Annotated in this window: 42 protein-coding genes and 2 pseudogenes (1 of these 44 running past the window's edge); 24 read left to right on the top strand and 20 right to left on the bottom strand. The window is 70.1% G+C overall.

All coding sequences use genetic code 11. The annotated features are described in order from the left end of the window. The 4 genes from glgB to U9R90_RS09950 all read right to left on the bottom strand — a co-directional run. Window positions 1-1775: the 5' portion of a 1,4-alpha-glucan branching enzyme gene (gene glgB, locus U9R90_RS09965; protein WP_411057697.1), read on the bottom strand. The gene continues 376 nt to the left of window position 1, outside the view; 1775 of the gene's 2151 nt are visible here — the first part of the coding sequence; its start codon is at window positions 1773-1775; its stop codon lies beyond the left edge, outside the window. A 225-nt stretch (window positions 1776-2000) separates the two neighbouring features. After that, window positions 2001-3416, bottom strand: a complete 1416-nt coding sequence (locus U9R90_RS09960) for a maltokinase N-terminal cap-like domain-containing protein (protein ID WP_411056035.1) — start codon at window positions 3414-3416, stop codon at window positions 2001-2003. A gap of 86 nt (window positions 3417-3502) precedes the next feature. Further along, window positions 3503-5221 carry a maltose alpha-D-glucosyltransferase gene (gene treS / locus U9R90_RS09955; RefSeq protein WP_411056034.1) on the bottom strand — a complete coding sequence of 573 codons (1719 nt, stop codon included), beginning with the start codon at window positions 5219-5221 and terminating at the stop codon, window positions 3503-3505. Next, on the bottom strand, window positions 5218-7221 hold the full coding sequence (locus U9R90_RS09950) for an alpha-1,4-glucan--maltose-1-phosphate maltosyltransferase (protein ID WP_411056033.1): 2004 nt from the start codon (window positions 7219-7221) through the stop codon (window positions 5218-5220). The genes treS and U9R90_RS09950 overlap by 4 nt, the downstream gene beginning before the upstream one ends. 79 nt (window positions 7222-7300) lie before the next feature. On the opposite strand from U9R90_RS09950, the gene U9R90_RS09945 reads away from it, so the two are divergent. Continuing rightward, complete coding sequence (locus tag U9R90_RS09945) at window positions 7301-8791, top strand: M4 family metallopeptidase (RefSeq protein WP_411056032.1); 1491 nt, start codon at window positions 7301-7303, stop codon at window positions 8789-8791. Between the two features lie 98 nt (window positions 8792-8889). Here U9R90_RS09945 and glgP read toward each other — a convergent pair whose 3' ends face one another. The 8 genes and pseudogenes from glgP to glgX all read right to left on the bottom strand — a co-directional run bounded on the left by glgP (window position 8890) and on the right by glgX (window position 24040). Next, complete coding sequence (gene glgP, locus U9R90_RS09940) at window positions 8890-11547, bottom strand: alpha-glucan family phosphorylase (RefSeq protein ID WP_411057696.1); 2658 nt, start codon at window positions 11545-11547, stop codon at window positions 8890-8892. Between the two features lie 423 nt (window positions 11548-11970). Next, window positions 11971-12651, bottom strand: a complete 681-nt coding sequence (locus tag U9R90_RS09935; protein WP_411056031.1) for a hypothetical protein — start codon at window positions 12649-12651, stop codon at window positions 11971-11973. 260 nt (window positions 12652-12911) lie between these two features. Continuing rightward, a complete protein-coding gene (locus tag U9R90_RS09930; protein ID WP_411056030.1) occupies window positions 12912-14759 on the bottom strand; it encodes an ABC transporter ATP-binding protein in 1848 nt (615 codons plus the stop codon). After that, window positions 14756-16633, bottom strand: a complete 1878-nt coding sequence (locus U9R90_RS09925) for an ABC transporter ATP-binding protein (protein ID WP_411056029.1) — start codon at window positions 16631-16633, stop codon at window positions 14756-14758. The genes U9R90_RS09930 and U9R90_RS09925 overlap by 4 nt, the downstream gene beginning before the upstream one ends. Before the next feature lie 162 nt (window positions 16634-16795). Next, window positions 16796-18998, bottom strand: a pseudogene (locus tag U9R90_RS09920) (M4 family metallopeptidase). Window positions 18999-19244: 246 nt separating this feature from the next. Beyond that, window positions 19245-20627 carry an alpha-lytic protease prodomain-containing protein gene (locus U9R90_RS09915; RefSeq protein WP_411056028.1) on the bottom strand — a complete coding sequence of 461 codons (1383 nt, stop codon included), beginning with the start codon at window positions 20625-20627 and terminating at the stop codon, window positions 19245-19247. Between the two features lie 85 nt (window positions 20628-20712). Continuing rightward, window positions 20713-21678, bottom strand: coding sequence for a LysR substrate-binding domain-containing protein (locus tag U9R90_RS09910; protein WP_411056027.1), 966 nt, complete (start codon window positions 21676-21678; stop codon window positions 20713-20715). 127 nt (window positions 21679-21805) lie between these two features. Next, window positions 21806-24040 (bottom strand): glycogen debranching protein GlgX, encoded by a 2235-nt coding sequence (gene glgX / locus U9R90_RS09905; RefSeq protein ID WP_411056026.1) that lies wholly within the window; start codon window positions 24038-24040, stop codon window positions 21806-21808. A 327-nt stretch (window positions 24041-24367) separates the two neighbouring features. Between glgX and U9R90_RS09900 the strand changes: the two genes are divergently transcribed. From U9R90_RS09900 to U9R90_RS09870, 7 genes are all read left to right on the top strand, one after another. Beyond that, window positions 24368-25552 carry an Ig-like domain-containing protein gene (locus U9R90_RS09900; RefSeq protein WP_411056025.1) on the top strand — a complete coding sequence of 395 codons (1185 nt, stop codon included), beginning with the start codon at window positions 24368-24370 and terminating at the stop codon, window positions 25550-25552. Window positions 25553-25694: 142 nt separating this feature from the next. After that, a complete protein-coding gene (locus tag U9R90_RS09895) occupies window positions 25695-26954 on the top strand; it encodes a L,D-transpeptidase (RefSeq protein WP_411056024.1) in 1260 nt (419 codons plus the stop codon). A gap of 77 nt (window positions 26955-27031) precedes the next feature. Beyond that, on the top strand, window positions 27032-27799 hold the full coding sequence (locus U9R90_RS09890) for an enoyl-CoA hydratase/isomerase family protein (RefSeq protein ID WP_411056023.1): 768 nt from the start codon (window positions 27032-27034) through the stop codon (window positions 27797-27799). A gap of 250 nt (window positions 27800-28049) precedes the next feature. After that, on the top strand, window positions 28050-28553 hold the full coding sequence (locus tag U9R90_RS09885) for an ATP-binding protein (RefSeq protein ID WP_411056022.1): 504 nt from the start codon (window positions 28050-28052) through the stop codon (window positions 28551-28553). Between the two features lie 442 nt (window positions 28554-28995). Beyond that, window positions 28996-29748: a polysaccharide deacetylase family protein gene (locus U9R90_RS09880; RefSeq protein ID WP_411056021.1), complete on the top strand. Its 753-nt coding sequence runs from the start codon at window positions 28996-28998 to the stop codon at window positions 29746-29748. Next, complete coding sequence (locus tag U9R90_RS09875) at window positions 29748-30944, top strand: YncE family protein (RefSeq protein ID WP_411056019.1); 1197 nt, start codon at window positions 29748-29750, stop codon at window positions 30942-30944. Before U9R90_RS09880 ends, U9R90_RS09875 begins: the two co-directional genes overlap by 1 nt. Before the next feature lie 133 nt (window positions 30945-31077). Beyond that, on the top strand, window positions 31078-31731 hold the full coding sequence (locus tag U9R90_RS09870; protein WP_411056018.1) for an ADP-ribosyltransferase: 654 nt from the start codon (window positions 31078-31080) through the stop codon (window positions 31729-31731). An 81-nt stretch (window positions 31732-31812) separates the two neighbouring features. On the opposite strand, the gene U9R90_RS09865 is transcribed toward U9R90_RS09870, so the two are convergent. Together U9R90_RS09865 and U9R90_RS09860 are read right to left on the bottom strand one after the other, a co-directional pair. After that, window positions 31813-33012: a cytochrome P450 gene (locus U9R90_RS09865; RefSeq protein WP_411056017.1), complete on the bottom strand. Its 1200-nt coding sequence runs from the start codon at window positions 33010-33012 to the stop codon at window positions 31813-31815. Then, the gene (locus tag U9R90_RS09860) at window positions 33002-33742 is read right to left on the bottom strand and encodes a tRNA-dependent cyclodipeptide synthase (RefSeq protein ID WP_411056016.1); all 741 of its coding nucleotides are present in this window, start codon (window positions 33740-33742) and stop codon (window positions 33002-33004) included. Before U9R90_RS09860 ends, U9R90_RS09865 begins: the two co-directional genes overlap by 11 nt. 247 nt (window positions 33743-33989) lie before the next feature. On the opposite strand from U9R90_RS09860, the gene U9R90_RS09855 reads away from it, so the two are divergent. Beyond that, window positions 33990-34415 (top strand): ankyrin repeat domain-containing protein, encoded by a 426-nt coding sequence (locus U9R90_RS09855; protein ID WP_411056015.1) that lies wholly within the window; start codon window positions 33990-33992, stop codon window positions 34413-34415. 130 nt (window positions 34416-34545) lie between these two features. Here U9R90_RS09855 and U9R90_RS09850 read toward each other — a convergent pair whose 3' ends face one another. After that, the gene (locus U9R90_RS09850) at window positions 34546-35001 is read right to left on the bottom strand and encodes an ATP-binding protein (protein WP_411056014.1); all 456 of its coding nucleotides are present in this window, start codon (window positions 34999-35001) and stop codon (window positions 34546-34548) included. Between the two features lie 148 nt (window positions 35002-35149). On the opposite strand from U9R90_RS09850, the gene U9R90_RS09845 reads away from it, so the two are divergent. Both U9R90_RS09845 and U9R90_RS09840 read left to right on the top strand, forming a co-directional pair. Continuing rightward, on the top strand, window positions 35150-36031 hold the full coding sequence (locus tag U9R90_RS09845) for a helix-turn-helix domain-containing protein (protein ID WP_411056013.1): 882 nt from the start codon (window positions 35150-35152) through the stop codon (window positions 36029-36031). 3 nt (window positions 36032-36034) lie between these two features. Continuing rightward, window positions 36035-36223, top strand: coding sequence for a DUF397 domain-containing protein (locus U9R90_RS09840; RefSeq protein WP_411056012.1), 189 nt, complete (start codon window positions 36035-36037; stop codon window positions 36221-36223). On the opposite strand, the gene U9R90_RS09835 is transcribed toward U9R90_RS09840, so the two are convergent. The 3 genes from U9R90_RS09835 to U9R90_RS09825 form a co-directional block, all read right to left on the bottom strand. Further along, window positions 36220-36600 carry a VOC family protein gene (locus tag U9R90_RS09835; protein WP_411056011.1) on the bottom strand — a complete coding sequence of 127 codons (381 nt, stop codon included), beginning with the start codon at window positions 36598-36600 and terminating at the stop codon, window positions 36220-36222. The two genes, U9R90_RS09840 and U9R90_RS09835, sit on opposite strands and share 4 nt — an antisense overlap. Before the next feature lie 111 nt (window positions 36601-36711). After that, on the bottom strand, window positions 36712-37371 hold the full coding sequence (locus tag U9R90_RS09830; RefSeq protein WP_411056010.1) for a GNAT family N-acetyltransferase: 660 nt from the start codon (window positions 37369-37371) through the stop codon (window positions 36712-36714). A 56-nt stretch (window positions 37372-37427) separates the two neighbouring features. Then, the gene (locus U9R90_RS09825) at window positions 37428-38357 is read right to left on the bottom strand and encodes an AraC family transcriptional regulator (protein ID WP_411056009.1); all 930 of its coding nucleotides are present in this window, start codon (window positions 38355-38357) and stop codon (window positions 37428-37430) included. Between the two features lie 101 nt (window positions 38358-38458). Here U9R90_RS09825 and U9R90_RS09820 point away from each other — a divergent pair, with 101 nt between their 5' ends. The 3 genes from U9R90_RS09820 (at window position 38459) to U9R90_RS09810 (ending at window position 42429) form a co-directional block, all read left to right on the top strand. Continuing rightward, window positions 38459-39481 (top strand): zinc-dependent alcohol dehydrogenase family protein, encoded by a 1023-nt coding sequence (locus U9R90_RS09820; RefSeq protein WP_411056008.1) that lies wholly within the window; start codon window positions 38459-38461, stop codon window positions 39479-39481. A 280-nt stretch (window positions 39482-39761) separates the two neighbouring features. Further along, on the top strand, window positions 39762-41141 hold the full coding sequence (locus U9R90_RS09815) for a family 2B encapsulin nanocompartment shell protein (protein ID WP_411056007.1): 1380 nt from the start codon (window positions 39762-39764) through the stop codon (window positions 41139-41141). Then, window positions 41128-42429: a SufS family cysteine desulfurase gene (locus tag U9R90_RS09810; RefSeq protein ID WP_411056006.1), complete on the top strand. Its 1302-nt coding sequence runs from the start codon at window positions 41128-41130 to the stop codon at window positions 42427-42429. Before U9R90_RS09815 ends, U9R90_RS09810 begins: the two co-directional genes overlap by 14 nt. A 160-nt stretch (window positions 42430-42589) precedes the next feature. On the opposite strand, the gene U9R90_RS09805 is transcribed toward U9R90_RS09810, so the two are convergent. Continuing rightward, entirely contained in the window at window positions 42590-43945 is a 1356-nt protein-coding gene (locus tag U9R90_RS09805) for a DUF2254 domain-containing protein (RefSeq protein ID WP_411056005.1), read from the bottom strand. 419 nt (window positions 43946-44364) lie between these two features. On the opposite strand from U9R90_RS09805, the gene U9R90_RS09800 reads away from it, so the two are divergent. The 10 genes and pseudogenes from U9R90_RS09800 (at window position 44365) to U9R90_RS09755 (ending at window position 56040) form a co-directional block, all read left to right on the top strand. Beyond that, a complete protein-coding gene (locus U9R90_RS09800; RefSeq protein WP_411056004.1) occupies window positions 44365-45333 on the top strand; it encodes a hypothetical protein in 969 nt (322 codons plus the stop codon). Continuing rightward, on the top strand, window positions 45330-46445 hold the full coding sequence (locus tag U9R90_RS09795; RefSeq protein ID WP_411056003.1) for an NAD(P)/FAD-dependent oxidoreductase: 1116 nt from the start codon (window positions 45330-45332) through the stop codon (window positions 46443-46445). The genes U9R90_RS09800 and U9R90_RS09795 overlap by 4 nt, the downstream gene beginning before the upstream one ends. Before the next feature lie 10 nt (window positions 46446-46455). Then, window positions 46456-48255: a carbamoyltransferase gene (locus U9R90_RS09790; RefSeq protein ID WP_411056002.1), complete on the top strand. Its 1800-nt coding sequence runs from the start codon at window positions 46456-46458 to the stop codon at window positions 48253-48255. A gap of 138 nt (window positions 48256-48393) precedes the next feature. Then, window positions 48394-49029, top strand: a pseudogene (locus U9R90_RS09785) (histidine phosphatase family protein); the annotation flags it as partial. A 313-nt stretch (window positions 49030-49342) separates the two neighbouring features. Further along, window positions 49343-50242: an FAD binding domain-containing protein gene (locus U9R90_RS09780; protein WP_411056001.1), complete on the top strand. Its 900-nt coding sequence runs from the start codon at window positions 49343-49345 to the stop codon at window positions 50240-50242. 2 nt (window positions 50243-50244) lie between these two features. Beyond that, a complete protein-coding gene (locus U9R90_RS09775; protein ID WP_411056000.1) occupies window positions 50245-50847 on the top strand; it encodes a (2Fe-2S)-binding protein in 603 nt (200 codons plus the stop codon). 112 nt (window positions 50848-50959) lie between these two features. Further along, entirely contained in the window at window positions 50960-53308 is a 2349-nt protein-coding gene (gene pucD, locus U9R90_RS09770) for a xanthine dehydrogenase subunit D (RefSeq protein ID WP_411055999.1), read from the top strand. A gap of 74 nt (window positions 53309-53382) precedes the next feature. Continuing rightward, entirely contained in the window at window positions 53383-53886 is a 504-nt protein-coding gene (locus U9R90_RS09765; protein ID WP_411055998.1) for a nucleoside deaminase, read from the top strand. A 61-nt stretch (window positions 53887-53947) separates the two neighbouring features. After that, window positions 53948-55342, top strand: coding sequence for a PLP-dependent aminotransferase family protein (locus U9R90_RS09760; RefSeq protein WP_411055997.1), 1395 nt, complete (start codon window positions 53948-53950; stop codon window positions 55340-55342). Window positions 55343-55569: 227 nt separating this feature from the next. After that, window positions 55570-56040 (top strand): SRPBCC family protein, encoded by a 471-nt coding sequence (locus U9R90_RS09755; protein ID WP_411055996.1) that lies wholly within the window; start codon window positions 55570-55572, stop codon window positions 56038-56040. A gap of 18 nt (window positions 56041-56058) precedes the next feature. Here U9R90_RS09755 and U9R90_RS09750 read toward each other — a convergent pair whose 3' ends face one another. After that, a complete protein-coding gene (locus tag U9R90_RS09750) occupies window positions 56059-57441 on the bottom strand; it encodes an L-serine ammonia-lyase (RefSeq protein WP_411055995.1) in 1383 nt (460 codons plus the stop codon). Window positions 57442-57671 lie beyond the last annotated feature (230 nt).

Genomic DNA, 57671 nt, shown 5'->3' with positions numbered 1-57671 from the left:
ACCAGGTCGCGCACACCCCCGTGGTCGGCGGACGCGCCGTACGACGGGTCGAGCAGCCACCAGTCGGGCCCGTGCGCCTCGGACCATTCCGCGCCCTGGGCGAACTCCTGGCCCATGAAGAGGAGTTGTTTGCCCGGGTGGGCCCACATGAAGCCCAGGTAGGCGCGGTGGTTGGCGCGCCGCTGCCACCAGTCGCCCGGCATCTTGGACACCAGGGACTGCTTTCCGTGGACCACCTCGTCGTGGGAGATGGGCAGGACGTAGTTCTCGCTGTAGGCGTACACCATCGAGAAGGTCATCTCGTTGTGGTGGTACTTGCGGTGGACCGGCTCGTGGGACATGTACTCGAGCGAGTCGTGCATCCAGCCCATGTTCCACTTCAGCCCGAAGCCCAGGCCCCCGAAGCCACCGGGGCCGATGTGGTGGGTGGCCCGTGTGACGCCGTCCCACGCGGTGGACTCCTCGGCGATGGTGACGATGCCGGGCTCGCGCCGGTACAGCGTGGCGTTCATCTCCTGGAGGAAGGCCACCGCGTCGAGGTTCTCGCGACCGCCGTGCACGTTCGGCGTCCAGGCGCCGTCCTCGCGCGAGTAGTCCAGGTAGAGCATGGAGGCTACGGCGTCGACCCGCAGCCCGTCGAGGTGGAACTCCTCGCACCAGTACACCGCGTTGGCGACCAGGAAGTTGCGTACCTCGTTGCGGCCGTAGTCGAACTCCAGGGTGCCCCAGTCGGGGTGCGCGGCCCGCGCCGGGTCCTCGTGCTCGTACAGCGGCTTGCCGTCGAACTCTGCCAGCGCCCAGTCGTCGCGCGGGAAGTGCGCGGGGACCCAGTCCATCAGGACGCCGATGCCCTCGCGGTGCAGTGCGTCGACGAGGTGCTTGAAGTCGTCGGGGGTGCCCAGGCGCGCGGTCGGCGCGTAGAGGCCGGTGACCTGGTAGCCCCAGGACCCGCCGAAGGGGTGCTCGGCGACGGGCATCAGCTCGATGTGGGTGAAGCCGAGGTCCTTGACGTAGGAGGGGAGTTGGTCGGCCAGTTGACGGTAGGTCAGTCCTGGGCGCCAGGACGGGAGGTGTACCTCGTAGACCGAGAAGGGGGAGGCGTGGACGGGGCGTGCGGCCCGGTCCGCCATCCACTTCGCGTCGTGCCAGATGTGGTGCGAGGCGTGCACGATCGAGGAGTTGGCGGGCGGGGCTTCCGTACGGCGGGCCAGCGGGTCGGCGCGCAGGGTCTTCGAACCGTCCGGCCGGGTGATCTCGAACTTGTAGAGCTCGCCCTCGCCGATGCCGGGGACGAACAGCTCCCAGACGCCGGAGCTGCCGAGCGAGCGCAGCGGAAAGCCGGTGCCGTCCCAGTAGTTGAAGTCCCCGACGATGCGGACGCCGCGCGCGTTCGGTGCCCAGAGGGTGAAGCGGGTGCCGGTCACGCCCTGGTGTGTCATGGGCTGGGCGCCCAGCGCCTGCCACAGCTGCTCGTGTCTGCCCTCGCCTATCAGGTGCAGGTCGAAGTCGCCGAGGGAGGGCAGGAAGCGGTACGGGTCGTGGGTGTCGAGTTCGGTGTCCTGGTACGTGACCAGCAGGCGGTAGTCGATCACCTCGCGGAGCGGGAGCGCACCGGTGAAGAACCCCTCGCCGTCGTCGTGCAGTTCGGCGCGGAGGCCGTCGGCCAGGACGGTCACCTGCTGGGCGTACGGGCGCAGCACCCGGAACGCCACTCCGTCCGGGACCGCGTGCGCGCCGAGTACGGAGTGCGGGTCGTGGTGCGAGCCGTCGACCAGCCGGTCGCGGTCGGATCGGGGGACCTGTACCTGGACCTGGGCCTGGGCTTGGACCTGCTCCTCGGGACTGGCGTTGGGCTTGGTCTTGGACTCCGTTTTGGGTTTGGCCTTGCCCTTGGTCTTGGCTTTCGCGGACGGCTGGCGGGTCTGGCGTGGCGGGCGGCGGTCGGTCACGGACGTGCGCCTCCTCGAACAGTTCTGGCGGGGCGGGCGTGGTGGGCGTGGTCAGCCGGTGGCCAGGCGGCGTACGGCGGCCAGGGGGACCGGGAGCCAGTCGGGGCGGTGCCGGGCCTCGTAGAGGACCTCGTACACCGCCTTGTCGGTCTCGTACGCGCGCAGCAGCTCGGCTTCCGCGCGCGGGTCGCGGCCGGACACCTCCGCGTACCCGGTGCAGTACGCGGCCCGGCAGCCGGCGGCCCACTCGGGCGCCCAGGGCTGGTGCGAGCGGGCCGCGTAGTCGAAGGAGCGGAGCATTCCGGCCACATCGCGGACGGGTGGCTGGGCGAGGCGGCGCTCGGCGAGCGGGCGTACCGGCTCGCCCTCGAAGTCGATCAGCGACCACTGCCCGGTGGGGGCACGCAGGCACTGGCCGAGGTGCAGATCGCCGTGCACACGCTGGGCGTGGCCGAACCCGTCGCCCCCGGTGTCCCGTAGCGCGTCGAACGCGGCGGCGAGCCCGGGAGCGTACTCCCGCAGCGCGGGAACCGCCTGCGCCGCCGCGTCGAGCCGCTCCCTCATTCCGGACGCGACCAGGTCCCGCTGGGCCCTGCCCCACGTCACCGTGGGCAGCGCGTGCGCGAGCGCGGCGTGCACCTCGGCCGTGGCGCGGCCCAGCGCGGTCGCCTCCGGCGTGAAGTCGGCGCCCTTGGCCAGCATGTCCAGAGCCAGCTCCCAGCCGTCATCGGCGCCCGCCAGATAGGGCTGGAGCACGCCGAGTACGTACGGATCGCCCTGCGAGGAGTGTGCGCGCGCATGGAACCACGCCACCGGCGCGGGCACCCGCTCGCACCCCGTGCGCGCCAGTGCGAGCGGCAGCTCCAGGTCCGGGTTGACGCCGGGCACCACGCGGCGGAACACCTTCAGGATGAGTGAATCGCCGTATACGAGTGAGGAGTTGGACTGCTCGGCGCTTAGGGGGCGGGCCGCGAGGCCGGGCGCGATCTCCACCCCATCGGCGCGCTCGAAGCAGAGCCCGCCGATCCGCCCCGGAATGCGCAGCCGCTCCAAGATCAGCTCCGCGAGGCGGGGGTCCCCCAGTGCGTCGTACACCGTCCACCCGGCCAGCGGCCCCCGCGCCGGGCGGCCGATCAGCGCGGGCGCGAGCCGCGTCGGCAGGGTCCGCCGTACGCCGAGCAGCAGCTGATAGCAGTCGGCGGGAGGTACGGGCGGCGCGCCTGCCACGCTCTGCCCCGGCACTCCCGGCTGCCGCACCCGCACCAGCAGGTGCAGCAGGCCGGGGGCGGAGGGCGCGGCGGCCGACGGCGGCAGTAGCTCGGCCGCCGAGACCAGGCCGAAGCCGGTGACCGGGCGGCCCTTCCCGGCGAACCAGCGCTGCCGGGGCAGCCAGTCCCGCAGCAGCGGATCGAGCGAGGACAGCAGCGCGACGGCGGTCGTACCAAGGCGGGTGGCGGCTTCCGACATGACGTCGCGTCCTTTCCGCTGCGGCGGATACGGCGGACAGGGAGGGGCGTCGATCGCGCCCCTCCGGGATCAGCCCAACTCACAAGCTACGCGGGGTCCTTACGCAGACGGAACCAGTAGAACCCGTGGCCCGCCAGCGTCAGCAGATACGGCCATTCCCCGATCGGCGGAAACCGCACCCCGCCGATCAGCTCCACCGGGTGCCGCCCCAGGTAGGCCCGCAGGCCCAACTCCGTGGGCTGCGCGAACCGGGAGAAGTTGTTGACGCACAGGACCAGGTCGTCGTGGCCTTCATCGGTCGGCGGGGCCTCGCGCAGGAAGGCGAGTACGGCCGGATTGGTCGACGGGAGTTCCGTGTAGCTGCCGAGTCCGAACGCCTCGTTCTGCTTGCGGATCTCGATCATCCGACGGGTCCAGTGCAGCAGCGACGACGGAGACGACATCGACGCCTCCACGTTCGTGACCTGGTAGCCGTAGACCGGGTCCATGATCGTGGGGAGGTAGAGCCGTCCCGGATCGCAGGACGAGAAGCCCGCGTTGCGGTCCGGCGTCCACTGCATGGGGGTGCGGACGGCGTCCCGGTCGCCCAGCCAGATGTTGTCGCCCATCCCGATCTCGTCGCCGTAGTAGAGGATCGGCGAGCCGGGGAGGGAGAGCAGCAGGGCGGTGAACAGTTCGATCTGGTTGCGGTCGTTGTCCAGGAGCGGGGCCAGGCGGCGCCGGATGCCGATGTTGGCGCGCATCCGGGGGTCCTTGGCGTACTCCGCGTACATGTAGTCGCGCTCTTCGTCCGTGACCATTTCGAGGGTGAGCTCGTCGTGGTTGCGCAGGAAGATGCCCCACTGGCAGCCGGACGGGATCGCCGGGGTCTTGGCCAGGACTTCCGAGACCGGGTAGCGGGACTCGCGGCGTACCGCCATGAAGATGCGTGGCATCACGGGGAAGTGGAACGCCATATGGCATTCGTCGCCGCCGGCCGTGAAGTCCCCGAAGTAGTCGACGACGTCCTCCGGCCACTGGTTGGCCTCGGCCAGCAGCACGGTGTCGGGGTAGTGCGCGTCGATCTCCTTGCGGACCCGCTTGAGCAGCTCGTGGCTGCGCGGCAGGTTCTCGCAGTTGGTGCCTTCCTCGGCGTAGAGGTAGGGCACGGCGTCCAGGCGGAAGCCGTCAATGCCCAGATCCAGCCAGAAGCGCAGGGCCGAGATGATCTCCTCCTGGACGGCCGGGTTCTCGTAGTTGAGGTCCGGCTGGTGGGAGAAGAAGCGGTGCCAGAAGTACTGCTTGCGCACCGGGTCGAAGGTCCAGTTGGAGGTCTCGGTGTCGACGAAGATGATCCGGGCGTCCTGGTACTGCTTGTCGTCGTCCGCCCAGACGTAGTAGTCGCCGTACGGGCCGTCCGGGTCTGTCCTGGACTGCTGGAACCACGGGTGCTGGTCGCTGGTGTGGTTCATCACGAAGTCGATGATCACCCGCATGCCGCGCTGGTGCGCGGCGTCCACGAACTCCACGAAGTCGGCCAGGTCGCCGAAGTCGGGGAGTACGGCGGTGTAGTCGGAGACGTCGTAACCACCGTCGCGTAGCGGTGAGTTGAAGAACGGTGGCAGCCAGAGGCAGTCCACGCCCAGCCACTGGAGGTAGTCCAGTTTGGCGGTGATGCCTTTCAGGTCGCCGATGCCGTCGCCGTTGCTGTCCTGGAAGGACCGCACCAGGACCTCGTAGAAGACGGCGCGTTTGAACCAGTCGGGGTCACGGTCCTTGGCGGGGGTGTCTTCGAAGGTGTCCTGGACGGGCTCGTTGACGATCATGATGTGGGTGACCCTCCGAGGGACGGTGAGGACGGTCGCAGGACGGTGCAGATGTGCGCGGGCGCGCGGCCCGGCTCAAGGCGCACATAGCTGGCCCTGCCCCAGTGATAGGTCTCGCCGGTGAGCTCGTCGCGCACCGGCACGGTCTCGTGCCAGTCGAGCCCGAGCGTCGGCATGTCCAACGAGACCGTGGCCTCCTGGGTGTGGTGGGGGTCGAGGTTGGCGACCACCAGAACCGTGTTCGAGCCCTGCCGCTTGGAGTACGCGATGACCGCGTCGTTGTCGGCGTGGTGGAAGTGCAGGTCGCGCAGCTGGCGCAGGGCGGGGCTGCGGCGTCTGATCCGGTTGAGCGTGGTGATCAGCGGGGCGATGGAGCGGCCCTCGCGCTGGGCCGACTCCCAGTCACGTGGGCGGAGTTGGTACTTCTCGGCGTTGAGGTACTCCTCGCTGCCGGGGCGCAGCGGGGTGTTCTCGCAGAGCTCGTAGCCGCTGTAGACGCCCCAGGTGGGGGAGAGGGTCGCGGCGAGTACGGCCCGCACCTCGAAGGCGGGGCGGCCGCCTTCCTGGAGGTAGGCGTGCAGGATGTCGGGGGTGTTCACGAAGAAGTTGGGGCGCATGTAGGCGGCCGCGTCGCCGGTGAGTTCGGTGGCGTACTCGGTCAGTTCGTGCTTGGTGTTGCGCCAGGTGAAGTAGGTGTACGACTGTTGGAAGCCGATCGCCGCGAGCCGGTGCATCATCGCGGGCCGGGTGAACGCCTCGGCCAGGAAGATCACGTCGGGGTCGGTGCGGCGGATGGCGGCCAGCACCCGTTCCCAGAAGAGCACGGGCTTGGTGTGCGGGTTGTCGACGCGGAAGATCCGTACGCCGTGGTCCATCCAGAACCGCAGCAGCCGCAGGGTCTCGGAGAACAGGCCCGGCAGATCCTGGTCGAAGTCGAGCGGGTAGATGTCCTGGTACTTCTTCGGCGGGTTCTCGGCGTAGGCGATGCTCCCGTCGGCGCGGTGCTGGAACCAGTCGGGGTGTTTGTCCACCCAGGGGTGGTCGGGGGAGCACTGGAGCGCGAAGTCCAGGGCGACCTCCAGGCCCAGGTCGTCGGCTCTGCGCACGAACGCGTCGAAGTCGTCGAGGGTGCCGAGGTCGGGGTGTACGGCGTCGTGGCCGCCGTCCGGGGAGCCGATGGCCCAGGGCACGCCGACGTCGTGGGAGTCGGCCGAGAGGGTGTTGTTGCGGCCCTTGCGGTAGGTGGTGCCGATGGGGTGGACGGGCGGCAGGTATACGACGTCGAAGCCCATCGCGGCGATCGCGGGCAGACGCTGGGCGGCGGTCGCGAAGGTGCCGCTGACGGGCGGCTCGCCGTCGCGGAGCACCGCGCCTTCGGAGCGGGGGAAGAACTCGTACCACGAGCCGTACAGGGCGCGCGGCCGCTCCACCATCAGGGGCAACGGGTCGGACGCGGTGACCAGTTCGCGCAGCGGGTGGCGGGCGAGTGCCGCGTCCACCTCGGGGGTGAGGGCCGCCGCCAGCCGGGCCGGGACCGGGCGTCCGGTGTCCCGTAGCGCGGCCGCGGCCTGGCGGACGGCGTTCCGGGCGCGCGGCTCCGGGATCGTGGCGGCGGCCCGTTCGTGGAGCTGGGCACCCTCTTCGAGGGTCAGTTCGGTGTCCTGCCCCGCGGGGATCTTGATCTGCGCGCGGTGGCGCCAGGTGGTGACCGGATCGCTCCAGGCCTCCACGTGGTACGTCCAGTCGCCTTCGGTGTCGGGCGTGACCTGGGCTCCCCAGCGGTCGGTGCCGGGGGCCAGTTCACGCATCGGTATCAGGGGGCCCGTACGGCCCTGCGGGTCGACGAGCGCCACCTGGGCGGCGACCGCGTCGTGCCCTTCCCGGAAGACGGTGGCGGTGACCTGGAAGGTCTCGCCGGCTACGGCCTTCGCCGGGCGGCGGCCGCAGTCGACGCTCGGCTGGACGTCCACGATCGGGATGCGTCCGGAAGTTGAGTTCACGTGACCACCTGAAGAGGGTTCGGCGGGTACGGAGAACGCGAGTGGACAGCGGTACGCGCGGGTGCGCGCACCCCTGCGTATGTCCAGGGCCTGGGGACGCCTCGCGGGGGTCTGGAGGGGGTCTAGCGGGNTCTCCGGGTCCCAGCGCGCCGAGCTGCTGCGCGAGGCCGACCAGGGCGCGGCGGGCACCGCGGCCGAACTCGGGCTCGGCAAGCGGGAGAAGCTGGTCGTCCGCGATGTCGTCAAGGACCGCGACGGCACCACGCACACCCGCTACGAGCGCACCTACGCCGAACTCCCGGTACTCGGCGGCGACCTGGTCGTCCACCAGGCCAGGTCCGGGAGGACCAAGGGCGTGACGAAGGCCGTCAAGGCGGACCTGGCGGCCGTCGACACCGCCCGCGCCAAGTCGGCGCCGAAGGGCGCGCGTTCGGTGATCTGGGCGGCGGACGGCAAGCCCGCACTCGCGTACGAGAAGGTCCTGGGCGGCAAGCGGAAGGACGGCACGCCCCGCGAGCTGCATGTCGTCACCGACGCCCGCACCGGCGAGAAGCTGAGCCAGTGGGACGCGATCCAGACCGGCACCGGACACAGCCAGTACAGCGGCGAGGTCGAGGTCGGCAGCACCGCCGACGGCTCCTCGTTCACGCTGACCGACGGCGGGCGCGGCGGCCACAAGACGTACGACCTGAACCAGGGCACGTCCGGCACCGGCACCCTCTTCACCAACCAGACCGACACCTGGGGCGACGGCACTCCGGGCAACCGCGAGACCGCGGGTGTGGACGCCGCGTACGGCGCGGGCGTGGCCTGGGACTACTACCAGCAGGTGCACGGCCGGGACGGCATCCGCGGTGACGGCGTCGGCGCGTACTCGCGGGTCCACTACGGCGACAACTACGTCAACGCCTTCTGGTCGGACGCCTGCTTCTGCATGACCTACGGCGACGGCGCGAACAACGAGAATCCGCTGACCTCCATCGACGTGGCCGCACACGAGATGACCCACGGCGTCACGTCGCACACCGCGGGCCTGATCTACAGCGGTGAGTCCGGTGGCCTGAACGAGGCCACCAGCGATATCTTCGGCTCCGCCGCCGAGTTCCACGCCGCCAACTCCGAGGACGTCGGCGACTACCTCATCGGCGAGAAGATCGACATCCGGGGCGACGGCACCCCGCTGCGCTACATGGACCAGCCGAGCCGGGACGGAAAGTCCAAGGACTCCTGGTACGCGGGCATCGGCAACATCAACGTCCACTACTCGTCCGGACCCGCGAACCACTTCTTCTACCTGCTCTCAGAAGGCAGCGGAAAGAAAACCATCAACGGCGTCGACTACGACTCGCCGACCTCCGACGGCCAGCCGGTCGAGGGCATCGGCCGGGACAAGGCCGAGCAGATCTGGTACAAGGCCCTGACCACCTACATGACGTCGAACACCAACTACGCCAAGGCCCGCAAGGCGACCCTGAGCGCCACCGCGGACCTGTACGGCAAGGGCTCGGCCGAGTACCAGGCCGTCGACCGCGCCTGGGCGGCGGTAAACGTCACCAAGCGCGGGCGGTAGGCCCTCGAATACTGGGCGGCGTCCGGGGCTGCCACCACGCCCCGGATGCCGCCCGTCCATGGTGGGCGGGTCGGTATCGGTTCGGTATCGGCTGGGTGTCAGCGCATCAGGACCCCCGCCGCCTCGCCGGTGGACTCGGACGGCACCGCGACCAGACCGAGTTCGGCGCCGCTCGCCAGCAGCCGGTGGGCGGGCAGGATGCGTACGGTGTAGCCGAAGGGCCCCGTACGGTCCAGGGCCAGCGGCCCCTCGTAGATCCAGCGGCCCTCCAGGTCGGGGCCGGCGGCGGGCTTCAGGCCCGTCACCGCGGCGTCCGTGATGCGGTCCTCGGGGTCGACCCGGCCCGTGACGGCCTGCACCTCCACGTCCTCGGGCCGGAGTTCACCGAGTTGCACCCGCACCCGCAGCGCGAGCGTCGAGCCCAGCTCCTCGGTGCCCGCGCCCACCGGCCGGTCCGTCTGGGCCACCTGGTCCGCCTGCGCCGACGCCTCCACATGGTCGACGGCCACATACGGCCAGGCCGCCCTGACCCGGCCCTTCCACGCCGCCAACTCCCGTGCCGCGGCGGCGTCCAGGGCGCGGTGGGCGTGGGCCGCGGGGGCGTACAGCCCCTCGACGTACTCGCGGACCATGCGCCCGGCCAGCACCTTCGGGCCGAGCGTGGTCAGGGTCCTGCGGACCATGTCGATCCAGCGGTCCGGGAGCCCCTCGGGGCCGCGCTCGTAGAAGCGCGGCGCGACCCGCCGCTCCAGCAGGTCGTACAGCGCGGCGGCCTCCAACTCGTCGCGGCGGTCCGCGTCGACCGCGGTGCCGTCGGCGGTCGGGACGGCCCAGCCGAAGTCCGGCTGGAACCATTCGTCCCACCAGCCGTCCAGGACCGACAGGTTGAGGCAGCCGTTGAGGGCGGCCTTCATCCCCGAGGTGCCGCAGGCCTCCAGCGGGCGCAGCGGGTTGTTCAGCCAGATGTCGCACCCGGGGTACAGCTTCTGTGCCATCGCCATGCCGTAGTCCGGCAGGAACACGATCCGATGGCGCACCCGCGGGTCGTCCGCGAACCGCACCAGCTCCTGGACCAGGCGCTTGCCGCCGTCGTCGGCGGGGTGCGCCTTGCCCGCGACGACGATCTGGATCGGCCGCTCGGGGTGCAGCAACAGCTCCATCAGCCGATCGCGGTCGCGCAGCATCAGGGTGAGCCGCTTGTACGAGGGGACCCGGCGGGCGAACCCGATGGTGAGCACATCCGGGTCGAGTACCCCGTCCAGCCAGCCCAGTTCGGTCGCCGCGGCGCCGCGCTGGCGCCAGGACACGGCGAGCCGCTCGCGTACCTCGTGCACCAGCCGCTCGCGCAGCGACCGCCGCAGCTCCCAGATCTCCTGGTCGCCGATCTCCGCGACCGAGTCCCAGCGCTCGGAGCCGCCGACACTCAGCGCGTCCTGGGTCCGCTGCTCGCCGATCTGCCGCGCGCCGAGCCGGAACACCTCGGGCGCCACCCAGGTCGGCGCGTGCACCCCGTTGGTCACCGAGCCGATCGGCACCTCGTCGGCGTCGAAGCCCGGCCAGAGTCCGGCGAACATGTCGCGGCTGACGCGGCCGTGCAGGGTGGAGACGCCGTTGGCGCGCTGGGCGAGGCGCAGCCCCATCACCGCCATGTTGAACAGGTTGGGCTCCCCGCCCGGATAGGTCTCCATGCCGAGCCGCAGCACCCGCTCGACGTCGATGCCCGCCAGCTCGGCCCCGTCCCCGAAGTGCTGGGCGACCAGCTCGCGGTCGAATCGGTCGATCCCGGCCGGTACCGGGGTGTGCGTGGTGAACACCGTCCCGGCCCGCACCGCCTCAAGTCCCGCGTCGAAGTCCAGCCCCTCGTCGGTGAGTTCCCTGATCCGCTCCAGACCGAGGAACCCGGCATGCCCCTCGTTGGTGTGGAAGACCTCGGGCGGGGGATGGCCGGTGAGGCGGCAGTACGTACGCACCGCGCGCACCCCGCCGATACCGAGCAGCATCTCCTGCAGCAGCCGGTGCTCGCTGCCGCCGCCGTAGAGCCGGTCGGTCACATCGCGGTCGCCCAGGTCGTTGTCCTCGACGTCCGAGTCGAGCAGCAGCAGCGGCACCCGGCCCACCTGGGCCAGCCACACATGCGCCCGCAGCGACCGGCCGCCGGGCAGCGCGAGGGTCACCTGGGCGGCCGTACCGTCCGCCTCCCTGAGCGGGGTGAGCGGCAACTCATGCGGGTCGAGGACCGGATAGTGCTCCTGCTGCCACCCGTCCCTGGACAGCGACTGCCTGAAGTACCCGTGCCGGTACAGCAGTCCGACGCCGATCAGCGGCACCCCCAGGTCGCTGGCGGCCTTCAGATGGTCACCGGCCAGAATGCCGAGCCCGCCGGAGTACTGCGGCAGCGCCGCCGTGATCCCGAACTCGGGCGAGAAGTACGCGACACCGGCCGGGAGTTCGGCGTTCTGTTCCCGACCCTGCTCCTGATACCAGCGGGGGCCTTCGACGTACTCCCGCAGATCCTCGGCGGCGGCCCGCAGCCGGCGCAGAAACCGCTGGTCGTCGGCGAGTTCGGCGAGCCGCGCGGTCGACACCTGCCCGAGCAGCCGCACCGGGTCGCCACTCCAGCTCTCCGGATCGATGGACTGGAACAGCTCCCGGGTCCCGGTATGCCAGGACCACCGGAGATTGCGGGCCAGCTCGCTGAGCGGCTGGAGGGGATCGGGGAGTACGGGCCGTACGGTGAACCGACGAATAGCCTTCACGGTCGGGTCTCCCTCGGTGCGCTGTGGCATGCGGGCGCTCCCGACGGTAGCGGCGCGACGGCCGCTCGGCCACGGCGCACGCGGCGCGCACGCGAGCCTCCCGTACGCGGTCCAGGCCGGGGTGAACGCCTCAGTCGTCCGGCGCGGTGACCGCCTGAGCTGCGTGAGCCGTGATACCTCCGCCCTGATGCCCGCCAGCGACAACCGCAGCCCGAAGCGGAACTGCTCGGCGGAGCCGACGACGAACAGCAGTACTCGTGATCGAGGGGGCGAACCCTGCTCAGGCCAGACAGAGTGGGGGGGGGGGGGGGGGGGGGGGGGCCCCCCCCCCCCCCCGGGGGGGGGGGGGGACAGAGTGGGGCGGTCTCCGTGTGGAGACCGCCCCACCCCGTGAGTGTGGTGTCGATGTGTGACGCCGGTGCGCTACCTGACGGCCTCGAAGCCGATGCCACCGGAGGCGCCGATCGTGACCCTCAGGGTGTCGTAGCCACCCTTGCCGTCGTTGGCGTGCTTGGTCCAGTACTGGCACTTGAAGCCGGTGTCGGACTTCCCGTCGAACGCCTTCGCGACGGGGAGCTCCTCGCAGGCGAGCTTGCTGGTGTCGGTGCGCCCCGACTCGGGGCCGTAGCTCTCGTACAGCGCGTTGTACACGAGCTTCCCCACCAGCAGGCCCTTCTTGGGCGTGGTGGTGTAGGAGGTGATGGTGCTGCCCTCCCGGTACCTGTCGCTGATCTTGACCTCGTAGGGGATCTCGGCACCCTCGTACGTCACGACGCACTGACTGACCGCGCCGGCCTTCTGGGTCACGCCATCGGGGCACTTGGCGCTGGTCTCACCGGCCACCTTGGCGGTGAGGAGGATGGCCTCGCGCAGGCGGTGCTCCACCTGCTCGGTGAGGGGCGCGCCCTGCTCGGGGGCCGGGGTGACCTTGAGGTTGTCTTCGCCGCGCTTGCGCACGTCCTTCTGGGGGCCGTCGATGGCGACCGGCAGGGCCTTCTGCGCGGCTCCTCCGCCACTGGAGTCGGAGGAGCCGCTGTCGGAGCCGCAGCCGGCGGTGAGCAGACCGGCCGCGACCAGGCCGATCAGAATCTTGGGGTTTCGCATAAGCGGAGCGTAAACGCCGCCACCGGCACGCCGTACAAAGAGGGCCGGGCGGCGGCGGGGTCCACGGCAGTTCGCACCAGGTGCATAACGGGACGGAAGTTGATCAATTGCATGCGTCAGGACTCCGGCTGCGCGGATTCCCTGAGCCGCATGGGGGCGCGGTCGTAGTCGAACTGTGACAGTGGCCCGCCTCGACTCTCCCGCACCTTGAGCGCATCATCGGCGCCGACTCCAGCGCGCTCGCGGACCCTGCATCTCCGCTATCCCACCACGCTGTCCCGCCACGCGCGGTGCAGCTCGGCGAACCTGCCGTTGTCGGTGGTGAGTTCGGCCGGGGTGCCGTCCTCCACGATGCGGCCGTCCGCCATGACCAGGACCCGGTCGGCGATCTCGACCGTGGAGAGGCGGTGGGCGATCACGACCGCGGTGCGGCCGTGCAGGACGGTGTGCATGGCGCGTTGGACGGCCCGCTCGCCGGGGATGTCGAGGGAGCTGGTCGCCTCGTCCAGGATGAGTACGGCCGGGTCGGCGAGCAGGGCGCGGGCGAAGGCGACCAGTTGGCGCTGGCCCGCCGAGATGCGGCCGCCGCGCTTGCGGACGTCGGTGTCGTAGCCGTCGGGCAGGGCGGCGATGAAGTCGTGGGCGCCGATCGCCTTCGCGGCGCTCTCGATGTCCTCGCGGGTGGCCTCCGGGCGGCCGATCGCGATGTTCTCGGCGACCGTGCCGGAGAACAGGAACGCCTCCTGCGTCACCATGACCACACCACGCCGCAGTTCGGGCACCGCCAGGTCGCGCAGGTCCGTGCCGTCGAGCAGGACCCGGCCCTCGGTCGGGTCGTAGAAGCGGGCCAGCAGCTTGGCCAGCGTGGACTTGCCCGCGCCGGTGGAGCCGACCACGGCCACCGTCTGGCCCGCGGGGATGGTCAGGTCGAAGCGGGGGAGCACCTCGCCGCCGGTCCGGTACGAGAACGACACGCCGGTGAACTCGACCTCGCGGCCGGGGTGTTCGGACGCGAGGGCCGGGAGCTCGCGGGGCGTCGCGGGCTCGGGGACGGTCGGGGTCTGGGCCAGCAGGCCCGCGATCTTCTCCAGGGACGCGGCCGCCGACTGGTAGGAGTTCAAGAACATCCCGAGCCGGTCGATCGGGTCGTACAGCCGCCGCAGATAGAGCACCGACCCGGCGAGCACACCGAGCGCCAGGGCGTCGTCCGCGACCCGGTAGGCGCCCCAGAGCACCATCCCGGCGACCGCGACGTTGGCGACCAGCCGCGAGCCGACCACATAGCGGGCCATCTCCAGGATGGCGTCGCCGTTGGTGCGTTCATGGGTGCGGTTGAGCTCGTGGAACTCCGCGTCGTTCACGCGCTCGCGCCGGAAGGCCCGCACCGGGCGGATGCCGTTCATGGTCTCCGTGAACTTCACGATGACCGCGGCGATCGCGGTGGACCGCTTCCGGTAGATCTTCCCGGCCCGGTGCTGGTAGAGCCGTATCAGCAGATACAGCGGGACGAAGGACGCCACCGCCAGGCCGCCGATGCCCAGGTCGAGCCAGAGCAGCAGGGCCAGGATGTACGCGGTGGAGAGGATGACGGTGATCAGTTCCTGCAGGCCCTCGTCGAGCAGCTCACGCAGCGACTCGACGTCCGTGGTGGAGCGGGAGATGAGACGGCCCGACGTGTAGCGCTCGTGGAAGTCCACGGACAGGGCCTGCGCGTGCCGGAAGATCCGGCCTCGCAGATCCAGCAGTACGTCCTGGTTGACGCGGGCCGCGGCGCGGATGAAGCCGTACTGGAGCGCGGCCCCGCCGAGCGAACACAGCGCGTAGCCGACCCCCACGGCGATCAGCGGCCCGTAGTCGTTCGCGCGAACCGCCGGTACGCCACGGTCGATGGCGTACGCGACCAGCAGCGGGCCCGCCTGCACGGCCGCCTGCTGGAGCAGCAGCAGGACGGCGGTGAACGCGACACGGACCTTGAGCGGGGCCAGCAGCGACCGCAGCAGGGCACCGGTCGCGCCCTTGGGGGCGGGCAGGGCGTCCTGGGCGAACGCGTCCGGCTCGTGGGGCGGCTCGTCGACGGCCGCGGGCTTGGTGTCCACCGTCGTGGTCAACGGACCTCCTCCTGTGCTGGGGCGCCTGACATCAGCCACGCGTACTCGGCGTCGGTGCGCAGTAGTTCCTGGTGGGTGCCCACGGCGGCGATCCGGCCACCGGAGAGCAGCGCCACCCGGTCCGCGAGCAGCACCGTGGACGGGCGGTGTGCCACGACCAGGGCCGTGGTGTCCGCGAGCACCTTGCGCAGGGCCGCCTCCACCAGGGCCTCGGTGTGTACGTCGAGCGCCGACAGCGGATCGTCCAGTACGAGGAAGCGGGGGCGCCCCACCACCGCCCGTGCGAGCGCGAGCCGTTGGCGCTGCCCGCCGGACAGGCTCAGGCCCTGCTCGCCCACCTGGGTCGCGGTGCCGTGCGGCAGCGCGTGCGCGAAGTCGGCCTGGGCGACGTCCAGGGCGCGGCGCAGCTCGACGTCCCCGGCCCCCTCGTCGGCGCCCATCAGTACGTTCTCGCCGACGGTCGCCGAGAAGAGGGTCGGCTCCTCGAAGGCGACGGCCACCAGGTGGCGCAGCCGCGCGCGGGGCATCGCGGTGATGTCCTGGCCGTCGAGCGTGATCCGGCCCTCGGTCACCTCGTGCAGCCGCGGTACGAGCGCGGTGAGGGTGGTCTTGCCGCTGCCGGTCGCGCCGACCAGGGCCATCGTCTCGCCGGGCCTGATGTGCAGGTCGATCCGGTCCAGGGCGGGTGCCGCGTCAGCGGGGGCGTCCGGGTAGCGGAACCGCACGCCGTGGAAGCGGAGTCCGGCCGCATCGGGGGCACCGGGCACCGGCTTGCGCGGCCCCGCGTCGCCGTCAGGGCGTACGGCTTCAGGGCGTGCGGCTTCAGGGCGTGCGGCTTCAGGGCGTACAGCTTCAGGACGTACGGCCGACTCCGGCTCCGCGTCCAGCACTTCGAAGTACCGGTCGGTCGCCGTCGCCGCCTCCTGGCTCATGGCCAGCAGGAACCCGATCGACTCCACGGGCCAGCGCAGCGCCAGCGCCGTCGACAGAAACGCGACCAGCGTGCCCGCCGACAGCTCGCCGTCCGCGACCTGCACCGTGCCGAGCACCAGCGCGGCGCCGACGGCGAGTTCGGGCAGCAGCACGATCGCCGCCCAGATCCCGGCGAGCAGCCGGGCCTTGTGCAGCTCCGTGCCGCGCAGCGTGTGGGACAGGTCCCTGAACGCCCGCGCCTGCGCGCGATGGCGGCCGAAGCCCTTGATGATCCGGACGCCGAGCACGCTCTCCTCGACGACCGTGGTGAGGTCCCCGACCTGGTCCTGGGCCCGCCGCGCCGCGTGCGCGTACTTCTGCTCGAAGATCGAGCAGACCACCATCAGCGGAATGACCGGGCCGAGGATCACCAGCCCGAGCGTCCACTCCTGCGCCAGCAGGATGATCACGCCGACCAGGATGGTCACGCCGTTGACCAGCAGGAACGTCAGCGGGAAGGCGAGGAACATCCGCAGCAGCATCAGATCGGTCGTGCCCCGTGACAGCAGCTGCCCGGATGCCCACCGGTCGTGGAAGGCCACCGGAAGGCGCTGCAGATGCTGGAACAGGTCGGCCCGCATCGCGGCCTCGACCCCGGCCAGTGGACGGGCCACCAGCCACCGCCGGAACCCGAACAGCAGCGCCTCACCGATCCCCAGGACCAGCAGGAACAGCGCCCCCAGCCACACCCCGTCCGGATCACCGTCGGCCACCGGGCCGTCCACGATCCACTTCAGCGCCAGCGGGATCACCAGGGCGATACAGGACGCCAGGACCGCCACCACCGCCGCGACGGACAGCCGGGCCCGTACCGGGCGGACGTACGGCCACAGGCGCAGCAGCGAACGTACGGCGGACCTGTCCTTCGGGGGCGCGGCTTCGGGCGCGTGGTCAGCGGGCATCAGGGGTGAGCCTAGGGTTTGCCACTGACAGCGCCCAACGGGTTATTGGTCCTAGGACCGGTCGTAGGACCGGTCGTGGGACCGGGCCGCCACGGTCGCAACGGTGTACGACCGCGGCATGCCCGGCTGAGCATCCCGAGGGTGCTCAGAACCCGACGGTGCTCAGAAGGTGAGCTTCCAGCTGTTGATGTAGCCGGTGTCATAGCGGGCCACGTCCCGCACCCGCAGCTTCCAGGTCCCCGCGGCCGTCTCCGAGGACGCGTTGACGCTGTACGTCTCCTTGACGTTGTCCGCCGAGTCACCGCCGCTGGCGTTCTTCAGGCGGTACGCGGTGCCGTCCGGTGCGATCAGGTCGATGACCAGGTCACCGCGCCAGGTGTGCACGATGTCCACGCCCACCTTCAGGGCGCTGGGCGCGTTGCCGTCCCGGTCGACGGTGATCGACGAGGTGACTGCGGAACCGTAGTCCGGGATCTGGACGTCGGTGTTGTTCTCGTACGTGTCACCCGGCTCGCCCGGGTCGCCGCCGCCGGGGCGCTCGCCGACGTTGACTCCGGCCCACGCGTGCTGGACCGCCTTGTACTCGTCGCTGGTGGCCCCGTAGAGCTCGGCGGTCACCTCAAGGGTGCCGGTGCGGGCGCCCGCGTAGTTGGTCGTGGTGCCCCACTTGGTGCTGAGCGCCTTGTACCAGATCAGCGCGGCCTTCTCGCGGCCGATGCCGGTCACCGGGAGGCCGTCGGAGGTCGGCGAGTCGTAGTCGACGCCGTTGATGGTCTTCTTTCCGCTGCCCTCGGAGAGCAGGTAGAAGAAGTGGTTGGCGGGACCCGACGAGTAGTGGACGTCGATGTTGCCGATCCCGGCGTACCAGTAGTCCTTGGAGTTGCCGTCCCGGCTGGGCTTGTCCATGTAGCGCAGCGGGGTGCCGTTGCCGCGGATGTCGATCTTCTCGCCGACCAGGTAGTCGCCCTTGTCGCTCGTGTTGCCCGCGGCGAACTCGACGGCGGCGGCCATGATGTCGCTGGTGGCCTCGTTCAGACCGCCGGACTCACCGCTGTAGCGCAGGCCCGCGGTGGACGAGGTGAGCCCGTGGGTCATCTCGTGCGCGGCCACGTCGATCGAGGTCAGCGGCTTGGCGTTGCCGTCGCCGTCGCCGTACGTCATACAGAAGCAGCTGTCCTGCCAGAAGGCGTTGACGTAGTTGTTGCCGTAGTGGACGCGCGAGTACGCGCCGACGCCGTCGCCGCGGATGCCGTCGCGGCCGAACGCGGACTTGTAGTAGTCCCAGGTGAGTGCCGCGCCGTAGTGGGCGTCCGCACCGGCCGTTTCCAGGTTCTGCGGAGTGCCGTTGCCCCAGACGTCGTCCGGTCCCGAGAAGAGCGTGCCCCGGCCCGACGTGCCGCGGTTCAGGTTGTACGTACGGTGGCCGCCGCGGGCGGTGTCGGTCAGGGTGTAGTTGCCGCCGGACTGCGCCGTGCCGAGCGTGACGTCGCCGCTGTACTGGGTGTGCCCGTCGCCGTTGTGGACGGCCTGCCACTCGTACAGCTTCGCGCCTGACGCGGCGTCCGTGACGACGTGCAGCTCGTTGGGGGTGCCGTCGTCCTGCAGGCCGCCGACGACCGTCTCGTACGCGAGGGTCGGCTTGCCGTCGGCCATCCAGACAACCTTGCGCGGCGCCCGCTCGGTGTCGGGCTTCTCGGCGCCCTCGGCCTTGGCGGCGCCCAGCGCCTGCCTCTCGGCGGTGGACGGCTTGACCTTGGCGGTGGTGGCGATGCCCTTCAGCTTCGCCGTGGACGCCTTGGAGACGGACTCCGCATCGCCGGACTTGTCCTGACTGACGATCAGGTCGCCGCCGAGTACCGGGAGTCCGCCGTAGGTGCGCTCGTAGCGGGTGTGCGTGGTGCCGTCGCGGTCCTTGACGACATCNCTTCAGCTTCGCCGTGGACGCCTTGGAGACGGACTCCGCATCGCCGGACTTGTCCTGACTGACGATCAGGTCGCCGCCGAGTACCGGGAGTCCGCCGTAGGTGCGCTCGTAGCGGGTGTGCGTGGTGCCGTCGCGGTCCTTGACGACATCGCGGACGACAAGCTTCTCCTTCTTGCCGAGGCCGAGCTCCTTGGCGGTCGCCGCCTTGGAGGCGTCGGCCTCGCGTATCAGCGCGGTGCGCTGGGCGGGGGAGAGCTTGGCGGGCAGGGCGCCGGGGTCGGCGCCCTTGTCGGCCGCGGCCTCAGCCGCGGCCTGCGGGCTTGCGGCGCCCGCGACGGAGGTCTGGATGCCGACGGCGAGCAGTGCCGTGGCGGCGATGAGTGCGCTGGTTGCCTTGACGCGTCTGTGGGAGGTGCGTCTGTCTGAGAGGGATCTCAACACTGACTCCTGTACGTGTGATTACGTGTGGTGGAGCTCAGAGCGGCGCGCACGGAACGTGGGGGGTGCCGCGCGCCCGATTCCCGGAAGCGTGGCAGCAGAGCCGTGTTCCTGTCAGGAGCGCGTCAACATGTTGGCCGGAAACGTGCGCTGAACGGTTTTGGGCGTTCGCTGAACGGACGGTTGGTGCATGGTGTGAGGCCGGGCGCCGCTGTGGGTGCCCGGCCCCGCGTGTCATGGAACCGCTGCTCAGAGGCGCTGCCAGAGCGCCGGGGTGAGCGGCGGCTCCCAGCCGGTCTGCGCCTGATGCCCCTGGATGCACCGGTAGGTGCTGCCGCCGTAGGTGACCTGGTCGCCCGGCGCGTAGACGGTGCCCGCGGACCAGCTGCCGCCGGGCGGGTCACCGGGGTCGCCTGGATCGTCCGACGTGGTCTTCAGAGTCAGCCCGTACTGCTGGAGGATCGGGTTCACCGGCTGGTGGAACGTCGTACCGCCGGACCGGCAGTTGCCCGAGCCGCCCGAGGTGACGCCCTGCGCCTGGCTGCCCGAAATGTAGGAGCCGCCCGAGTCGCCCGGCTCCGCGCAGACCGAGGTCCGGGTCACTCCGGTGATGGTCCCCTCGGGGTAGGTGACGCTGGTGTTGTGCTGCTGGATGGTGCCGCAGTGCCATCCGGTGGTGGAGCCGGAGCGGCAGATCGACGCGCCGACCGGGGACTGCGTGGAGCCCGCGACCTGCACCTGCTGCCCGCCGGAGCCACGGACGTACGGGGTAGCGGTCCAGCTGGAGTTGGTCAGCACCCAGGCCATGTCACGCCCGGGGAATATGGATGCCTGGAAGCTGCCCTGCGCGGCCTGGTTGCTGCCGCGGGTCGTGGTGCCCGCGCGCCCGCAGTGGCCCGCGGTGACAAAGCCCTGGTCGCTGCCCCGGGTGATCGAGAAGCCCACGGAGCAACGGCCGCCGCTGCCCATGTAGTACGCGTCGCCGCCCACGATGTCGTACAGCGCGCGCGGGCGTTCGGTGGTCTTCTCGACCCGTACGAGGGCGGAGTCGACACCGGCCGCGGCGACCAGCTTCTTGGCGGCCGAGGTCTTGATGGCCTGCACCACGACCTTGTTTGACGCGATGTCGACGTACCAGACGGGCGCGTCACGGGTCGCTGTCTTGTTCACGGCGTCTTTCGCGGTCTGGTCCAACTCGGCCTTTGCCGCGTCGAGTTCCGCGACCGAGTGCCGTACGACCTTGGCCCGTGCGCCCTTGGCCTCGATGGCCTGGACGTCCGATGCGTCGGTGGTGGCCACGGTGAGCCGCGCGGAGTCCGCGCCGCGTACCCAGGCGCCCGCGAAGTCACCGCCCAGGGCGCTCCGCAGCGCCCCCGCGACGGCGCCCGCCTCGGCCTCGTTGACCAGGCGCTGCCTGGCCTGGGCGTGGGTCAGTCCGAGGTCGCGCCGCATGGCCTTGAGGAGCTGGGGCGATGCCTGCGCGACGGCTGCGGTCTCGGCGGCCGGCTGGACGGCGGCGGGTTCGGGTTCGGCGGTCCTGGCCGCCGCCGTACCGGGCAGCGCGGTCAGGACCAGCGCACCGGCCGCGCCCAGCGCGGCGAGTGCGGCGCCCTTGGCATGTCTGTGGAGCATGGGGGGTCTCCTCGGTTCGAACAGTATGCGTTGGCTCAATAGGGCCGCCGAAACCGTAGAACCGTGAACATCTGTTCAGAAGCTGTCAGTTGACCCTCTGCTCGGTGTTATGCGCCTGGTCGGCAAGCCAGGCGGTGTAGCTCTCGCTGCGTGCGGTCGCGTCGGTGTGGGCGGCGCGGGTCTGGGCGAACACGGTGGACGCGCTGGCCGCTGCCGGGCCTGTCGGGTGCCAGCCCAGCAGGTGCCGCCAGGTCAGCGGCGCGCCCGTCAGCGGTCTGGTCACCACGCCCGCGGTGGGCGGAAAGGTCGCCCGGCACAGCCCTACGGCGCGCCCGACCTGCACCAGGTGGACACAGGACGCGGTGTCCGTCTCGTACACCCCGGCCGGGGTGAACCCGGCGCGGGCGCACGCGGCCGCGAAACAGTCCCCGAAGCAGCCGTCGCCCGGTACGTCCGTCCAGTACTCGGCCCGCAGTCGCGCCAGATCGATCTCCGCGCACCCGGCCAGCGGGTGGTCGGAGGCGAGCATCACGAACACGGGGTCGCGGGCCACCTCTCGCCAGATCAATCGCTCGCCCTCCGGCGGCGGGCTCGCCCCGCATGTGCCGATGAGCGCGAAGTCCAGCCGGGCCTCGGCCGTCTGGGCGGCGATCTCGCGTTCCGACCACGAGGTGTGCGTCGTCACGCGCACGCCGGGGCAGGTGGCGGCGAGCCGGTCGACCAGGCCGCCGAGGAGCGGGCCGTGCGTCCCGCCGATCCGGAGGCCGCGCCGCTCGTCGCCCGCGTGCGCGAAGTGCGCCGCGTCCCGTTGGAGACCGCTCACCGCGGGGAGCACGATCCGGGCGCGGTCCAGGACGAACTCCCCGAGCGCGGTGGTCCGTACGCCGTGCCGCCCGCGCTCGAACAGCTCCCCGCCCAGGATGCGTTCGATGCGCTTCAGCTGGGTGCTGAGCGCGGGCTGGGCGAGACCGAGAGCGGTGGCGGCTTTGGTGAGGCTGCCCGCGTCCGCGATCGCGCGGATCGTCTTGAGGTGCCGCAACTCCAGGTCCATGGGGTGAGCTTGGTCCGGACCTGCCGTCGGGGCAATACTCCGGTCCAGACCAGTGCGGGTCAGAGATTGATCCCCCACCCCGCCCCTTCCCGAAAGGCTCAAACGCCGGCCGGGCTGAAGGATGGCCTCAAACGCCGGCCGGGCTGGAGTTGGCCCGCAGCAACAGCACCGTCCGCGCGGGAACCGTCACCGCCGCCCCTGCCCGGTACGACGCAGCAGGCGCAACCCCTTGCTCCTCCAGCGACGTGTCCACCACCACCTCATACGTCGACGCCCACGGCGCCCCCGGCAACACGAACGACACCGCCCCCTCCCCACTGTGCAGCACCGCCAGAAAGCTGTCGTCGACGACCGGCTCCCCCCGCGCGTCCCGCCCAGGGATATCCCGCCCCGACAGGTACATCCCCACCGTCGCCGACGGCGCGTACCAGTCCCGCTCCGTCATCTCCGTACCGCCCGCCGTGAACCACGCCAGATCCCGCAACCCGTCCGCCCCGTGCGCCCGCCCCGAGAAGAACGCGCGGCGGCGCAGCACCGGATGGGCGTGTCGTAGCGCGGTGAGCCGGGAGGCGAGCTCGAACAGCGACCGCCAGCCGGGCTCTTCGAGGAGCGACCAGTCCAGCCAACTGACGGGCCCGTCCTGGCAGTACGCGTTGTTGTTGCCGCCCTGGGTGCGCCCGAACTCGTCCCCGGCGACCAGCATCGGCACCCCCGTGGACAGCAGCAGCGTGGTCAGCAGGTTCCGCAGCTGCCGTCGCCGCAGCGCGGTGACGGCGGGATCGGTGGTCTCGCCTTCGGTGCCGCAGTTCCAGGACCGGTTGTCGTTCGTCCCGTCCCGGTTGCCCTCGCCGTTGCCCTCGTTGCGCTTGTGCTCGTACGTCACGAGATCGCGCAGCGTGAACCCGTCGTGCGCGGTGACGAAGTTGACCGAGGCGTACGGCCGCCGCCCGCCCCACGCGTACAGGTCGCTCGATCCCGAGAGCCGGTACCCCAGGTCCCGTACGTCAGGCAGCGCCCCGCGCCAGAAGTCCCGTACGGCATTGCGGTAGCGGTCGTTCCACTCGGTCCACAGGGGTGGGAACGCGCCCACCTGGTAGCCGCCGGAGCCCACGTCCCACGGCTCGGCGATCAGCTTCACCCGGCGCAGCACCGGGTCCTGCGCGATCACCGCCAGGAACGGCGACAGCATGTCGACATCGTGGAAGGAGCGGGCCAGCGCCGCCGCCAGGTCGAAGCGGAACCCGTCCACGCCCATCTCGGTGACCCAGTACCGCAGCGAGTCGGTGATCAGCCGGAGCACCTGGGGCCGCACCACGTGCAGGGTGTTGCCGCACCCGGTGTAGTCCGCGTACCGGCGCGCGTCGGACTGCAGCCGGTAGTAGCCCTGGTTGTCGATGCCGCGCAGCGACAGCATCGGGCCCAGTTCGTTCGCCTCGGCCGTGTGGTTGTAGACCACGTCCAGGATCACTTCGATGCCCGCGTCGTGCAGCGCCCGCACCATCCGCCGGAACTCGCCGACCTGCTGCCCGGTGCTGCCGCTCGCCGCGTAGGCAGCGTGCGGCGCGAAGTACCCGATCGAGTTGTAGCCCCAGTAGTTGCGCAGCCCGCGCCGCAGCAGATGGTCCTCGTGCGCGAACTGGTGCACCGGCAGCAGTTCGACGGCGGTCACTCCGAGCCGTACGAGATGGTCGATCGCGGCGGGATGGGCGAGACCGGCGTACGTCCCGCGCAGTTCTTCGGGAATCCCCGGATGGAGCTTGGTGAAGCCCTTCACATGCAGCTCGTAGATGACCGAGTCGGCCCAGGGCGTCTTGGGCCTGCGGTCCTCGCTCCACTCGTCGCCCGGCGCGTCGTCGTGCACCACCACCCCCTTGGGGACGTACGGCGCCGAGTCCCGGTCGTCGCGCACGGTGTCGGCGACGTGCTGCTCGGGCCAGTCGCGGACATGCCCGTACACCTCGGCGGGCAGTGCCCCGTAGTCCTGCCCGCGGACCGCGTCGACGGCCTTGGCGTACGGGTCGAGGAGCAGCTTCGCCGGGTTCCAGCGGGCGCCGGTCCAGGGGTCCCAGCGGCCGTGTACGCGGTAGCCGTACCGCTGCCCCGGCAGCACATCCGGCACGAAGCCGTGCCAGATCTCGTGCGTCAGTTCGGTCAGCGGGCAGCGGGTCTCGTGGCCGTCGTCGTCGAAGAGGCAGAGCTGGACCGCCTCGGCCCCGCCCGCCCACAGGGCGAAGTTGGTGCCCGCGACGCCGTCGGGTCCGGCCCGGAAGCGTGCCCCGAGCGGTGTCGGGGCGCCGGGCCAGACCGGGCGGTGGTCGGGCTGCGGGGTTCCGTCGCTCCGGCCGTCGCCGCCGGTGACCACCGACTTGGCCTGCCCGTTGCTTGTCGGAACGGCTTGGCTCTTCGCAGCTGCTTGGCTCTTCGGAACTACCTGGCTTGTCGGACCTGTCTGAGCTGCCTCCTGCTCGGGTGCCCTCGTCACCTGTCAGCCTCCCGCGGCTCGGTGGGACCGACGCCAACCAACGGCTGTACGAGGGCGTACGGCGTCCCGGCCGCGGCTCCCTACGTGTGGTCCTCCCCAGTGTTCTGCCCTCAACCGGGCCCGCACTCACGTTTCCCCCGGAGGGGGGCGGTCGTTGGGGAGCACGTGAAACAGGTTGCGAGACGCGCTCGGCGCGCAGGGGCCGCGTTGGCCGCGGTACTGACATGGGCAGGCCTCCTGACCGGCTGCTCCGGGGACGGGATCGGCACGGTGTTCGGCAAGCAACGCTCGCCCGCCGAGGCCATCCAGGTCACCCCGGACGACGGCAAGCGGGGCGTCCCGGCGGACAACGGCATCAGGGTGAAGGTCCCGGACGGGCGCCTGGAGTCCGTGAAGGTGGTCAGATCGCAGGACGCCCAGGAGCAGCCGGTGCCGGGCCGGATCTCCACCGACGGGCTGAGCTGGGAGCCCGACGACAAGAAGCTCGCGCTGGCCGCCAAGTACGTGGTGGACGCGGTCGCCCTGGACGGCCACGGCCGCCGTCAGGCCCGCCACACCACCTTCACGACGTACGTGCCCGAAGAGCGCTTCGTCGCCTATGTGACCCCGGAGAACCGCTCCGTCGTCGGCACCGGAATGATCGTCTCCCTGGAGTTCAACCGCGAGGTGAAGAACCGTGCCGCCGTCGAACGCGCCGTCAGGGTGACCGCGGACCCCGCCGTTCCGGTGGCGGGCCACTGGTTCGGGAAGTCCCGTCTGGACTTCCGCCCCAAGGAGTACTGGAAGCCGGGCACCAAGGTCACCGTCGACCTGAGACTGCGCGATGTGGAGGCGGCGCCCGGCGTCTACGGGCTGCAGCACAAGACGTTCGGTTTCACGATCGGCCGCAGCCAGGTGTCCCTGGTGGACGCCAAGAAGAAGACCATGGAGGTCCGCAGGGACGGCGAGCTGGTGTCCACCGTCCCGATCACCGCGGGCTCCGCCAAGACCACCACGTACAACGGGAAGATGGTGGTCACCGAGATGCTTGAGGTGACCCGGATGAACGGCGCCACGGTCGGCTTCACGGACAGCGACGGCAAGGGCGAGTACGACATCCCCGACGTCCCGCACGCCATGCGGCTGACCACGTCGGGCACCTTCCTGCACGGGAACTACTGGGCGGCGGCGGACACCTTCGGCAACGCGAACGTCAGCCATGGCTGTGTGGGGCTGCGCGATGTGAAGGGCGGCAGCGCCGAGACCCCCGCGGGCTGGTTCTTCGACCGCAGCCTGATCGGGGATGTGGTCGAGGTGCGCAACTCCGCGGATAAAACGGTCGCACCGGACAACGGGCTGAACGGCTGGAACCTGACCTGGGCCAAGTGGAAGGCGGGCTCCACCCTGAGGTGAGACGCCGCGTCGGTTTGAGGCTGAACGGTGACAATCCCAGGGGTCCATACCCCCATGGCGGTGTGATTACCTGTCGCCGTGCGCTGGGCCGGGACCTGGCCACATGGCGGGCCTGACCAGGCCATGTGAGGGGAGAAAGATCGTGAACGGGCGACCGATATCGGGGGCATCGGTTGGGGCACAGCGGCGCCGCCGTAACGCGGGGCCGCTGGCCCTGGCGCTCGGCGCCGTACTGCTGGCGGCCACCGCGTGCGGACCAGGGGGCTCCGATTCCGGCGGCGAAGGCGACGGGGAGAAGAAGAAGGTCGGCGCCGACAAGACGCCCAGTGACAACCGGCCCTCGCAGGCCGTGGTGGCCGTGTCGCCCAAGGACGGCGCCGAGTCCGTCGCCACCAGCGGGACCCTGAAGGTCACCGCGGACAAGGGCGAGCTGACGGACGTCAAGGTCCAGGACACCGCGGGCAACGCCATCCCCGGTGAGATATCCGAGGACGGCGCCACCTGGAAGCCCGCGCACCACCTGGCCGCGTCGACCAAGTACAAGGTGCACGCCACGGCCAAGGACTCCGAGGGGCGTACGGCGGCCAAGGACACCACCTTCACCACGCTGACCCCGCAGAACACCTTCATCGGCCACTTCACGCCGGAGGACGGCTCCAAGGTCGGCGTCGGAATGCCGTTCTCGGTCAAGTTCACCCGCGGGATCACCAACCCCGACGACGTGGCGAAGGCCATCCAGGTCAGCACCTCGCCCAAGGTCGAGATCCGGCACAAGTGGTACGACAACGACCGCCTGGACTTCCGCCCGGAGAAGTACTGGAAGCCGGGCACCAAGGTCACCGTGAAGCTCAACCTGGACGGCGTCGAGGGCCGCGACGGCGTGTACGGCGAGCAGTCCAAGACCGTGAAGTTCACCATCGGCCGCGAGCAGGTGAGCGTGGTCGACGCCAAGAAGAAGACGATGACGGTCAAGCGGGACGGCAAGACCATCAAGACCATCCCGATCACCGCGGGCGCGCCGGCGACCACGACGTACAACGGCCAGATGGTCATCACCGAGAAGCTCAAGGTGACCCGGATGGACGGCGCCACGGTCGGCTTCGGCGGCGAGTACGACATCAAGGACGTACCGCACGCGATGCGTCTGTCGACCTCGGGCACCTTCATCCACGGCAACTACTGGGCGAGCGCGTCCACCTTCGGCTCGGAGAACGTCAGCCACGGGTGCGTCGGCCTGCGCGATGTGCGCGGCGGCTATGACGGCAAGACGCCCGGTGCCTGGCTCTTCAAGAAGTCCATGATCGGCGATGTGGTCATCGTGAAGAACTCCAAGGACAAGAAGATCCAGTGGTGGAACGGCCTGAACGGCTGGAACCTGCCCTGGGACAAGTGGGAGAAGTAGCAGTTCGTACGACGGGCCCGGTGCTGTGAGCAACGGCACCGGGCCCGTCGCCGTTAGCGGCAGTTAACCTGCCTCCCATGACCGTGAATCTCGAAGTCTCCGAGGGCGTCGGCACCATCCGCCTGGACCGTCCTCCGATGAACGCCCTGGACATCGCAACCCAGGACCGGCTCAAGGAGCTCGCCGAAGAGGCGACCCGCCGCGACGACGTCCGCGCAGTGATCCTCTACGGCGGTGAGAAGGTGTTCGCGGCCGGCGCGGACATCAAGGAGATGCAGGCCATGGACCACACGGCCATGGTCGTACGCTCCGGGGCCCTGCAGGAGTCCTTCACCGCCGTGGCCAGGATCCCCAAGCCCGTGGTCGCCGCCGTCACCGGCTACGCCCTGGGCGGCGGCTGCGAGTTGGCCCTCTGCGCCGACTACCGCATCGCCGCCGACAACGTCAAGCTCGGCCAGCCGGAGATCCTGCTCGGCCTGATCCCCGGCGCGGGCGGCACCCAGCGCCTGTCCCGCCTGGTCGGCCCCTCCAAGGCGAAGGACCTCATCTTCACCGGCCGGATGGTGAGGGCCGACGAGGCCCTCTCGCTCGGCCTGGTGGACCGGGTCGTACCCGCCGCCGAGGTGTACGAGCAGGCGCACGCCTGGGCCGCGAAGCTCGCCCAGGGGCCGGCCATCGCGCTGCGCGCGGCCAAGGAGTCGATCGACGCGGGCCTGGAGACGGACATCGACACCGGCCTGACCATCGAACGGAACTGGTTCGCCGGGCTGTTCGCCACCGAGGACCGCGAGCGGGGGATGCGCAGCTTCGTGGAGGAGGGTCCGGGCAAGGCGAAGTTCCTCTGAAGTGGCGTCAGTTGACCGGGGTCCCTCAAAGGGGCACCTTATCTGAGCCTTAAGTGAACCTTAAGATTCACTTGCTGCGAACTCTGGGTGATCAACTCCGGACGGATTGTTATCGCAGCTCAGGTGGGGCACAACGGGGCCCTAAGTGCCTTCGGCATATGCCAGGACGGCCCTCCGGAACCGATGGTTCCGGGGGGCGTATTCCCCTGGAAAGCCCCCAAGGGCCGTGCTGTGACGCCATGATGGGGGGATGGCGGGGCTGGAAGGCAGTGAATCGTCGCGGCAGCACGGGAGTGCGACCGCGATGCGATGGACACCGGCCGTCGAGGACGAACGGGCGCTCAAAGCACTGGAGTTGTTCGGAAATCCGACGGAGGCCGAGGTCCCGCTGCCGTCTCGTCCGGAGTCGGCGGGTGCCGCGCGCCGACTGACCCAGGTGGTCGTCCTGCGCCAGTGGACACTCTCCCCGGCCATCGCCGAAATCGCTGTGCTGCTGGTCTCCGAGCTCGTCGGTAACGCCGTACGGCACACCGGCGCCCGGGTGTTCGGGCTGCGGATGCTGCGGCGTCGCGGCTGGATAAGAGTCGAGGTGCGCGATCCCTCGCGCGGGCTGCCGTGCCTGATGCCGGTCCATGAGTTGGACATCAGCGGCCGCGGCCTCTTCCTGGTGGACAAGCTCTCCGACCGGTGGGGCGTGGATCTCTTACCGCGCGGCAAGACGACCTGGTTCGAGATGCGCGTCACCGACCGCTGATACGCCGACCGCTGATACGCGGGGGCTGCGCGCTGCGGGGTGAAGGTTTCGGGCTGACTGTGAACGCACGGAAGCCCCCTCGCGCCGTGATGCGGCGCCGCGGGGGCTTCCATGTGGTGCGCCGGGATCTTCGGGGGTGTGATCCACGGCCGCCTTGACGACCTGGCCCGGGTCAATGGGGGTCGTTGCGTTCGACTATGGCAGACCGACGCGCCCCAAGCTAAAGTCGCATACTCAGACAAACCACTCGATATGCGGTCGCTTCGAATCTGAATCCTTGGTGACTTAGCGCACTTGCCTTGTAAACGCTAACTAAATTAGCCGCGTGCTAAGCGATCAGCAGTCGATCAACCCTGGGTCCATCCCTTGAGGTCGCGACCCGCAAAGGCCCGAATTCGGGTCAATCATCCTTATCTCGGATGTTCCCCCCTTAAATGGTCGCGTGACCACGACCGACCGCCGCGGTGCCCTGCGTGCCGGTGCCCTGCTCGCCCTCGCGGGCACGCTCGCTACCGGCTGCTCCACGGCTGAGCGCACCCCGAAACGGTCCGCGACTCCGGCACCCCCGGCCCCGGGCCCCCGACGCTTCCCCGGACTCCCCGCGCAGATCGAGCACGGCCCCCGCGACCAGGCCCGCGTCGCCCTCACCTTCCATGGCCAGGGCGACCCCGCCACGGCCCGCGCCCTGCTCGCCGAGGCCGAGCGGGCCGGTGCCCGGGTCACCGTGCTGGCCGTCGGACGCTGGCTCGACGCGTACCCCGCGATGGCCCGCCGCATCCTCGACGGCGGCCATGAACTCGGCAACCACACCCAGCGCCACCTCGACATCAATTCCATGCCCGAGCGGGAGGCGTACGCGGAGATCACCGGGTGCGCGGGCCGGCTGCGTCGGCTGACCGGTTCCATCGGCACCTGGTTCCGGCCGTCCCGCACCCAGCGGGCGAGCCCCCTCGTCCAGCGGCTGGCCCACCGCGCCGGCTATCCGCATGTCCTCTCCTACGACCTCGACTCTCTCGACTTCACCTCGCCGGGCGCCACGACCGTCATCCGCACGGTGGCCGGCCAGGTCCGTAAGGGATCGGTGGTGAGCCTGCACTTCGGGTACGCGGACACGGTCGCCGCGCTGCCCGCCGTCCTGGAAGAAATCGACCGCCGCGGCCTGAGCGCGGTCACCACCACGGAGCTGCTGACCTGATGCTGCACTTCACCCAACGATCCCGCGCGCTGCTCGTCGGCGCCCTGCTGGCCACCGGAGCGCTCCTCGCGGGCTGTGGGACCCCGGCCGACCAGACCGCGGACGAGGCCCGCGGCAAGAAGGCCCCCGCCAAGCCCGCGAAACCCGCCAAGCCCAAGGCGATCTACGGGCTGCCCGGTATGCCGCCGGTGCTCGACCCCACGGACATCTACGCCGCCAACCGCCCGGACAAACTCTCCCCGGTGGTCAAGGACTTCCCCACCCGGGTGTACGTCCCCAACACCACCTCCAACACCGTCTCGGTCATCGACCCGGAGAAGTTCAAGGTCATCGAGACCATCCCGGTCGGCAACCACCCTCAGCACGTCGTCCCCTCCTGGGACATGAAGACGCTCTGGGTCAACAACAACCGCGGCCACACCCTCACCCCGATCAACCCGGCCAACGGCAAGGCGGGCAAGCCGGTCGAGGTGCACGACCCGTACAACCTCTACTTCACGCCCAACGGCAAGCACGCCGTGGTGATGGCCTCGATGGACCGCGAGCTGGTCTTCCGCGACCCGCACACCATGGACCGGGTGCACACCGAGCCGGTCACCTGCGCGGGCGTCAACCACGCGGACTTCTCGCTCGACGGCCGCTACTTCATCGTGTCCTGCGAGTTCTCCGGTGAACTCCTCAAGGTGGACACCGAGAAGATGAAGGTCATCGGCCAGCAGAAGCTGCCCTTCAAGGGCGCGATGCCGCAGGACGTGAAGATCTCACCCGACGGCGAGACCTTCTACATCGCCGACATGAAGGCCCACGGCATGTGGGTCCTGGACGGCGAGAAGTTCACCGAGCCGACGCTGCTGCCCACCGGCAAGGGCTGCCACGGCCTGTACATCAGCCGCGACTCCAAGGAGATGTTCGTCCCCAACCGCGGCGAGGGCTCGATCTCGGTCTTCGACTTCGCCAAGAACAAGCTGACCAAGAAGTGGTGGCTCCCGGACGGCGGCAGCCCCGACATGGGCAACATCTCCGCCGACGGCAAGGTGCTCTGGCTTTCGGGGCGTTACGACTCCGAGGTGTACGCCATCGACACCAGGACCGGCGTCCAGCTGGCCCGCATCCCGGTCGGCGGCGGCCCGCACGGCCTGACCGTCTATCCGCAGCCGGGCCGCTACTCGCTGGGCCACACCGGCATCTTCCGCTGACTTACGCGCTGACTTACGCGCTGACTCACGCGCTGACTCACGTACTGCGGCACCCACTTGGGACACGCTCACCTTCGGGTGACAGTCCACGGCCCGCCACCGCGACGCCGAGATGCTGATCACCATGACTCCCGTGATCACAACTCGCCTGCGGCGGCGGGCCGCTGCCGTCGCCCTGTCCCTGGCAACCTTCCTGGTCCCGGCCGCCGCCACGGAGGCCGCAGGACCCTCCGCCGCCCCCGCTTCCTCTGCCTCATCCGTCTCCTCCGCCGGGTTCGCGGCGGCCCCGGCCTGCCCGGTCGTCCCCGACAAGCTGCACGCCGCGGCCGAACGCCCCATCGACCTCACCAGGATCACCCCGGAGCCGGTGTACCGGGAGGACTGCAAGACCCTCTACCGGGCCGACGGCCGCGACCCGAAGGTCATCTTCAAGGAGGGCTTCCACCCCAAGGACACGGTCAACGGCCAGTACGACCTGGAGAAGTACGTCCTCAAGAACCAGCCGTCGCCGTTCGTCTCCACCACCTATGACCACGACCTGTTCAAGGAGTGGGCGAAGTGGATGAAGCCCGGGGCCTTCAACTACTACATCGACGCCCCGAACGGCATTGACGTCAACAAGACGATCGGCGACACCCACAAGTACGCCGAGCAGGTGGAGGTCGCCTTCCCCGGCGGCGTCGCGCGCGAGTTCATCATCGGGGTCTGCCCGATCGACAAGGAGACCGCGACCGAGATCATGTCGAAGTGCCGGAGCAATCCGCACTACCGCCCGACGGCCGACTGACGTCTGAGGTGGAGCAGGCGCCCCGGAGCTTCGCGCTCCGGGGCGCTCTTGTGTCCGTACAGGGACCTCAAAGACAGGCTCTCACCAGGCCACGGGCAACCGCTCCGGCAACCGCTTGATGAACCCCGTACGCCACACCAGTTGCTCCTGCGGCACCGCGAGCCGCAGCTCGGGCAGCCGCTCCACCAGCGCGGTGAGCGCTACCTCGGCATGGGTCCGGCCGAGTGCGGTCGCGGGGCAGAAGTGCCGCCCGGCGCCAAAGGCGAGATGCGGATTGTCCGTACGTTCCAGATCGAGCCGCTCAGGATCATCGAACACTTCCGGATCAAAGTTGGCCCCCTCGACCAGCACGAGCACCAACTCCCCCTTCCGCACCAGCACATCTCCCAACCGCACATCGTCCGAGGCGAGTCGGGGCAGCCCGTCGCCGATGGAGAGGTTCCACCGCAGCAACTCGTCGACGGCGCGCCCCATGCGCTCGGGACGGCCCCGCAGATACCCGACGAGTTCGGGCCGCTGCAGCAGAGCGAGTACGGCAAGGACGAGGAAGGCGGAGGTGGACACGGCCCCCGCCCCGAACAACGACACGGCGACGGTCGCCAGCATCTCGTCCGTCAGATGAGCCGAGTCCGGATCGTTCTCCCGCAGTGCGGCCAGCCGCCCCAGCAGCCCGGAGCGCAGCTCCACAGGCCCGTTCAGCCGGTCGACCATGTATCCGACGTCCTTGTACCAGTTGAGCGCCGACTCCTCGAACGGTCGCGCGCTGGTCATGAACGCGATGTCCAGGCTCGACATCAGCCGCCGCCAGTCCGCGAACGGCGCCCCGATCACCCTGCAGTGCAGCGCGGCCGAGAACGGATCGGCGAACCCGCCGCGCAGATCGACGGGAGGCCCCTCCGCGACGAGCCCGTCAATCAGCTCATGGGCCCGTCCCCGAAGCCAGCCTTCCAGCCCGTCCGCCTTCGGATTGAGGGACTTCATCACCGCACCGCGCAACCCGGCGCTGTTGATGTTCCCCATGTTGTTGACGACTTCGGGCGGAATGGTGAGCGCATACTGCCGAGGCACCCCCTCCAGCGCGGTGTCCTTCAGACTGAACCGCTCGTCCTCCAGCACCTGCTTGGCCAGCGCGTACGAACTCACCAGCCAGGCCTGGTCGCCGGTGAGTGTCCGCACCCTGGCGACGGGTTGTTTCTCGCGCAGCCAGGCGCACTCTCGGGGCAGCACATCCCCCCGCCGCGACAACGGAAAGTCCACCAGGACCTCGTCCTCACGCCGCACGAGCCACACCGCCTTCCGGCCTCTCCAGCCCTTCCGGCCGCACGACCGCATACGCCTGGTTACGGGTGGCCCGCAGCCCGCCGCCCCGCGCGTACAGCACCTCGGTCAACGGCATCACCGTGTGGTACGCGGCCACCGAACTCGGCACGCCCAGAATCCCCGGCGTATCCACGAAGAACGGCAACTCGGCCGCGATGTAGTCCAGACAGACACGCCGCTGCCACTCGCTGGGGGCCTCGCCATCCCCCACCTTGGCCTCAAGGAAGTACCGCACCATGTCCTCACACCCCTTGCGGAACGCGTCATCGTGCTCCATGAAGTGCCGCACCCGCCGATGCTGCAACTGGTACACGGGATTGCCCCCGAACTCCGAGAGCCCCCGCACCCTGGTACTCCCTTCCGGCGGCCCGGCCCGCCCAACTCCCTTGACCAGCCGCCTCCGTACCGCTTTGAGCTCCTTGGCGGCCCGCCGGGCGGCGTGCTCCCTGCTGTACCCGAAGGCCGCGAACATCTCCTCCACATGGAGATCCGCGTACACGAAGTCGATCTCAGCGAACCGCCGCTGCGCCCAGTCGGCGAGCTCGGCGATCCGCTCGGCGTTGAAGTAACTGTTGCCTGGACTCACTCCGATGAGGACATGGTCACCCTCCTCCCAGATGATCTGGCAGGTCCGGCTGAAGGGCAGAACCTCGAAGGCTCCGAGCGTCTGGTTCGTGTCGTGTGTCTGCATCACGGGGGACACCCCTGGCACCGCGATTCCCTGGGAGCCCTGTGCTCCTGGTACGGCGGCGACATCGGAACGTTAGTGCGTGGGGGCGGAGAGTGACGTAGGGGGACTGCGCTGATTGGCTTGTTCTCGCCTTCACATGTCCAGAACTGGAACCTGAATTCCGCTTCACGGAATGGGGAGGGTAGCGGACGGCTGGGAGATCGGGCCGTGTGGGAGACTGCGGAGCCGTGCTGGAGGGGAGTCGATCGTGAACAGGCGGCGGCAGAAGAAGCTGACGCGGCGTCTTGTCGGGGCGATGGTGTTTGGTGACCTTGCCGAGGTCGAGGCGCTCCTTCGGGTCGGTGCGCACCCGGATCTGGCCGACGCCGACGGGACCACGCCGCTCTATGCGGGGTCCGTCCACGGGGCCGCGGACAAGGTCCGGTGCCTGCTGGCCGCGGGAGCTTCGCCCGACCGGGAGAGCGGGGATGGTTCGGAAGGCACCCCGCTGTGCGGGGCCGCCTGTTGGGGCCACGCCGAGACCGTGCGCGAGCTTCTCGCCTTCGGCGCCGATCCGAACCTGCGCGAGGACCACGGGAGCGGCTGGTCGCCTCTTGAGTGGGCGCTGCGCGGTCCGCACCCGAGGGCAGCGGAGCTGCTCCGCGCCGCTGGCGCCAGCGGCGGCCCCCGGTGAGGAGGGGGCACGCCTGATCTCCTCCCGAGGTCAGACGGCTGTGCCGCCCACCATGAGGATCTTGATCGCGATGTCGCAGTCCGCCATGGCCCACTCCTCTGCGTCGCGTACGTGCACGGTAGCGGCCGTCTCACGGGGTGCGGAGGTCGACGGTCCGGGCGGCGGCTGACGGTAAGTCGAGCTCGGCCCAGACCGTCTTGCCTACGGCGAGGCTCTCGACGTTCCAGCGGGCGGCCAGGGTGCCCACGATGAGGAGGCCTCGGCCGAACTGGTCGTCCCGGCCCGGCTGTCGCGGGGACGGGGGATGCTCGCCCTTCGGGTCGGTCACTGCCACTCGCAGCGTGTTGCGCGTGAGGAAGAGCTCCACACGGAACAGGCGGTCCCGCAGGCTGCCGTGTAGCAGGGCGTTCGTACTCAACTCGCTGGCGAGCAACGCCGCGTCACCTGCGACCTCGGGGTGACCCCACGTCGTGACGCGCTCGGCGACGCGTCTGCGGAGGGCCGGGACGCTCTTCGGGTGCGGGGTGTAGGTGGCGACGTCGTACCGGTCGCCACCGGTGTTGGGGTTGGGGTTGGGCTCGGACATGGGGGTGCCCCTCCTTGCGTCAAGTGACGCCGCTGTGCGAGCGGTTGAGCACTGACGGTAGCGGCGTGCTGCAACTTGGCGCAAGCAGTCTCGGAGACATCTGTCTCCGAGACTTGTTCGGGTCTGTTCCGGACTGCACACTGACCCCATGGCGGCAGAGCAACCAAGTCGGGGAAACCGCGTATCCACCGTTCTCGCCCGGAAGTTGGGCGGCGAGTTGCTGCGGCTGCGGGACGCCGCCGGGCTCACGCAGCCCCAGGCGGCCGCCGCGCTGTCGGCGACCGCGGCCAAGGTGGCCAAGATGGAGAAGGGCTGGGTTCCGTTCCGGGAGCCGGATATCCGCGCGTTGTGCGAGCTGTACGGGGTCAGCGACGCTCAGGTCGTTGACCGACTGCTGAGCTTGGCGAAGACGGACCGCGAGCGTCGCAAGGTCAAAGGCTGGTGGAACGAGTACCCCGAGCTGCGCGCTCTCGTCGAGTACGTGGCGCTGGAGGACATCGCTACCGGTGTGCGTACCTGGCAGGGCGCCTTTGTGCCGGGCCTCTTGCAGACCCCGGACTACGCCAGGGCGCTTGCGGTCGGCAACGCGGACTGGGACGACCCCGACGAGATCGAACGCTTCGTTGAAGCCAAGATCGCCCGCCAGGTGCGTCTGACCGACGCCAACCCCCTGCAGCTGTGGGCGCTCATCGGCGAGGGAGCGCTCCGACAACTGGTGGGCGGCCGTGACGTGATGCGCGCACAGCTCGCCCACCTGGTGCAGGCGGCCGGTCACCCCCACGTCAAGGTGCAGGTCGTGCCCTTCATCGCCGGTTCGCACCCCGGCATGACCAGCGCCTTCAGCATCGTCTCGTTCGCCGAATCAGGCGCGATGGACGTGGTCTACATGGACACCACGTCGTCTACCCTGTGGCTGGAGAGCGAGGCGGACGCCGCCCGCCACGACGCCGCGTTCGGCCGGATCGCCCGGAACGGACTCGCTCCCCGCGACTCCCTCGCCCTGGTCGAGCGCATCCGCAAGGAGCTGTAAGCCGTGCCGTACTTCGAGTTCGTCAAGTCAAGCTTCAGTAGCGGGAACGGCGAGTGCGTCGAAGTCGCCCGGAACATCCCCGGAACCGTAGCCGTGCGCGACTCCAAGGACCTCACAGGGCCTGTCCTGCGCCTGACCCCGGCCGCCTGGTCGGCCTTCGCCGCGTTCGTCGCCAGCCGACGGGCTCACTAGGACGTAGCGGTCAGGACGAAGGAGTGGCCCGCCGGGTCCGAGTAGGTGCGGGTGTGGCGCGGGCCGGTGTTGTCCTTCGCGTCGACGGGCTTCGCGCCGAGGGAGACGGCCTCGCGTTCCGCCTCGTCCATGTCGTCCGGGGCGACGAGAATCCTCAGGTGCGCCTGCTGCGCGTCTTCCGGCCGGGGCCAGCTCGGTGGTGCGTAACCGCGCTCCCGGTGGATGGCCAGGCAGATGCCCTGCTCCCCGACGACTTCGACGAAGTCGGGGTTCTCACCCGGCCGGGCGGTCGCGTCCAGGAGCGCGGCGTAGAACTCCGCGAGCCGTTCGGCTTCCGCGGCGTCCAGGACGAGCACGCTGGTTTTGTGGACGGTCATGGGTCCTCTCTCCTCTGCTCGGTCGTCGCCGCTAGGCGCTCGGCCACCGGCCGGGTCCCCCGGCCGACCGGGCTGAAACAGGGCGCGCCCGGTGTGGACGCGCGAGGCGCCTCAGCGCGCGGCCAGCAGCGCCTCCGAGCCGACCGGGCGGTAGCCCGCGGCCTGGAAGGCGCGCAGGCTGCGGGCGTTGCCCGCGGAGACCTGGACCCAGAGGGGGGTCCGGGGCGGGACCAGGTGTCTCGCCGCCGTGGCCAGGGCGCGGCCGAGGCCCCGGTGGCGTACCGCCTCGTCGACCTCGATCGCCGCCTCCCAGCGGCCCGCGACGCCCCGGCCCAGGACGACCACACCGCCGTCGGCGGACCAGACACGCACCTCGTCGCGGCGCTTGCGGGCCCGTGCCGCGCGCGGATGATCCGGGTCGTCGATCTCGTGGAGCGGGAGCGGGGGTTCGCCGGGCAGCGGGGTCGCGGTGAGCAGGACGTCGATGGTGTCCGTCGAGCGGCCGGTGCGGTCCATGAGGGCGGTGAGGAAGCGGGCGTTCATGGTCGCGGCGAGGTCGTCGCAGTCGGTGGCGGCGAGGGTGGCCCGGACCCACGCGGGGTCCTCGTCCGTGAAGATCACGGAGTGTGCGGTGAACGCGATCACCCCGGCATCGCGGTGGCTCGGCTGGGGGACGACCGTGGTGCCGCCGTCGGACGGGGGGAACTCGCCGCGGCCCGCCGCGTCGAGGATGTGCCGGAGGGACGTCGGCGTGCTGGGGCCTGTGCGCACTCGCGTACTCCGCTCTGGTCGATCGTCGGCTGTCGGCTGTCGGCTGTCGGCTGTCGTCAGGCGGAGGTCTTGCGGTAGAGGCCCGGTGCCATCCCGTACTCCCTCTTGAACGCCTTGGCGAAGGCGAACTCCGAGGTGTAACCCGCCCGTTCGGCGATCGTACGCAGCGGTGCGTCCGCCTCGCGCAGCAGCCTCCCCGCGGTGATCATCCGCCACCAGGTGAGATACGCGAGCGGCGGCCGGCCCACCGTGGCCGTGAAGCGGCGGGCGAACGCCGCGCGGGACAGGCCGCCGTGTGCGCTCAGTTCCCCGACCGTCCAGGGGTGCGCCGGATCGCCGTGGACCGCGCGCAGGGCCGCCGCCACCGCGGGGTCGGTGAGCGCGGCGGCCCAGCCGGTGAGGTGTGCGCCGCCGTGCCGCTCTTCCAGCCACCAGGAGCGCAGGATGTAGAGGAGGAGCGTGTCGAGGAGGGACCGGACGATCGTGTCCGACCCCGGCTGCGGGTCCTGGAGCTCGCTGCCGAGCAGTTCGACGGCCGTGCGCAGTTGGGGGTGGGCGCCGACTCTGGCCGGCAGGTGCACGAGTTCGGGGAGGTCGGTGAGCAGCGGGTGGGCGCGCGCTCTGTTCAGCAGGTAGGCGCCGCACAGCAGCACGCTGGTGGGCGCTGTCTCACTGGGCGCCCGGCGCGGGGCCGGCGGCCAGGAGCCGTCCGGTCGCAGCGCGAACTCCTCCAGCGGTACGCCGGGTTCGCCGGCCAGACCGTGCCCGCGGCCGTGCGGGAGGAACACCACGTCGCCGGGGGCGAGTTCGACCGGAGGCGCGCCCCGCTCGGCCCGGATCAGCCACGCCGAACCCCGCAGCACCACATGGAACCCGGCGCCGGACGACGCGGGGAAGCGGATGCCCCAGGGCCCGTGGTTGTGGGTCAGGTTGGAATGCGGCCGCCCGGTCCGCATCGCGGCGACGGCATCGCTGAGGACATCCATGACGTCACCGTAGTCCAGCATCCGCCAAGCGAGATGAATGGATATGGAGGGGAGATTCTGAGATATGGGGCGTCTTCTGTGCCGTGCCTACGGTTGCGTTCATGACTACACAAACCGCGACCCGTACCGTTCCCCGCACCGCGCAGGCGGTCGTCTTCGACGAGATCGGCGGACCCGAGGTCCTGAAGGTGGTGGACGTGCCACTGTCCGCCCCGGGGCCGGGTGAAGTCCTCCTGCGTGTCCAGGCGTTGGGCCTCAATCGCGCCGAGGCCCTCTTCCGCTCGGGCACCTACTACTACCAGCCGACCCTCCCCGGCTCCCGGCTCGGCTACGAGGCCGCGGCCGTGGTCGAGGCGGTCGGCGCGGGCGTCACCACCTTCGCCGTCGGCGACCTGGTGATGACCGGGCCCGGCATCGAGATGAGTGCCCAGGGCGTCTACGGCGACCGGGTGCTGCTGCCGGTCGACTCCGTGGTGCCGCGCCCCGAAGGGCTCGACGCGGTGACCGCCGCCGCCACCTGGCTGACGTACTCCACCGCGTATGGCGGGCTGCTGGAGACGGGCGGGCTGCGTCCCGGCGACCATGTTCTGATCACCGCGGCCTCCAGCGGAGTCGGGGTCGCCGCCCTGCAGACGGCCGCCCGGATCGGGGCGGTCCCGATCGCGGTCAGCCGGACCCGCGACAAGCGCCAGGCGCTGCTCGACAACGGCGCCGCCCATGTCATCGCCTCGGGCGAGGAGGACGTGGTGAAGGAGACCCGGCGCCTCACCGGAGGCAAGGGCGCGGAGCTGGTCTTCGACGCGGTCGGTGGCCCCGGCCTGGTGGAGCTGGCACAGGCGACGGCACACGCCGGGACGGTCGTCGTCTACGGCTGGCTCGATGACCGCGCGATGCTGCTGCCGCGCAACTGGCCGCTGAGCGTGCACGGATACAACAACCTGGAGCTGACCTCCACGGCCGCCGGGCGGCGCCGGGTCGACGCGTTCATCGGCTCGGGGCTGCGGGACGGCACCTTCCGGCCGGTCGTCGGCGAGGTCCTGCACGGCCTGGAGCGGATGCCGGACGCCCACCGGCTGCTGGAGGCCAACCGGCACACCGGCAAGATCGTGGTCAGCCTGGACTGAGCGCGTGCTCCCGGTGCGGATTCGCCAAAGTGAGCCCCTTGTCCCGGAGGCAAGGTGTGCCGGGTGTGAGGGGTGCGGCGTCGGCGGCGTAGGGGTGGCCGCGGGGTGGGGACCTGGGCATACGCCATGTACAGCGGCTAAATAGTCAATTCCTCGATTAATTCAGGTATCTATCGGTCGCGAATGTTTCCGGCCGGTGAACTGAAGTGTCGCCTTGTGTCGCGCTTCGGTCGTCACAACGATCGCCTCGTCCTTCCGCGCCACCCCCTGAGGAGTACGCATGAGCGATCGGTTGACACTCGGCCCGGACGCCGCACGGCAACTGGCCACGACCACCAAGACCACCCCGCAGATGCGCGGCATCACCCCGCGCTATCTGCTCCGCGCGATGTCCTGGGTGGACGTCGAGTCCGGCGTCTACCGGGTCAACCGTCGCCTCAGCTTCCAGATCGGCGACGACCGGATCGCGACCTACAGCGAGAACGGCAGCCACGCCGTGGTACCCGATGACCTCCGTGAGGTGCCCTATCTGCGGGACGCCGACGCGGAGTTACTCGCCGAGCTGGCCCAGCGGTTCACCGCGGTCAGCTTCGACGCGGGGGAGACGCTCGCGTCGGAGGGCGACGTCGCCGACCGGCTGTGGATCCTGGTGCGCGGGCGCGCCGAGAAGCGCGTCACCGGGCGGTACGGCGAGGACGCCCTGGTCGAGGTCATCGGCGACGGGCAGTTCTTCGACCTGGACAGCTGGACTCGCGCCCAGCCGCTGCCCTACCGGGTGCAGGCCCTCACCGCGGGCGTGGCGCTGTGTGTCGACCGCGCCTCCCTCGCCACGCTGACCGAGCGGGACGAAGCGCTGCGCGGCGCCATGGAGGAGTACAGCGCCAACGGCGAGGTGCCCGGCGCCGAGATGCCCATCGAGCTCTCCGGCGGGCATGTCGGGGAGCTCGAACTCCCGGGCACCTACGCCGAGTACGAGGGCGCGCCGCGCGAGTACCACATGAGCCTCGCGCAGACCGTGCTGCGGCTGCACACCCGCGTCGCCGACCTCTACAACGAGCCCACGGACCAGACCCGGGCACAGGCGCACCTGACCATCCAGGCGCTGCGCGAGCGCCAGGAGAACCTGATGCTCAACCACCCCGAGTTCGGGCTCTTCAACAACGTCGCGCCCGGCCAGCGCGTCCAGACGCGTACCGGCGCACCCACCCCCGACGACCTGGACGAGCTGCTGACCAGGGTCTGGAAGCAGCCCGGCTACTTCCTCGCCCACCCCAAGGCGATCGCCGCGTTCGGCCGCGAGTGCACCCGGCGCGGGGTGCCCCCGGTGACCGACAGCCGGTTCGGCAGCCCGCTGCTGACCTGGCGCGGGGTGCCGCTGCTGCCGTCCGACAAGGTGCGGTTCAGCGGAGGGGGCGGTCTCGGTACGACGGAGATCCTGCTGATGCGCATGGGCGAGGCGGAGCAGGGCGTGGTCGGGCTGCGCCCGGCGGCGGTCCCGGACGAGGTCGAACCCGGCCTGTCCATGCGGAACATGGGGACCGACCAGAAGGCCATCACCTCATACCTGATGACGGCGTACTTCAACACCGCGGTGCTGGTCGAGGACGCGGTCGCGGTCCTGAAGAACGTCGAGGTGTCCAAGTACCATGACTACTCCTGAAGTCGGCTCCCGTGTGCCGAGCGCGGACACCCTGCTCACCGGGACGACGAGCCCCGGCGCCGTGGGTGCGCCCTTCGACGCCGAGGCCGTACGGCACGACTTCCCGGTGCTGCACCGGCCCGTCAACGGCCATCCGCTGGTCTGGCTGGACAACGGCGCCACCACCCAGAAGCCGCGCCAGGTGATCGAGGCGCTCGGCGCGTACTACGGCGTCGCGAACTCCAACATCCACCGCGGCGCGCACACCATGGCCCGCGAGGCGACCGCGCTCTTCGAGGAGAGCCGGACCGCCGTCGCCGCGTTCCTCGGCGCCCCGTCCCCCGAGGAGATCGTCTTCACCCGGGGCACCACCGAGGCGATCAACCTGGTGGCGCAGAGCTGGGGCCGGGACAACCTGGGCCCCGGCGACGAGATCCTGGTCCCCGTCCTGGAACACCACTCCAACATCGTCCCCTGGCAGCTGATCGCCAAGGAGCGCGGGGCGCGGGTGGTCCCGGTACCGCTGCTCGCGGACGGCACGATCGACCAGGACGCGTACGCCGATCTGCTCTCGTACCGGACCCAACTGGTCGCCGTCAGCCACGCGTCGAACGTGCTGGGCACCGTGCCGCCGCTGCGCGAGATGATCGCGCTGGCGCACCGGTACTCGGCCACCGTCCTTGTCGACGGCGCCCAGGCCGTCGCCCACTTCCCGGTGGACGTCCAGGAGTTGGACGCCGACTTCTACGTGTTCTCCGGGCACAAGCTGTTCGCCCCGACGGGCATCGGCGCGCTGTACGGCAAGCCGGAGCTGCTGGCGGGGATGCGCCCCTGGCAGGGCGGCGGCAACATGATCGAGTCGGTCGACTTCGGTGAGACGACGTACGCGCCCGTCCCGCACCGCTTCGAGGCGGGCACCGGCCATATCGCCGGGGTCGTCGGGCTGCTCTCCGCGCTGAAGTGGCTCGGCGCGCTGGACCGGGACGCCGTCGTGGCGTACGAGACCGCGCTGATGGACTACGCCCAGCAGGCACTCTCCGCCGTGCCCGGCCTCGAACTGCTGGGCTCGGCCCCGGAGCGTATCGCCGTCCTGACCTTCACCCTCGCCGGTGTCGACCCGTCGACCGTGGCCGAATGGCTCGACCGGGACGGGATCGCCATCCGAGCCGGGCACCACTGCGCGCAGCCCGCGCTGCGGCACTTCGGCCTTGAGAGCGCGGCCCGTGCGTCGTTCGCGCTCTACAACACACCTGAGGAGGTGGACACCCTGGTCTCATCCCTCAGCCGCCTGCGGCAGCAGGCCGGTTGACGGCGCCTCCCCGCGCTGGGGGGGGGGGGGGGGGGGGGGGGGNCGGACCGCCCGCCGAGGCGGGGCCGCATACCGAGCGGGGGGCCGAGCCGCTCGACGAGCCCGAGAAGGCGTGCGCGGCAGCCGACCGGTAGACCCCGGCCCATCGCCCCGGCGGGCCCTACGCGGGACCGCCGGGCACCCCCCGCACCCCGCCCACCGTGTCGCCGTTCTCGGTGCCCAGGCCCTGCGAGTCAGGGCGGCGGGCCAGTCCGCGGTCGAGCTCCTGCGGCCACTGCCCGAAGACCTCGGCGTCCATCGTCGCGAGCCGCGACCGCAGCGGGGCCACCTGCTCCCGCGTACAGGCCTCGGCGACCGTGGCGTACAGCGCGCGCAGCCGCCGCTGCACCTGGACCGAGGTGGCCCCGAAGTGCCGGATCTCGTCGGTGGCGATACACACGTAGTCGGCCCAGGAGCGGGTCCGGTGCCGGAACGCGGCCGGTTCGCCGGTCACCCGCCGCACCGCGAGCCGGGGCGCGATCAGCACCAGCAGGTCCTCGATGTGGTCGAGGCACTGCACGGCGCGCCCCGGATCGTTGATGCCGGGGGACAGCGCCTTGAGCGCGATGTCGACGAACGAGCGCAGCGCCCCGGCCGGGTCGATACCCGCGCTGTACGTGGCACCGAACAGCAGACAGCGCGTCAGGTCCTCGCGACGGACCGGTTTCGCGCCCGGATGGACGAGGAACAGCGGAGCCTCCTGGGCGACGAAGTCGCCGAACACCGGGACGAGCTGGATACGCGCGCCGGTCCTGCGGGCCAGCCGCTCCAGCCCCTCCTCGTGGCAGGCGATCAGGATCTGGCCGCGCCTGGGCGGTGCGCCGAGCCGGATCACCTCCGGCGCGGCGGGTGGGTCGGCGAGCCCGGGGGAGGCCTCGGCGGCCGGCTCCCCGGCCACGTATCCCGGATGCGTACGATCGACCGCCCTGCGCCCCTCGGCGGCGAGATGGCGCAGCAACTGCCCCGAGTTCAGCGTGCTCGTCACCCGTGCCACGAGCGCGAAGAACAGCACCGCGCAGACCACGGAGAGCAGGATGGCGAAGAACATCGAGATCACCGGCCGGTAGTCCTCCTGGCCCACCGCGAGCCGCACCGAGATCATCAGGGTGTAGACGAACGTCGCCATGAAGGTGCCCATCGCCCAGCGCATCACCCAGTCCTGCTGCAGCATCGGCACCACGCGCACCGACAGCTGCGAGCCCCCGAACTGCATGGCCAGGGTGATCGCCGTGAAGACCAGACCGGTCAGGGTGATCATGCCCCCCGCGACGGCGGAGAGCAGGGTGGCCATCGAACCGGCGTCCAGATAGCGGAAGAAGGTCTCGCCGAGTTCGTGCTCCAGATAGGTGACCTCGCGGTCGATCAGCGGGAACAACCAGGACAGGAAGAGGCCCACACCCAGCAGGACGACCGGCAGCGGCCAGATGCGGGGCGCGCGCAGCCGACGGCGCGTGAGGTACCACTTCCCACGACCCATGTCCCAAACGTAACTATGCGGTGCGATTCCGGCACCTCGCGGACGACCCGGGCGTTGTGCCTCCGGTCGCCGCCGCGCAGGTCCTCGGGACGTGCTGGACGTGCTGGACGTGAATTCTTCTAGTCGGCACCGGACGTTGCCGCAGCTCAGTTTGTGCGTGCCGAGCCCGGTCCAACAGACCAATTCCGCGGTGAAAACACGGTCCAAGTACGCCGGCATCAGCGTTAACCAGGGGTGACATCACGAGCGGGCCGGATTTTGTAGAAGTCTACGAAGAGCCGGTCTCGGCCTGGCGGTGTTTTCGTGTCTTCAACTCCTAGCTGATTCCGGTGAGTTGGCTGTGTACTCCCTCAAGTTGCAACTAAGCAACGGGGATTGTGCTTGCACTCCTGACATCTCGCCGAACGAAGGAGAAAGCCTTGACTGACACGTTTTCCGGCCGGAGTATTGAGATCGCCTGGCCCGATCTGGGTATCACCGTTACCGCGGAACTCGACGATCGCAACCCCGCGCTGGCCGACGCGCTGTGGGACGCGTTGCCCTATCGGAGTCTGCAGGGGCACGCGCTGGTGGCGGGCGAGCACCTGTATCACGCGGCACCGATTCCCTCGCTGCTGCATACGCCCGCGTCCTACAAGATCGCTGACCGGCGCGAGGCGCCCGACGGGACGGTTTTCTGTTCCGCGCTGCAGCATGTGGGCATCAAGTACGGCACGTTGACCGAACCGATGCCGGCATCTCCCGTGGGCCAGATCCGGCCGGAGGATATGCCGGGTCTCATCGAGGCCGCACAGGCGGTATGGGATTCGGTCTATTCGACGAAGAAGCCGGCCCTGGTGGAGGTCCGTAAGGCGGGCACGGCAGGCGGTCACCGCATCCCCCGGCTGACCGCGGCCGACCCCGACGCGAACCAGCTGATCCACGACGTATACACCGAGACCGAGCGGATCTGGCTGTCCGGACCCCCCGAGCTCGCCGATCTGCACGAGGGACGGATCGCATCCGGGGCCGGGAGCTTCGAGACGGTTCTGCCCACCCTCTTGTTCGTCAACGGTGAGACCCGCCCGCTGGGATACGCCACCTACGGCGGCCTGGTACGGGCCGTGGTCGCGGACATGCCGATCGACTCGCTGCGCCAGATGGCCCGCCTGTTGATCGGTATCCCGGCCGAGTTCCTGGGCTACTGCGGCCTGGAGAACCTGTGGGCCTTCACCCAGCGCTTCCTGTCCTGCCTCGACCAGCTCGACCGCGAGGACTTCCTGGCCGTGGCGAGTCAGATGGCCCTCTACATCAACTGCCTGGGTGGCTGGAACCTGCACCTGTTCCCGTGGGACGCCGGTGACCACCTGCGCCAGCAGCCCCTCGCCGAAGCGAGTCAGCAGTCGTGACCGCTCTGCCCGAACGCGCGGACGCCGTCGTCATCGGCGCGGGAGTCATCGGCACCTCGATCGCGTGCCATCTCGCCGAGGCCGGTGTCGGCACCGTCCTGCTGGAGCGCGGCACGCTCGGGTCGGGGGCGTCCGCGGCCACCGCGGGCGTGGTGCGTACCTACTTTCCCGGCGACGCCCGTACCGGGAGCCTTGCCGTCCGTAGCGCGGCGGCGTATCACGCCTTTGCCGAGCGGACCGGAACTCCACTCGGCCTGCGGCGTGTTGGCTTCCTGGTGCTGTTCACCGAAGAGCACCAGGTGGAGGAGTTCCGACGCGACCAAGCCGCCCAGCAGGCCGCAGGCGTGGACGTCGAGCTCGTGTCCGCGTCCGAGGCGGCGCGACTCAACCCGCTGCTCGACGAGCGCACCATCCTGGCGGCAGCCTGGTCACCCGAGGCCTACTCCTGCGACCCCGCCGCCATCGTGCGCGGCTACGCCGCTGCCGCGCAGGAGGCCGGCGCCATCCTGCGTACGGAGACACCCGTCACCGGCGTCGACCCCGACGGGCGGGTCCACACCCCCACGGGCAGCATCCGCGCCGACACCGTGGTCTGCGCGGCCGGCCCCTGGTCGGGGACGGTCGGCGCCATGGCCGACGTCCACCTCCCGGTGACTCCGGACCCCATCGAACTGCTCCTCACCGACCCGCCCGCCGCCCCTCTCACCACCCTGCCGATGACCCTGCACCCCTCCAGTCTGCGGATCCGCGCCTGGAAGGACCGCATCCTCGTCGGGATGGGCCGCCCCGAGCAGGACGAATCGCGGGAGGTCTGGCTCCAGCGGCTGTCGCACCAACTCGGCACCACCTACCCGGACCTCGCCGGCAGCCGCATTCACCGCGGGTGGAGCGGATCCCTCGACGCCAGCCCGGACGGGAGCGCCTTCATCGGCCGGGACCCCTCCCGTCCCTTCCTCTACGCGGCGGGATTCTCCGGCCAGGGACTGTGCCAGGCACCCGCGGCCGGAGAGATCGTCCGCGACCTCTGCCTCGACAAGGAGCCCTGGACCGACGCGGCCGGCCTCTCCGTCGACCGCTTCCCCGCGGTCGTACAGCCACCGATGCCTTCGTAAGGAAAATCTCATGATTGTCTTGGGGTGGAACGGTTTCACTCGCGTCTCGGAATTCTTCGCCGAGAACTTCGGCGCGGTCGGAACCGAAAAGCACTACCTCCTCGGCCACGACTCGGGTGCATCGCTGCTGGTGGACGGCGAGCTGGTCGCTGCCGTGGAGGAAGAGCGGCTCAACCGGGAGAAGAAGACCACCGACTTCCCGGTCAACTCGGTGAAGTGGTGCCTGGAACACGCGGGGTTGCGGTTCTCCGACATCGACCGGATCGCGATCCCCTGGAACTGGTCCGCCGAGGTCCAGGACCAGCTGCTGTCCGATATCACGTCGGCGCCGATGGAACCCTCGGCGCGGGGATACCTGGTGAGCAGCATGCGCAAGCTGTTCGCCGAGGTCGTCAGCCCCGAAGCGATCCTCGCCGACTTCGCCGCACGTACCGGTTTCACTCCCGATCCGGACAAGGTGGTGTTCGTACCGCACCACTTCGCCCACGCGATGACCGGCTACTACATGGCGGGTATGAAGGACAGCGCGTTCCTCATCAGTGACGGCCGTGCCGAGCGGTTCTCGTCGCTGATCGGGGAAATCCGCGACGGCCGGATCCGCGTCTTCGACGAGTCGACCATCGGCGCGGAGTATTCGATCGGGCTCCTGTTCGCCGCGATTACGCGATTCCTGGGCTTCGTGCCCAACAATGACGAGTACAAGATCATGGGCCTGGCCGGATTCGCCGAGCCCCCAGCGCCGAACCCGTTCCTTGAGCACATCGTCGAACTGCACGAGGACGGGCGATACACGTTCCGCAGGCCTCTTGAGACGGACAACCCCCGTAGCTTCGAGCCCCTGTTCGAGCAGTATTTCGGTCCTGTGCAGGACACCCTGGAGTACAAGGCCAAGGTGGCCGCCGCGGCACAGGAGATGCTGACCGTCGTCACGAGCCACCAGCTCCGCGCGCTGGAGGCCAAGACGGATCTGAACCACCTGCTGTTCGAAGGCGGCGTGGCGCTGAACTGCCTCAACAACACTCCGCTGCTTGAGGGGTCGCGGTTCGACGACATGGACGTGAGTTTCGGCGCCAGCGACACCGGCATCGTCATCGGCGCCGCGGTCCAGGCCTGGGTCAGTCACCCGGACAGCGCCGACAAGAAGAAGTCCGCGCCGCGGGTCACTCCGTATCTCGGACCGGAATACGACGACTCGACGATCGAGCAGGCCCTACGGGAGTTCGGCGATCGCGTGGAATGGAGCAGGCTGAGCGACGACGCGGTCGTCGATCAGGTGGCGAAACTGCTCACCGAGAAGGTGGTCATCGGCTGGTACGAGGGCCGGATCGAGCATGGCCCTCGGGCACTGGGGCACCGCAGTATCCTTGCGAACCCGAATTTCCCGGACATCAAGGATGTCATCAATACGAGGGTCAAGCACCGCGAACCGTTCCGCCCGTTCGCACCGATCGTGCTTGAGTCGGACGCGCCGAAGATCTTCGAGATGGGCCGCAAGACCCGTTCGCCGTATATGACGTTCGTGTTCCCGGTGCGGCCGGAATTCCACGACGTGCTCCCGGGGGCGACCCATGTGGACGGCACCTCCAGAGTGCAGACGATCACCGATCAGGACACCCCGCGGCTGGCGGCTCTGTTGCGCCGGTTCACCGCACTGACCGACGTTCCCTGTCTGCTCAACACCTCGTTCAACGTGGCGGGCGAGCCGATCGTCTGCACACCGGCCGACGCGCTGAAGTGCTTCCTCGGCACGGAGATCGATTACCTCATGCTCGGCAACTACCTCGTCAGGAAGGCCGACACCTCCGCCTGACCTTCGTACGCGTCGCCGGGACGTCTTGCATGACGTCCCGGCGACGCGTGTGTCCGCCCACCTCACCCAGGAGCAGCCCGCTTGAACGCCGCGCATACTGAACAGCCTGAGGACCTCAAGGAGTCCGAGCCCGCCCCGGCCGGGCTCGCCGACCTGGGCACGCCCACCACTCTCGTACTGATGCGGCACGGGGAGACGGCACTGACGCCGGAGAAGCGCTTCTCCGGCAGTGGCGGCGACCCGTCGCTGTCGGCGGCCGGGCGGCGGCAGGCCGAGGCGGCCGCGGCGATGCTCGCGGCGCGCGGGACGGTACGGGCGGTCGTGGCCTCACCGCTGCGGCGCTGCCGGGAGACCGCCGAGGCGGCGGCCGTACGGCTGGGGCTCGACGTACGAGTCGACGAGGAACTGCGGGAGGCGGACTTCGGGGCCTGGGAAGGGCTGACGTACGCCGAGGTGCGGCAGCGCCACCCGGACGAGCTGGCGGCCTGGCTGCGATCGCCGACGGCAGCACCGTCGGGCGGCGAGTCCCTCGACGACGTGGCGCGGCGGGTGGCGCTGTCACGGGACAAGCTGCTGGCGCGGTACGCGGGGCAGACCGTGCTGGTCGTCTCGCATGTGGTGCCGGTGAGGCAGCTGGTCCGGTTGGCGCTCGGCGCGCCGCCGGAGTCGTTGTTCCGGATGGAGGTCGCGGCGGCCTCGGTGTCGGCGGTTGCGTACTACGCGAAGGGGAGTGCGTCGGTGCGGTCGCTCAACGACACATCGCACCTGTGGTGAGCCCTGCTGGCGATGGCAGGGACCTGGCGCCCCACCGCCGTTTCTGTCTTGATCATGTCGCTGACCTGCGCCGGACGTTTCGGTCGGAAAGCGCTGGGGTTACTGAGGATCGCCTTTCATACGAATCTACAAGATGGACCAGATGACCAGGCAACTCCTTCATGGTTTCGGTGACTGACCACGGGCTGGGGCGGGCGGGTGTACTTGCGCTATTCCGCGTGAACAGCACGTGAACGAGTCACGGAACGGACGTCGGGCCCTGGCTCGAAATGCTCGATCCGAACGACCCGACTCCGATGGAAGAGAGCCCCACATGGACTTCCTTCGCCCCGCCAGCTGGGAGGAGGCGCTGGCCGCCAAGGCCGCGCACCCCACGGCTGTGCCGATCGCGGGTGGCACCGATGTGATGGTCGAGATCAACTTTGACCACCGGCGCCCGGAGTACCTCCTGGACCTGAACCGGATCAGCGCGCTGGGCGCGTGGACGGTCGGCCAGGAGAAGGTCGTCCTGGGTCCATCCGTCCCGTACACGAAGATCATGGAGAATCTGCGGGCCGAGCTGCCGGGTCTGGCGCTGGCCGCGCACACGGTGGCCTCGCCGCAGATCCGCAACCGGGGCGGCGTCGGCGGCAACCTGGGCTGCGCCTCACCGGCCGGGGACTCCCATCCGGCGCTGCTGGCCTCGGGGGCGGACGTCGAGGTGGAGTCGCAGGCCCGCGGGGCGCGGCTGATCCCGATCGACGCGTTCTATACGGGCGTCAAGCGCAACGCCCTGGAGCCGGACGAGCTGATCAAGGCCGTGCACATCCCCAGGGCGGACGGCCCGCAGCAGTTCGCCAAGGTCGGCACGCGGAATGCGATGGTCATCGCGGTCTGCGCGTTCGCCCTGGCCCTGCACCCCACGACCCGCACGGTGCGCACCGGCATCGGCTCCGCCGCCCCGACCCCCATCCGGGCGAAGGAGGCCGAGGAGTTCCTGAACGCGGCGCTGGCGGAGGGCGGCTTCTGGGACACCGGCAAGATCATCACCCCGTCGGTCGCGAAGGAGTTCGCGCGGCTCGCCGCAGGCGCCTGCAACCCGATCGACGACGTGCGCGGCAGCGCCGACTACCGGCGGCACGCGGTCGGCGTGATGGCCCGCCGCACCTTGATGTGGACCTGGGAGTCCTACCGCGACTGTCACGGCCGCGGCGCCCACGAAGGAGCTGCATAGCCATGCGCGTCAATTTCACGGTCAACGGCCGCCCGCAGGAAGCCGACGACGTCTGGGAAGGCGAGAGCCTCCTGTACGTGCTGCGTGAGCGCATCGGCCTGCCGGGCTCGAAGAACGCCTGTGAGCAGGGCGAATGCGGCTCCTGCACGGTCCGTCTGGACGGTGTGCCGGTCTGTTCCTGTCTGGTCGCGGCCGGTCAGGCCGAGGGCCGCGAGGTCGTCACCGTCGAGGGCCTGGCCGACTACGCCCAACACCGCGACGCGCACGGCGGCTGCGGCACCGGCGCCTGCGGCACCTCACTCGACGCCGCGCAGCAGTGGCAGGCCACCGGCACCGACAGCCAGACCGGCGAGGCCAGCGAGCTCGCCCCGATCCAGCAGGCGTTCCTCGACGCCGGCGCCGTCCAGTGCGGTTTCTGCACCCCCGGCCTGCTGGTCCAGGCCGACGCGCTCCTGGAGCGCAACGCCGCACCGTCCGACGCCGACATCCGCGAGGCCCTCTCCGGCAACCTCTGCCGCTGCACCGGCTACGAAAAGATCCTCGACGCGGTCCGCCTGGCGGCCACCCGCCAGGCCAAGACCCATGCGGGAGGGGCCCCGGCATGAGCGAACTGGTCACCCCGGGCCTGGTGAACACCCACTCGGCTGCAACCCACTCGGCTGCAACCCACATGGCCCAGATCTGGCTGCCGAGTAACCAGACAGCGGAGGCTTCCTGATGACCAACCAGCCTTCTCCCGCCCGCACCCCACAGGACCTCAACGAGTCGATCACCGGCGGCATCGGCGACAGCCCGCTGCGACCGGACGGAACGCTCAAGGTGAACGGTGAGTTCGCCTACTCCTCGGATCTCTGGGCGGAGGACATGCTCTGGGGCGGGACGCTGCGCAGCCCGCACCCCTATGCGCGGATCAACTCGATCGACATCACCGAGGCCGTCAAGCACCCCGGCGTGTACGCGGTGCTGACCCACGAGGACGTCCCCGGCGAGAACGTCTACGGCCTGAAGGTCGCCGACACGCCGGCGCTCGCCTCGGACATCGTGCGCTACAAGGGTGAGCCGGTTGCCCTCGTCGCCGCCGACCACCCGGAGACGGCCCGGCGCGCGCTGGCGAAGATCGTGGTCGACTACGACGTACTTGAGCCGATCACCGACCCGGAGCGGGCCGCGCACGACGACACGCTGCCCAAGCTGCACCCCGAGCACCCCGGGGGCAACGTGGTGCGCTATCAGCCGATCATCAGCGGCGACCCGGAGGCCACGGCCGACGTCGTGGTGTCCGATGTGTACACCATGGGCATGCAGGACCAGGCGTTCCTCGGTCCGGAGTCCGGTCTGGCCATCCCGGCCGAGGACGGCGGGGTCGACCTGTTCCTCGCCACCCAGTGGCTGCACGTGGACCAGAAGCAGACGGCGCGGGCGCTCGGCCTCCCGGTCGAGAAGGTGCGCTTCACCATGTCCGGTGTCGGCGGTGCCTTCGGCGGCCGCGAGGACCTGTCCATGCAGATCCACGCCTGCATGCTGGCGCTGCACACCGGCAAGCCGGTGAAGATGGTCTACAACCGCGAAGAGTCCTTCTACGGCCACGTACACCGGCACCCGGCGAAGATGTACTACGAGCACGGCGCGACCAAGGACGGCAAGCTCGTCTACGTCAAGGCGAAGATGTACTTCGACGGCGGCGCGTACGCCTCCAAGACCCCCGTCGTGGTCAGCAACGCCACTTCGCTGGCCGTCGGACCGTACGAGGTACCCAACGTCAAGATCGAGGGTTGGGGCCTCTACACGAACAACCCGCCGTGCGGCGCGATGCGTGGCCTCGGCGCCGTACAGCCCGGATACGCCTACGAGTCCCAGATGGACAAGCTCGCCAAGGCGCTCGACATGGACCCGGTGGAGCTGCGTCAGCTCAACGCCGTCTCCCAGGGCTCGACCATGCACACCGGGCAGGTCCTTGACTCGCCCGCGCCGGTCGCCGAGCTGCTGCAGCGCCTCAAGGACATGCCGCTGCCACCCCAGGACGCCTGGAAGACCGCCGACGGCCAGGCCGACGTCCGCGGCCTGCCGGGTGGTCTGTCCAATACCTCGCACGGTGAGGGCGTTGTCCGGGGCGTCGGCTACGCCGTGATCATCAAGAACGTCTCGTACGCGGAAGGCGTCGACGACTACTCCACGGCGCGGGTGCGGCTGCAGGCCATCGGTGGCGAGCCGGTCGCGCTGGTGCACACCGCGGCGGCCGAGGTCGGGCAGGGCCTGATCACCATGAAGCAGCAGATCGTCCGCAGCGAACTCGGCGTGGAGCGGGTGACCGTCGCCCCGGCCGACACCAACGTCGGTGACGCGGGTTCGAGTTCGGCTTCCCGCCAGACGTACATCACCGGCGGTGCCGTCAAGACCGTCTGTGAGGCCGTGCGCGAGGCCCTCTTCCGGTTGGGCCGCGACAAGTTCGGCTGGACGCAGACCGATCTGTCCCTCAAGGGCGGCAAGGTCGTGTCCGCGGCCGACGGCGCTCTCGCCGCGGTCGAGGAGGTCCTCGGCGACGACGTGATCGAGGAGACCCGCGAGTACCACCACCTGCGGACCTACCCGATGGACCCGGTCACCGGCCAGAGCAAGCGGGTGCACGTCCAGCACGCCTACGCCGCGCACCGCGCGGTCGTCGAGGTGGACGCCGAGCTCGGTCTGGTCAAGGTCATCCAGCTGGACTGCGCGCAGGACGTCGGCAAGGCGATCAACCCCGACGCCGTGATCGGCCAGATCCAGGGTGGTTCCACCCAGGGAATGGGCCTTGCCGTGATGGAGGAGATCAAGGTCAAGGACGGCAAGATCCGCAACCCGTCGTTCACCGACTACCTGATCCCGACCATTCTGGACACGCCGCCGATGACGGTGGACGTGATCGAGAGGGCCGACCCGAACTCGCCGTACGGCGTGCGCGGTGTCGGCGAGCCGCCCACCATTTCCGCCACCCCCGCGGTCGTGAACGCCATCCGCAACGCGACGGGGCTGGACCTGACCCACACCCCGGTCTCACCGGAGCACATCTGCGGCGTCGAGCCGCGCTGACCCCCACCGCTCCCGAAAGCTGCCCTCACCACTTCCGAAAGCTGCCCCCCACCACTTCCGAATAAGGAGTAACCGTGACTACGCACACCCAAGAGCCGAGCATCCAGGAACTCGAGCGCGCCTGGATGGACCAGGCGATCAGCCTGGCCACCAACAGCGTGGCGAACGGCGGCGGTCCGTTCGGCGCACTGGTCGCCAAGGACGGCAAGGTCGTCGCCATCGGGAACAACCAGGTCACCGCGACCCTGGACCCGACCGCGCACGCCGAGGTGAGCGCGATGCGCGCCGCCTGCAAGGAACTGGGCACCTTCTCGCTCCAGGGCTGCGTCCTGATCACCTCGTGTGAGCCGTGCCCGATGTGCCTTTCCTCCGCGCTGTGGGCGCGAGTCGACCGGATCGTCTTCGCCGCCGATCGGGACGATGCCGCGGTGGCCGGTTTCGACGACCGCAAGTTCTACGACCTGTTCGAGAAGCGGCCCGCGTCGATGTGGCCGGCGTCGATCGAGCAGCTGGACCTGCCGAACCGTACGGCGCCGTTCGACGCCTGGCTGGCCAAGTCCGACCGTATCGACTACTGACAACCCGGTGCAGTGCGGCTGTGAGTGCGTTCGATGATCACGAACTACGGCTGGAGTACTCATGGCCCTGCACCTGGCGTTGACCATCTCCCGGGATTCCGATGGATCCCTCACCTCGCAGATACAGAGGTCCATCAAGCGGGAGATCCAGCAGGGAACCCTGCACCCCGGCACCCGGCTGCCCGCCACCCGACGGCTCGCCAAGGACCTCGGCGTCTCCCGCAGCGTGGTGGTCGAGTCGTACGCGCAGCTCGCCGCGGAGGGGTATCTGGAGGCAGCGCGGGGTGCCGGCACCCGGGTCACGGGCCATCTGTCCCGTGACGCGGTCGTGCCGGCCCTGCTGGACGAGGGCCGGGTACCCACGGTGCGCTGGGACCTGCGACCCGGCGGTCACAACGCCCCCGGCGTGCCGCGCGGGGAGTGGCTGACGGCCTATCAGCGGGTGTTACGGTCCCCGCGGCCGCTTGGCACCTCCTATCCGCCCCTCGCGGGCGAACCGGAGCTGCGCGTCGAACTCGCCCGCTACCTCGGACGGCTCCGCGGGGTGCGGGCGACGCCGAGCACCATGCTCGTGGTGGGCGGATTCGCCCAGGCTCTGGCCCTGTTATGCGCCGAGCTGCCCGCGACGGGCCGCACGGAACTGGCCGTCGAGGACCCCTGCCATCCGGGCCAACGCCGCTTTGTCCAGGACAGCGGCATACGCGTGGTGCCGGTGCCGGTGGACGACGAGGGCATCGACGTCGACGCCCTGGCGGCGACCTCGGCACGCGCCGTCCTCGTCACCCCGGCCCATCAGTTCCCGACCGGAGCCGTGCTCTCCGACCGCCGCCGTGCAGCGCTCGTACAGTGGGCGCGTGCCGTCGACGGCTGGGTGATCGAGGACGACTACGACGGCGGGCTCTGGTACGACGACGAGCGCCCTCGGCCGCTGGCCCTGCAACGACTGGCGCCCGACCGGGTGATCTACGCCGGCACCGCGAGCAAGATCCTCGGCCCCGGCCTGCGGCTGGGCTGGCTCACCGCCCCCGAGAAGCTGCTGCACCGGCTGCTGCGGGTACGCGCCCGGCACGACCTCGGCACCGAGTCGTTCACCCAGCTCGCCCTGGCGGACCTGCTGCGCAGCGGGCTCTTCGACCGGCATCTGCGCAGGCTCAGCCAGAAGTGCGCCGCCCGGCGACGGCTCCTCGGGGAGGCCGTGTCGGCCCAGTTGCCCGGCGCGATGGTACTCGGACCCGCCGCAGGCCTGCACGCCCACGTCCGTCTCCCCGCGCATACCGACGAGGCGGCGCTGGTGGACGGTGCGCTGCGCCGCGGGGTCCTGGTGCGCGGCGGCGCGGCGTTCGGCGTCGTACCCCGCGTGGAGGCGCCCGCACTGGTCGTCGGGCACGCCCATCTACCCCTGTCCGGGGTGGCCGAGGCGCTGCGGGAACTCGGCGCCGTTCTCAGCGCACGGTGATCGGCGCTCCGCGCTGTCGACGCGCGAACCACCAACTCCCGTGCCAGGCGGTGGGTTTCGAGCGTGGACCGGATCTTGTAGGAGTCTACGAAGAGTCGTCTCAGCCTGCGGATGTCTTCATGTCTTCCACCCCTATCTGACTCCACCCGGTTGGCTGTGTACTCCTCACACAACTTGCAACGGAGCAAGGGACTTTCCCCGCCTGACAAGTCTGACAAGGAGTTCTCGTGGCGATCCAGCGGAAGCACACGATGCACCACTCGACGATCGTCGACGCCGATCCGGACGCCGTCTGGACCGAGGTCCGCGACCCCATGAAGGTGGTGAAGATCGTGTCCGGAGACGCGGCGAAGGACGTGCGCTGGGCCGAAGGCGGCGCGCTCGAACGGGTGCCGTCGCGCTATGACTTCACGCTGGTGTTCTGCGACGGCCTGGTCCAGCAGGAGGTCGCCGGACGCAACGAGCTGGAGCGGTCCCAGACCTACCGAGCCGTCGCGCCGACGACGGGCGTCGACGGCTACGTCGCCACGGTTCGCGTCCGGCCGATCACCAACGATCCGGACCGCAGCTTCTTCGAGTGGTCACGAGAGCTGACGATCGCCGACGACGCCGACCCCGAAGTCGTCGAGGGGATCATTGCCATGATGGAGAAGCAGACCGACGCCGTGCGGGACTATTTCGCATCGCCGAAGCCGTAGCCGCCTGGCGTCACGCCGTCAGCACTCGATGACGTTGACCGCGAGCCCGCCGCGGGCCGTCTCCTTGTACTTGACCTTCATGTCGGCGCCGGTCTCCTTCATGGTCTTGATGACCTTGTCGAGGGACACCTTGTGGCTGCCGTCGCCGCGCATCGCCATCCGCGCCGCGGTGACCGCCTTGACCGCCGCCATGCCGTTCCGCTCGATGCACGGGATCTGGACCAGGCCGCCGACCGGGTCGCAGGTCAGGCCCAGGTTGTGCTCCATGCCGATCTCGGCGGCGTTCTCCACCTGCTCCGGGGTGCCGCCGAGCACCTCGGCCAGCGCGCCCGCGGCCATCGAGCAGGCCGAGCCGACCTCGCCCTGGCAGCCGACCTCGGCGCCGGAGATGGAGGCGTTCTCCTTGAAGAGCATGCCGATGGCGCCGGCCGCGAGCAGGAAGCGGACGATGCCGTCCTCGTCGGCGCCGGGCACGAAGTGCATGTAGTAGTGCAGGACGGCGGGCAGGACGCCCGCGGCGCCGTTGGTCGGGGCGGTCACCACCCGGCCACCCGCCGCGTTCTCCTCGTTGACCGCCATCGCGTAGATCGTCGTCCACTCGCTGCGGTGCAGGATCGGGTCGCCGTCGGCGCGCAGCTGGCGGGCGGAGGACGCGGCGCGGCGGCGTACCTTCAGGCCGCCCGGCAGGATGCCCTCCCGGGACATGCCACGCGAGACGCAGGCCTGCATGACCCGCCAGATCTCCAGCAGGCCCTCGCGGATCTCGTCCTCGGTGCGCCAGGCCTTCTCGTTCTCCAGCATGAGGGAGGAGATCGACAGGCCGGTTTCCTGGGCCAGGCGCAGCATCTCGTCGCCGCTGCGGAAGGGGTACTTCAGGACGGTGTCGTCCAGCTTGATCCGGTCCTCGCCGACCGCGTCCTCGTCGACGACGAAGCCGCCGCCCACCGAGTAGTACGTCTTCTCCAGGAGCGGGGTGCCGGCGGCGTCGTACGCGAAGAGCGTCATGCCGTTGGCGTGGTACGGCAGCGCCCGGCGGCGGTGCAGGATCAGCTGGTTCGGCTCGTCGAAGTCGATCTCGTGGGCGTCGCCTATCTCCGCGCCCATCAGCCGCAGCCTGCCGGTGGAGCGGATGCGCGCGACCTCGTCGTCGGCGCTCTCCACGTCGACGGTACGCGGGGAGTGGCCCTCCAGGCCCAGGAGTACGGCCTTGGGCGTGCCGTGGCCGTGTCCGGTGGCGCCCAGCGAGCCGAAGAGCTCGGCGCGCACCGAGCCGGTTTCGGCGAGCAGACCGTCCTTCTTCAGGCGGCCCACGAACATCCGGGCGGCCCGCATCGGGCCGACCGTGTGGGACGAGGACGGGCCGATGCCGATGGAGAAGAGGTCGAATACGGAGATGGCCACGGTGGCGGACTCCCTTGTCTGCTCGTGGGGTGTGCGGGGCGGGGCAGAAGGCGACTCGTGAGGTGCGCGGACTGTCTCCACCCTTCGCGGATGGTGTCCGGCATTCGAGCGTAACGCGCGCGGGGAAACTCCCGACAAGCGCCGATTTGCGGCATGGGGTATGGAGGGTGGAGTACGGCGAGGGGCCCGGCCCGTGGACGCCCGCGGGCCGGGCCCCAGAAGCGGCGCAC

Origin of the sequence: Streptomyces sp. E11-3 (genome assembly GCF_046540415.1) — a bacterium.
Taxonomy (GTDB): domain Bacteria; phylum Actinomycetota; class Actinomycetes; order Streptomycetales; family Streptomycetaceae; genus Streptomyces.
The sequence above is the reverse complement of the archived record's forward strand: the minus strand, read 5'-3'. Positions and strand labels throughout refer to the sequence as shown.

What these genes read in the sequence shown, in the direction of transcription:
- U9R90_RS09810 (WP_411056006.1), top strand. Translation starts at nt 41,128, where the DNA reads ATGACTACTCCTGAAGTCGGCTCCCGTGTGCCGAGCGCGGACACCCTG.
- U9R90_RS09825 (WP_411056009.1), bottom strand. Translation starts at nt 38,357, where the DNA reads ATGGATGTCCTCAGCGATGCCGTCGCCGCGATGCGGACCGGGCGGCCG.
- U9R90_RS09805 (WP_411056005.1), bottom strand. Translation starts at nt 43,945, where the DNA reads ATGGGTCGTGGGAAGTGGTACCTCACGCGCCGTCGGCTGCGCGCGCCC.
- U9R90_RS09960 (WP_411056035.1), bottom strand. Translation starts at nt 3,416, where the DNA reads ATGTCGGAAGCCGCCACCCGCCTTGGTACGACCGCCGTCGCGCTGCTG.
- U9R90_RS09845 (WP_411056013.1), top strand. Translation starts at nt 35,150, where the DNA reads ATGGCGGCAGAGCAACCAAGTCGGGGAAACCGCGTATCCACCGTTCTC.
- U9R90_RS09775 (WP_411056000.1), top strand. Translation starts at nt 50,245, where the DNA reads ATGCGCGTCAATTTCACGGTCAACGGCCGCCCGCAGGAAGCCGACGAC.
- U9R90_RS09890 (WP_411056023.1), top strand. Translation starts at nt 27,032, where the DNA reads ATGACCGTGAATCTCGAAGTCTCCGAGGGCGTCGGCACCATCCGCCTG.
- U9R90_RS09780 (WP_411056001.1), top strand. Translation starts at nt 49,343, where the DNA reads ATGGACTTCCTTCGCCCCGCCAGCTGGGAGGAGGCGCTGGCCGCCAAG.
- U9R90_RS09935 (WP_411056031.1), bottom strand. Translation starts at nt 12,651, where the DNA reads ATGCGAAACCCCAAGATTCTGATCGGCCTGGTCGCGGCCGGTCTGCTC.
- U9R90_RS09925 (WP_411056029.1), bottom strand. Translation starts at nt 16,633, where the DNA reads ATGCCCGCTGACCACGCGCCCGAAGCCGCGCCCCCGAAGGACAGGTCC.
- U9R90_RS09835 (WP_411056011.1), bottom strand. Translation starts at nt 36,600, where the DNA reads ATGACCGTCCACAAAACCAGCGTGCTCGTCCTGGACGCCGCGGAAGCC.
- U9R90_RS09875 (WP_411056019.1), top strand. Translation starts at nt 29,748, where the DNA reads ATGCTGCACTTCACCCAACGATCCCGCGCGCTGCTCGTCGGCGCCCTG.
- U9R90_RS09910 (WP_411056027.1), bottom strand. Translation starts at nt 21,678, where the DNA reads ATGGACCTGGAGTTGCGGCACCTCAAGACGATCCGCGCGATCGCGGAC.
- U9R90_RS09820 (WP_411056008.1), top strand. Translation starts at nt 38,459, where the DNA reads ATGACTACACAAACCGCGACCCGTACCGTTCCCCGCACCGCGCAGGCG.
- treS (WP_411056034.1), bottom strand. Translation starts at nt 5,221, where the DNA reads ATGATCGTCAACGAGCCCGTCCAGGACACCTTCGAAGACACCCCCGCC.
- U9R90_RS09915 (WP_411056028.1), bottom strand. Translation starts at nt 20,627, where the DNA reads ATGCTCCACAGACATGCCAAGGGCGCCGCACTCGCCGCGCTGGGCGCG.
- U9R90_RS09860 (WP_411056016.1), bottom strand. Translation starts at nt 33,742, where the DNA reads ATGCAGACACACGACACGAACCAGACGCTCGGAGCCTTCGAGGTTCTG.
- pucD (WP_411055999.1), top strand. Translation starts at nt 50,960, where the DNA reads ATGACCAACCAGCCTTCTCCCGCCCGCACCCCACAGGACCTCAACGAG.
- U9R90_RS09760 (WP_411055997.1), top strand. Translation starts at nt 53,948, where the DNA reads ATGGCCCTGCACCTGGCGTTGACCATCTCCCGGGATTCCGATGGATCC.
- U9R90_RS09790 (WP_411056002.1), top strand. Translation starts at nt 46,456, where the DNA reads ATGATTGTCTTGGGGTGGAACGGTTTCACTCGCGTCTCGGAATTCTTC.
- U9R90_RS09815 (WP_411056007.1), top strand. Translation starts at nt 39,762, where the DNA reads ATGAGCGATCGGTTGACACTCGGCCCGGACGCCGCACGGCAACTGGCC.
- U9R90_RS09885 (WP_411056022.1), top strand. Translation starts at nt 28,050, where the DNA reads ATGGCGGGGCTGGAAGGCAGTGAATCGTCGCGGCAGCACGGGAGTGCG.
- U9R90_RS09850 (WP_411056014.1), bottom strand. Translation starts at nt 35,001, where the DNA reads ATGTCCGAGCCCAACCCCAACCCCAACACCGGTGGCGACCGGTACGAC.